The sequence below is a fragment of the Massilia niabensis genome, assembly GCF_042655085.1.
In the GTDB taxonomy this organism is placed as follows: domain Bacteria; phylum Pseudomonadota; class Gammaproteobacteria; order Burkholderiales; family Burkholderiaceae_D; genus Telluria; species Telluria niabensis.
Genome location: NZ_JBHSMU010000004.1, coordinates 281,459 through 338,824 on the forward strand (window position 1 = coordinate 281,459; position 57,366 = coordinate 338,824).

Genomic DNA, 57,366 nt, shown 5'->3' on the forward strand with positions numbered 1-57,366 from the left:
GCGTTCAGGCCGACCGCACGGTCTTTCGGCACGATGACCGCGTGCGCGCCGACGCCGTCGGCCACGCGCAGGCAGGCGCCCAGGTTGTGCGGGTCGGTGATGCCGTCGAGGATCAGCAGCAGCGGCGGGCCCTCGATGGCGTCGAGCAGCTCGTCGAGGTTGCGCGCCAGCGCCAGCTGGCTGGCAAAGGCGATCACGCCCTGGTGGCGGCGGGTGCCGACGATCTTGTCGAGACGCGCGGCCTCGACCGGCATGACGCGCACGCCGGCCGCCTTTGCATTGGCGACCAGGTCCTTCATGCGGCCGTCGTTACGCTCGGCATCGACGAAGATTTCCTCGACCGACTGCGCCTCATGGCGCAGACGCGAAGTCACCGCGTGGAAACCGAAAATCATTTTATTCTTCATGCGTTACTTTTCTCTTACTTTGCTTTTTTGCTGCTGGTTTTGGAGGTGGTGCTGGCCGCCTTGGTGGCAGGCTTCTCGGCTGCTGGCTTCTTCGCTGCCGGCTTTTTAGCTGCCGGCTGCGTGGCTGCTGGCTCCACGGCTGCTGGCTTCGCGCCTACCGGCTTCTTGGCGACGCTCTTCTTTGCAGCCGGTGTGGGCGTGGCAGTGCTCTCGACGGGCACAGCGTCGGCCTTGACGGCGCGGCTGCGGCGCGGCTTGGCCGGGGCCTCGACCTCGACTGCCGGCGCCTCAACCGCTGCCGGCTCGGCCGCTTTCGGGCGGCGTGCGCGTTTTGCGGCGACCGGCGCTTCAGCCACCGGCGCTTCGGCAACCGCCTCCGGTTGAACCGAAGGCTCTGCCGCTGCGGCTTTCTTCGCGCGGGCCGGACGCTTCGTCTTCGGCGCCTCGGCGTCGCTCGCTGGCGCAGCCACGACGGAAGGCTGCTCAACCGGCGCCGGCGCGGCGCTTACGGCACGGGCAGGCTGCTGAACCGGCGCTTCCGGAACCGCCTTGTCCTTCTTGCGGCGTTTCGCGGCCGGCGCGGCCGTGTCCGCTGCGACTGCCTGCGGGACCGCCGCCGGCACCTCGACGGCTGCCTCCGCTGCCTCAGCCGCCGCAGCGGCCTGCTGGCGCGCCTGATTGGCCGCCTTGGCGTTCGCGGACTGACGCGCACGGCGTGCATTTTCCGAGCTGTCCGGTTCGATGCTGGCGTCGAATTGCGGCGCCGCGACCTGCACAGTGTTGCCCTGCTCGCGTGCCTGCGCTGCCGCTGCGCGGTCCTTGCGGGAACGGCGCGAACGTTTCGAACGGCCGCCCTTCTCTTCCTCGGCAGGCGCAGCCGCTACCTGGCGTTGCGCAGGCGCGCCGGTTTGGGGGCCACCTTTCGCATCGCGCGAGCGGCCCGGTTTGCCGTTCTCGCCGCCGCGGCCACCCTGGCGGGCCTGCGGCTGCTCTTCGCCCGGCTGCGCCGGCTCAAGACTGCTCTCCTCAGCCAGCACGAGGTCGATCTTGCGTGCTTCGAGGTCGACCTTGGCTACCTGCACGACCACGCGGTCGGTCAGGCCGAAGGTCTTGCCGGTACGCTCGCCGCGCAGCTGGTGGCGCGCTTCGTCGTACTGGAAATAGTCCTGGCCCAGGCCGGTGACGTGGACCAGGCCTTCGACGTACAGCTCGTCGAGCTGCACGAAGATGCCGAAGGTCGTCACGCCGGCGACGGTGCCGGTGAACGATTCGCCGAGTTTATCCTGCATGAAGAAGCACTTGAGCCAGTTCTCGACGTCGCGCGAGGCTTCGTCGGCGCGGCGCTCGTTGGCCGAGCAGTGCACGCCCAGGGCATCCCAGATCGTCAGGTCCTTCTCGTTCTTGGCCGTGCCTTCCGCCTTGTCTTTCGCGGCCTGCTTGCGGGCGGCGTTCGAGACGGTGGTGTTCAGCTTGGAGAGGTCGATGCCTTTCGGCTCGTACTTCCTGCCCTGCAGGACAGCCTTGATCGCACGGTGCGTGAGCAGGTCGGGGTAGCGGCGGATCGGGCTGGTGAAGTGGGCATAGGCCTCGTAGGCCAGGCCGAAGTGGCCGACGTTGTCCGGGCTGTAGACGGCCTGCTGCATCGAGCGCAGCAGCATGGTCTGCAGCAGGGACGCATCCGGACGCTCCTTGATTTCGCGCATCAGGGCGGCATAGTCGCCGGCGGTCGGCTTCAGGCCGCCGCCGAGGTTCAGGCCCGTCATCTTGAGGAAGGTACGCAGCTGGTTCAGCTTTTCCTCGGTCGGCGTGGCGTGGATGCGGAAGGTGCCCGGGTGCTTGTGGCGGATCAGGAGGTCGGCGGCGCAGACGTTCGCGGCCAGCATGCATTCCTCGATCAGGCGGTGCGCATCGTTGCGGGTGCGCGGGATGATCTTTTCGATCTTGCCCATCGCATTGCAGACGATATAGGTTTCGGTGGTTTCGAAGTCGATCGCACCACGCACCTGGCGCGCGCCGAGCAGCGCCTGGAACACGCCGTTCAGGTTTTGCAGGTGCGGCACGATGGCCGGGCGGCGCCCTGCTTCCTCGCCCTGCGGGTCAGCCAGGATGTCCGCGACCTGGTTATAGGTCAGGCGCGCGGCCGAGTGGATCACGGCCGGATAGAACTGGTAGGCCTGGACTTCGCCGTCGCTCGAGACAACCATGTCGCACACGAGGCTGAGGCGGTCCACGGCCGGGTTCAGCGAACACAGGCCATTCGACAGCTTCTCGGGCAGCATCGGGATCACGCGGCGCGGGAAATACACCGAGGTGCTGCGCTCGATGGCGTCGACATCGAGCCCGTCGCCCGGCTTGACGTAATGGCTGACGTCGGCAATGGCGACGAGCAGGCGGAAGCCGGTGTCAGCTCCAAGCTTCAGCGGTTCGCAATACACGGCATCGTCGAAGTCGCGCGCGTCTTCGCCATCGATGGTCACCAGGGGCACGTCGCGCAGGTCGACACGGTCGGCCAGGTCGCTTGCCACCACTTCGTTCGGCAGCTTGTTGGCCTGCTTGAGCGCGTTCGGCGAGAACACGTGCGGCACGCCGAACTTGCGTACGGCGATTTCGATTTCCATGCCTGGGTCGTCGAGTTCGCCGAGTACTTCGACGATGCGCCCGGTCGGCTGCTGGAAGCGCGCCGGCTGCTCGATCAGTTCGACACTGACCACCTGGCCCGACTTGGCCTTGCCAGGGGAACCTGCAACCAGGATGTCCTGGTTCATGCGCTGGTCTTCGGGCGAGACGATCCAGACACCGCCTTCATTGAGCAGGCGCCCGATGATGTGCGTGTTGGCGCGCTCGACCACTTCGACGATCGTGCCTTCCGGACGGCCGCGGCGGTCGGTGCCGGTGACGCGTGCCAGGACGCGGTCGCCGTGCAGGACCTTCTGCATTTCTTTGTCGTTCAGGAACAGGTCGGCGCCCGGCTCGTCTGGTATGACGAAGCCGAAACCGTCGCGGTGCGCGGCGACCTTGCCGGCCACGAAATCGGAGCCATTGGCGAGCGCATACACCCCGTCGCCATTGGCGCGCAACTGGCCGTCGCGTTCCATTGCATTCAGGCGGCGGCCCAGGACTTCCTGGGCGGCTGGTTTGACCCGGAGGGCACGTGCGAGCGTGGCTGCATCGAGCGGCGTGCCGGCATCACGGAAAACACCGAGGATTTCCTCGCGGCTAGGAATGGTATGAGTAGGTTGCTTCAAATCGTTTTCTTGATTCTTCTCGAGGGGCGCCGGACCGACCGGCACCGTGGTTAGATTGACACCTTGACAGGCGTAGTGTAACGGAGGACAGGGATATTCGCCTAACGGAGCGTGCCAAACGGAGCGCCGCTGCCTGCTGAGGGAGGGTCTTTGACTTTTGTAATCGTTCCGCTATAATCTCGGCTCTTTCGCAACGACAGCATGTTGGAGCGAAAGAAAAAGCGGTAACGATTCAGGAAGTTTGAAGCCGGCGCAGCGAAAGTTGATCTAGCGAAAAACAGCAAAGCCTGATATTGTATCAGCTTCAGTCGTTAGCAGTAACAGTGCCCACGTGGCGGAATTGGTAGACGCGCACGGTTCAGGTCCGTGTGCCGCAAGGTGTGGGGGTTCGAGTCCCTCCGTGGGCACCATCTACTGGCTTTACATCCGCTGAAGCAGCAGTATCGTAATAGCAGCAAGCAGCACCAAATGCCCACGTGGCGGAATTGGTAGACGCGCACGGTTCAGGTCCGTGTGCCGCAAGGTGTGGGGGTTCGAGTCCCTCCGTGGGCACCACTACCGGATGGTTATCCGCAGCAGTTCGTTGTACCGATGTTTGTAATTCGTAGTCGCAGTGCCCACGTGGCGGAATTGGTAGACGCGCACGGTTCAGGTCCGTGTGCCGCAAGGTGTGGGGGTTCGAGTCCCTCCGTGGGCACCAAAAGCTTTCCAGTAGTTAGCTGGCGCAAAACGCCGCAATCTTTGCAAAAGGATTGCGGCGTTTTGCGTTGGTGCGTCCGGCCTCGGCGCCCTCCTCGATCTCCTCTCCAAGACAGTCGTTGCGAAAAGCTCATCGTTGCTAAATAATAGGACGGTTAGCCCGCAAGTCGTCCATCGCAGTTATTGACACAACTGAGCAGAAATCTGGTCAGAAAACCGAGGAGACATTGATGTTCACGAGTCCGGAACAATTCGCATCCGCTACCAAAACCCTGTTCGACCTGCAAATGCAGACCTTTGACATGCTCGCCAACAAGACGGTCAAGGGTCTCGAACAGGTGATGGCGCTCAACATGGCCACCGCCCGCAGCACGATGGACAAGACACTCGCGGCCAGCCGCGACGTGACCCAGGCGCAGGACGCCCGCGCCGCTTTCGACGCGCTCTCGGCGCGCATGAAGCCGGACATGTCCGGCAGCGTCGAGTACCGCGACCAGATGAAGGTCATTATCGAAGAGATGCAAAACGAGTTCCGCCGCGCCGCGGACGTCCATGTGGCCGAGGCCAAGAGCACGCTGTCGGCGCTGATCTACGACGTGACGCAGAACGTCAAGCCGGGTTCGGAAAACGCGGTCGAGATCATCAAGGCGGCGATCGACAACGCGTTCAAGGGCTATGAACAGGTGACCCAGGCCACCCGCCAGGCCGTGCAGAACGTCGAGGAGCAGATCGCCAAGGCTTCCTCGCTCGTCACTCCCGGCGCGGCCAAGCCTCCGGGCGACGACAAGCCGGCCGAATAAGGGCTCGCAGTAAAGTCCACTCAGTAAAACACAAGGGCGGCTTCGGCCGCCCTTGCTCTTTCACCCTGCAGGCTCCTCCTTCTCGATCCCCAGCAGTTCCTCCACATGTGCCAGCGCACCGGCATCCTTGACGACCGCCCTGAGCCAGAGGTGCAGCGGCTGCTCGCCCCAGCTTGCCGCCTTGTCGGCCAGGTAGGCGACCGGGCTGTGCGGCTCGGTGTGGCGGAAAAAATCGGCCACCGCGCGCAGCTGGCCGAGCGCCTGGGCGCGCGTCTGGATCGGGCCGGCGAAGACCTGCTGGCCCTGGCTTGCTGCCGCCGGCAGCGGCTGCGGCTGACCTGGCGCCGCAACCGCCGCTCCCGCTACAGGCGCCGGGCCAGCCGCTGCCGCGGCCGGCGTGACGAAGTGCGCCAGGTTCTGCAGCGCCGTGCGCGCGCTCGAGAAACTCGGGCCATCCACGCCGAGCCGGGCGTCGACCGCCCCTTCCAGTCCATCGAGCGCCGCAAGGCAGGCCGTGCAGTCGTCCAGCAAGGCCTGCTGCCAGGCTTTCGAGGTGCGGCCGCGCGCCGCCTCCACCTCGGCGATCTTGCCGGCGCCGCTGGCGCGCGCCGCTTCGATGTCGCGCATCGAAAAAGCCGTGCCTTCGGTGACCGGACATTCCATCACCAGTTGCGGCGCGCGCGCCGCGATCCAGGCCAGGTTGCCGATGCGCTGCTCGAAGCCGCCTTCGTCGGGCAGAGGATACAGGCCATCCCAGTAGCGCTCGCACAGGCTTGCTGTCACCAGCAGCGCGTCCCCCAGGCCGCGCAGGCCGGCCGTCTTCGCGCTCGCTTCGGCCAGCCACACGGCCAGTTGCAGGTCCTTGCTGCGCGTCTCCAACAGCAGCGCGCAACGCTTGGTGACGAACTTCCAGTCCGCTTCCTTGAGCGTGGTGACCCAGGCGCCCTGCTCGATGGACGGGTCATCCGCCTTGCGCGCCTGGGCGATCGCGTCCAGCTCGGGGGAGAACGCAAGATCCTCGCCGCAGGGCGCGGCCTCGCTGACCGGTCTCAGTAACTGCTCGACGTTGAACATGGCGCCTCTCCTCGATTGTGTCAATTAGGGTGCGAACTAAGCCACAGGGTCGATCGTGTACTTGAACTTGCCCGCCTTGGTGGCGCCGACCTTAATGCGCGCGATCGCCCCGCCCTCGGCCATCCGCGCCAGCACCGTGTCGGCGATCTCGGGCAGCAGCGTGCCGTTCAGGATCGTGTCGACATTGCGCGCGCCCGAATCGACTTCGGTACAGCGCGCCAGCACGGCATTGACCAGCGCGTCGTCGTACTCGAAGGTGGCGCTGTGGTTGCTTAGTACGCGCTGGCCGATGCGGTTCAGTTTCAGGCGGATGATATTGGCCAGCACCTCGTCGCCGATGGGGTAGAACGGCACCGTCGTCAGGCGCCCGAGGAAGGCCGGCTTGAACTGCTTCATCAGCTGCGGGCGGATCATGTCGAGCAGCGCATCGGGCTTGGGCAGCTCGCTCGCGCTCTTGTTCAGGCAGGCCCCCATCATCGTGCTCGACGCGGTGTTCGAGGTCAGGATGATGATGGTGTTGCGAAAGTCAATCTGACGTCCTTCGGCGTCGTCCAGCACGCCCTTGTCGAACACCTGGAAGAACAGTTCGAGCACGTCCGGGTGCGCCTTTTCGACTTCGTCGAGCAGCACCACGCTGTAGGGATTGCGCCGCACCGCCTCGGTCAGCACCCCGCCCTCGCCATAACCGACATAGCCCGGCGGCGAACCTTTCAGGCCGGAGACGCTGTGCGCTTCCTGGTATTCGCTCATGTTGATCGTCACGAGTTTACGCTCGCCGCCGTAGAGCAGGTCGGCCAGCGCCAGGGCGGTCTCGGTCTTGCCGACGCCCGAGGTGCCAACGAACAGGAACACGCCCTTCGGCTTGTTCGGGTCGTCCAGGTTGGCGCGCGCCGTGCGCACGCGCTGGGCCACCGCAGCGGTAGCGTGCGACTGGCCGAGGATGCGCTCGTCCAGCAGCGACTGCAGCAGCAGGACGGTCCTGATCTCGTCCTTCACCATGCGCCCGAGCGGGATGCCGGTCCAGGCGGCGACGATTCCCGCCACCGTATTGCCGTCGACCTGCACCGGCACCAGCGGCGCCTCGCCCTGCAGCGCGCGCAGCTCGTCGACCAGGGCGCGTAAGCCGCCTGGATCTCCACGCCCGCCTTCGAGCTCGCCGCGCATGCGGGCGATGTCGGCGGTGAGTGCCCGTTCCTGCTCCCAGCGCGCGGAGAGGCGCTCCTGCTCGGTCAGCGCCGCCAGGCGTTCGCCGCGCAGCTTCATCAGGCGCGCCGAGTGTTCGCCGCCGGCGCTCTGTTCACGCTCGAGCGCCGCGATCTGGGCGTCGATGCGCTCGATGCGGCGCATGCAGGTTTCCAGCAGCGCCGGGGTCGCGCTCTGGCCCAGCGCGACCTTGGCGCAGGCGGTGTCGAGCACGCTGATGGCCTTGTCCGGCAGCTGGCGCCCGCTGATGTAGCGGTGCGACAGGCGCACGGCTTCCTGGATCGCTTCGTCGTAGACGCGCACGCCGAAGTGCTGTTCCATCAGCGGCGCCATCGCGCGCAGCATGGCGCAGGCCGTTTCCTCGTCGGGTTCCTCGACCTTGATCACCTGGAAGCGCCGCGCCAGGGCCGCGTCTTTTTCGAAATACTTCTTGTACTCGCTCCAGGTAGTGGCGGCAATCGTCCGCAATTCGCCGCGCGCGAGCGCCGGTTTCAGCAAATTGGCCGCGTCGTTCTGGCCGGCCGCGCCGCCGGCGCCGATCATCGTGTGGGCTTCGTCGATGAAGAGGATGATCGCGTGCGGGCTTCGCTTGACTTCGTCGATCACGTTCTTCAGGCGGTTCTCGAACTCGCCCTTGACGCTGGCGCCGGCCTGCAGCAGGCCCATGTCGAGCGTGTGGATCTCGACGCCGCGCAGCACCTCCGGCACGTCGCCTTCGACGATGCGCAGCGCCAGCCCTTCGACCACGGCGGTCTTACCGACGCCGGCTTCGCCGGTCAGGATCGGGTTGTTCTGGCGGCGCCGCATCAGGATGTCGATCGCCTGGCGGATTTCCGGATCGCGCCCGATCACGGGGTCCACCTTGCCCTCTCGCGCGCGGCCAGTCAGGCAGGTGGTGAACTGGTCGAGCGCCGGCGTCTTGCCGGGCGCCTGCGCTTCCAGTTCCCCGACGGGGTCACCGCCCTGCCCCTGCGTCATGCAGGAAGCAGGGCTGACCGCCTTGCTTGAACCCTCACTTGAACCCCGTGTGAGCTTGTCGAACTCGTGTTTCAGGCGCTCGAGCGGAAATTCACTGAACAGCTTCGAGCCGCGCTGCGCCAGTTGCGCCAGGCTCGGTTCCGTGAGCAGCGCCAGCAGGAGGTGGCCGCTGCGGATCTGGTTCGGGCCGTCCGTTCCCAGCGAAGCGATCAGCCAGGCATGCTCGAACAGCGTCGGCAGGTGCTTCGAGAACACCGGGGTGCGCGTGCTGCCGGCGGCAAGACGCGCCACTTCATGGCGCAGGTCGTTTTCCAGCCGCGACAGGCTGATGTCGCAGGCGCGCGCGGCGACCACGAAATCGCAGTCGGGCTGTTCGAGCAGCGCCAGGAACAGGTGCTCGATGTCGACTTCGTACTGTCCCAGCCCGACGCAGATATTCGCCGCGCGCGTCGCAGCCAGGCGTGACGCGCCATTGAGTTTGCCGATCAGGGTCTTGAGGTTGATGTCCATGCGTGTCGCATCCTTTGTGTCGGTATTGGTCACTGAGTGTCTAGCGCTGGCCGCCGGGCGTGCGCGGGCGCGCCGTTTTCCTGATCGCGTAGTGCAGCGACGATGGCTGCAGGACGGCGCTAAAATTGACGCTGTCGCCCTCGCCCCCTTCGCCCAGTTCGAGCCGCCCGTGGATGACGAAGTCGAGCCGGTTGACGCTGCCGCTTGCGAGCTCGATGCTGGCGCTGACATCCTTCAGGCGCGGCTCGTGGGTTTCGATCGCGCGGGTCAAGGCCGCGCAGATGGCGGCGCGGTCCTCGTCGCTGGTCATGCAGAAGCCGGCAAAGTCGAGCAGGCCGTAATTCAGGATCGATGCGCGCGCCAGGGGGAATTCGTCGAAGGCGCCAGGGGGCAGCGCGGCCCGGGTATTGAGCAGCGCCTCCAGGTCGCGCGCCAGGTGGTCCTTGATCTGCTCGATGGTCAGGCGCTGCGCGGCGCCGCCCGGCTCGCCGCGCTCGTCCATCAGGCGGTCGAGCAGGCCGGGGGTGAAGCCTTTCATGGGTGCCCTGGAATGAGGAAAAGCGATGGAAGAACATCAAGGCTGCCGGTGCGCGCTTCCGCGGCGGCGCGCACCGGCACATGCTGTTTAGATCAGGCGATCTTGTTGGTCGCCAGGTCCCAGCCGCCCGAGGTGTTGCCGCCGGCGCCGCCGGTGACCTTTTGCTGGGTGTACTTCCACTTGATCTTCGAGAACTTCAGCTTGACCTCTTCCTCGATGATCGAGCCTTCCTTGACGTCCGGCTTGACCGCGCCGATCAGCACGTTTTCGAGTTCGATCTCGAAGTACTTGATGCGCTCGCCCTGGCCATCGGCGCGCATGAATTCCAGCTTGGCCTTGGGGATCGTCTTGCCGGCCGAGCAGGTCTGCAGCAGGATCGGCGAGGCCAGGTCGGCCAGCTTGGTAAAGGTGACTTCGTCGTGCACGCAGCGTTCAGCGGTGTGGCCGCCGCCGGTCGATGCGGTGGCCGAACGCGGCTGGCTCACGCCCCATTTCACCGCAGTGCACTCGATCCAGTCCTTGTGCTTGTCGTCCGTCGATTCACCTTTGATGCCATCGATCTGCAGATATACGTCAATTGCCATGTTTGCTTGCTCCTGGTTCGGGTTATGTGTGGATCAGCTTTTGGTCGACTGCGGCAACTCCGCGACCAGTCGGAGGGAAACGGACAATTCGTCGAGCTGAAAGTGGGGGCGCAGGAAGGAGACGGCGCGGTAGCAGCCGGGACGGCCCGGCACTTCCGACACCTGGACGCTCGCTTCGCGCAGCGGAAACTGGGCCTTCTGCTCCTGGCTGGCGTTGTCGTCCAACAGCACGTACTGCGTCAGCCAGCGGTTCAGGTAGTCTTCGACATTGGAAGCGGCGGCAAAGCTGCCGATCTTGTCGCGCATCATGGCCTTCATGTAGTGGGCGATGCGCGAGACCGCGAAGATGTATTGCAGCTGCGAGGACAGCATGGCGTTTGCGTTGGCCGCTTCGTTGGCGTACTTCTTCGCCTTCTGCGCGGACTGCGCCCCGAAAAAGGCCGCGTATGAAGTGTTCTTGCAGTGCACCAGCGAGATGAAGCCCAGGTCCGAGAGCTCCTTTTCGCGGCGGTCGGTGATCGCCACCTCGGTCGGGCATTTCAGGGCCACTTCGCCTTCGTCCGTCTTGAAGGTGTGGGTCGGCAGGTTTTCGACCAGGCCGCCGCCCTCGACGCCGCGGATCGCGGCGCACCAGCCGTAGTCCTCGAACGCGCGCGTCAGCTTGGACGCGAACGCGTAGGAAGCGTTACACCACAGGTATTTGCTGTGGTCGGTGCCGTCCACGTCCTCCACGTAATTGAAGCCTTCCGTGGTCATGCCGTCGATCGGGTTGTACGGCAGGCGGCCGAGGAAGCGCGGCAGCGTCAGGCCGACGTAGCGCGAATCCTCGGACTCGCGGAACGCCTTCCATTTGGCGTATTCGACCGTGTCGAAGACTTTCGCCAGGTCGCGAGGCTTTCCGAGGTCGCCAAACGAGTCGACGCCGAACAGTTCCGGCGCGGCCGAGGTAATGAAGGGCGCGTGGCTGGCGGCGGCCACGTGCGACATCTGCTCGAGGAAGTACATGTCCTCGGGCTGGCGGCTCATCTCGAAGTCGCCGACCAGGGCGCCGTAGGGAGCGCCGCCGAAGGTGCCGAACTCCTCTTCATAGACCTTCTTGAAGAGCGAACTCTGGTCGAACTCGAGGGCGGCCTGGAAGTCCTTCACCAGTTCGCGCTTGCTGGCGTTGAGCATGCGGATCTGCAGGCCCGAACTCGTCGACGAATTCTTCACCAGGTATTGCAGGCCGGTCCAGCTGCGTTCCATCTTCTGGAACTCGGGCGCGTGCATCACGGCCGACAGCTGGGTCGAAATCATCTGGTCCAGCTCGGCCAGGCGCGCGTCGATCATCGCCGACAGGTTGTTCGACACCACCATCGTGCCCGACATCACCTGGGTGACCAGTTCCGAAATCAGGTCGCGCGCCCGTTCGTGCTCGCTGGGGGAAGCGGCGACGCGGCTTTGCTCGACGATCTGGTCGAGCAGTCCATTGTCCAGCTCCAGCGCTGGCGCCGGAGCAGCAGCCGCAAGCGAGGGATTCTGCGCCTCTTGAAGAATGGCCGCCATTATTTGCCCTCCGTGTTCTTGCGCAGGCCCTCGAGTTTTTCGGTATTGCCGAGGACCTCGCTCAGGATGTCGTCGAGCTTGTCGTTCCCGGCCAGCTTGTTGCGCAGGTCGGCCAGCTTGGTGCGCGCATCAAGCAGCCCCTTCAGGGGCGCAACTTGTTGTACGACCGCTTCCGGGCGGAAGTCGGCCATTTCGCGAAACTGCAGCTGCACGCCGAACTGGCCGCCCTCTTCCGACAGGTGGTTCTCGACACGAAACTGCACGCTCGGCGCGACGCCCCCCAGCACCTCGTCGAAATTCGACGCATCGACGTTGACGAACTTGCGGTCCTTCAGTCGCTTCTTTTCCGCGTTCGGGTCGTTGCCGAAGTCGCCGATCACGCCGACCACGAAGGGCAGCTCCTTGTTTTCGATGGCGTCGCCGATCTCGACGTCATAGGTCATCTGCACACGCGGCGCGCGCACTTTCTGCAAGCGCTTTTGCACGCTCTCACTTTTGGCCATGTCAGCTCCTGGGGAAAAAAGGACCGGCGGGCGCCGGCCTGTGATCGCTTACTGGATCAGTTACTTGAGCGCGCCGAACGGGTCGCTTGCGGCCGCGGCGGCGGGCTTCGCCGGGGTCTGCGACGCCGTGGTCGTTGAACGTGGCTTCGGCGCTGGCTTGGGTTTCGTCGGCACCAGCACCTCTTCGCCCAGGCTGGTGCGCAGCAGCTTGGCCAGGTCCTGCGCCTCCGACTTGACGTTGCCGTTGAGGTTGTTCTTGCGCGCCAGGTCGCCAAGTGCCTTGCTCGACACGCGCAGGCCGCTCACGGCGGCGATGCTGATGGCCAGCGCGTCCTCCGGATCGCGTTCGAGCGCTTCATGGGCGTGCACGATCGCCTCGCCGTAGTTGCTGCTGTTAAAGCGCATCTGCGCCATGCGTATCCACGGGGTCTTGTCAGTCGGGAATGCCTGGCTTGCACCCTTGAGCAGCGCGTATGCCTTGTCGGGCTGCCCGGCGGCGACCGCCGCGTCGGCGGCTGCGATGGACGCTTCCACCGTTGCCCCTGCCGCCACGCTGCCCGACCCCTGGCCGGTGCTTCCGCAGGCGCTTAAGAATGCGATACACGCCATCGCCGGCATCAGTCGTTTGAACATCATCTCGGTCTCCAGTACGTTGAACCAGTGGCCATTATTCTGTAAGCGCCAAGCAATAAATTGCGCACAGTCAACAACTCGACAGGTCCCTGCCACAGCGCATAACCCGTGCTTCGCTTGCGCCGCCTCAGGCGCCTGGCACGGCGTTCCTGTTAAATGAGCGCTGGCGAATTTACGAGAGGCAAGAGTCCGATGAAGAGAATCCCGATTTGCCTGCTCCTGCTTGCCTGTCTTCCCGCCAGTGCCGGCGACGGCCTGGCCCAGCGCGCACTGGAAGCAATCGGCTTGGGCAAGCCTGCGCCACTGGAAAAATCACCGCGCCAAGTCACGCTGCGCCTGCACGCGTCAGCCAGGCTCAACACCGATGCCGAGGGCCGGCCGCTGCCGCTCGTGACCCGCATCTATGCCCTGCGCCAGCGCGCGGCCTTCGAAGCGGCGCCCTACGCCGCCTTCCTGGCCGATGGCGCGGACCGCGAGGCCTTCGGGGCCGACCTGGTCGGGGTCAGGGAGCAGATCCTGCTGCCGGGCCAGCGCTACGAAGCGATCGAACATGTGCCACAGGAAGCAGCCTATGTCGGCGTCGTGGCGCTGTTCCATTCGCCCGCGCCGCAGCGCTGGCGGCTGGCGTTTTCCAGCGTCGAGGCCGAAAAGGCCGGGCTGACGCTGGGCCTGCTGGCCTGCACCCTGTCGGCCGGCGCCGGCGCCCAGCCGACCGGCACGCCGAAGATGCCTGGCCCTGCGCGCTGTCAATAAGGGCGCCGCCGCGTTCGATCAAGCTCAATATTTTCCGCAAACCATTTCTTCTCGAGGTGCCATGAACATGCCATCGAAATTGCTGTGGGGCGAAGGGCTGTTTTTACGTCCCCAACATTTCCAGCAACAGGACCGCTACCACGAGGCGCGCCTGAACCAGACGGCGCGCGCCCTGCATCCGTACGCCTGGGGCGTGCGGCGCCTGGAACTCGACCACGAAGCCTTGAGGAACGACGTGCTGCGCATTGACGCGCTGTCGCTGGTGTTTCCCGACGGAGAGCTCTACCGGGCGCCCGAGGGCGATCCCTTGCCGCGCCAGGTCAAGCTGGGCGCCCTGCCCCCTGCCACCCAGTCGATCACCTTCCATGCCGCGCTGCCTGCGCTCAAATCGTATGGGGAAAACTGCGGCGAGCCCGATGTCGAGCGCGACGATGCACGTTTCATCCAGATCGAGCGCGACACCCAGGACCTGTTCACCCACGCGGCCGACGCCTCCGTCACCTACCTGGGCAAGACGGTACGGCTGGTGGCGGATGCGGACACGAATGCGCTCGATGCCTACGACAGCTTTCCGCTGCTGCGGCTGCGGCGCGTGGCGACCGGCGGCTTCGAGGTCGACCCCTCCTTCATTCCGCCGAGCGTCTCGATCGAAGGCGGGCCCGGCCTGCATAACGCGGTCGCGCGGCTGATGGAAAAGCTGCTGGCGAAAGTCAATGCGCTGTACGGCCACATGCGCGAGCCGAGCCGCAAGGTGGTCGAGATCCGGGGCGGCGACATGTCCTCGTTCTGGCTGCTGCACACGGCCAGCACCGGCTATGCCGCGCTGTCGCACTACCTGAACCACCCCGAACTGCATCCGGAACGCCTGTTCGCCGACATGCTGGCGCTCGCCGGCGGCCTGATGGCGTATTCGCGCAGCTACAAGCTGGAGGACTTGCCGGCCTATTCGCACCTCGATCCCGGTCCCGCATTCGCGCGCCTGGACGACATCCTGCGCGACCTGCTCGACACTGTCGTCTCCAGCCGCTATTTTTCGATTGCGCTGTCGAACGACCGCCCGTCCTACCACCTCGGCGCGCTCGACTCGGGCAAGATCACGGCCCAGACCACGCTCTACCTGGCGGTATCGGCCGACATGCCGGCGCTGCAGCTGGTCGACGTCGTGCCCCTGCGCTTCAAGCTCGGCGCGCCGCAGGACGTGGACAAGTTCGTCCTCTCGGCCATGCCCGGCGTGAAGCTGATGCACGCGCCGCAGGTGCCGGCCGCGCTGCCGATCCGGCCCGACACCTATTACTTCGTCCTCGAGAACAAGGGGACCCTGTACGAGAACATGCTCAAGGCCCAGGCCATCTCGATCTACGTGCCGAACGGGATCCGCGACCTGCAGCTCGACCTGATCGGCGTGGCGGCATGAGCGCCCACATGGAGAGACGCGCGCCCCAGGCCGCGCGCAGCGCCACCGGCGGCGCTCCGCAAACCCTGGTCGACCTGATGTACGAAGGTTTCTACGCCCTGTTCCTGCTGAAGAACGGCTGCGGACCGCACGACAAGACGGCCTTTGCCGACCACATGACCGCCTTCCTGGGCGACGTCGACCGCAACGCCAAGGCGGTCGGGGTGGCGGCCGAAGACGTCACCGCGGCCAAGTACGCCTTCTGCTCGGCCGTCGACGAAATCATCCTGCGCTCGAACTTCGAGGTGCGCGAAGCCTGGGAGACGCGCCCCCTGCAGCTGCGCGTGTTCGGCGACCAGCTCGCCGGCGAACACTTCTTCCACCGGTTGGAGGACCTGCGCGCGAAAGGCAGCGTGCACCTGCAGGCGCTCGAGGTGTTCCACATGTGCCTGCTGCTCGGCTTCGAAGGCCGCTATGCGCTCGACGGCCACGACAAGCTGAACTACCTGGTCGCGCGACTGGGCGACGAGATCGCGCGCATGCGCGGCAAGAACCGCGGCTTCGCACCGCATGCCGAACGCCCGGACCACGTCACCAACACCTTGCGCTCGGACCTGTCGCTGTGGGTCCTGACCTCGGTGTTCACGCTCGCCGCGCTCGGCGCCTACGTGGGTTTCCGTGCCAAGCTGGGGATCGACACCGACACCGCCCTGGCCAGCTACAACGACCTGGTGAAGCTGCCGCCGCGCGCGGCGAATGTGACCATTACCCTGCCTTAAAAAAAATTGCCGCCAGCAATGCTGGCGGCAATTTATTTGTTCCCTTAATTCCGATTATTGCGCGACCTTGAACTCGATGCGCCGGTTGCGGGCGCGCCCGTCCGGGGTACGGTTGTCGGCCACCGGCCGGTCCGGTCCCTCGCCCGACACCGCGATCGAATCGGGATGGATGCCGCGTGCCGCCACATAGGTCTTGACCGCCTCCGCGCGGGCCTGGCTGAGCGACAGGTTGCCGGCGCGCGAACCGGCGTTGTCGGTGTGCCCGATCACCTCGACCTTGATCCCGCCGAGTTTTTTCAAGGCCTCGCTCATCTGGTCGAGGATCGCCATGCCCGACGGCGTCAGCGCCGCCTTGCCCGATTCGAACTCGATGATCCGGTTTGCCAGCGCCGCGTCGAGCACGCCCTGCTCGGATGCCGAAACGCGCAGGCCGTTGTTCACCGTATAAGTCGGATTCAGGCTGCCGGCGATATCGCCCGCGATCTGCTGGCGCTGCGCCTCGCTGGCGACGTCGCCGCGCAGGCTGACGGTGTTGCCGTCCACTTTCAGCTGGCCCCTGCTGATCATCTTGAGGTTCGGTCCGATCAGCCGTCCCACGTAGTCGTTCCAGTTGGCGGGCGTGGCAACATTGCCGACCACGAGCTGGTCGACGACGCGGTCAAGGCCATAGACCGCGCGCAGGCGCGCCAGCAGCGCGGCCTTGCTGGACTCGTCGGCGACGGTGCCGGCAACCACGATCGGGGCCGAGGCCGGAGCCACCGCCCCCTGGGCGTGGACGGCATGCCCGGCCAGCAGGAGTGTCGCCATGAAAAAGGTCTTGGTCACGTTGCGTCTCCGATGAAGGTCTTCAGGAACAGCTCGCGCGCCATTTTGAGGGGCAGTTGCGGCTGGTCGAGGTAGCTGGCCAGGGCGCGCACGTCCACGTCGAGCCCGAGCTGCTCGTCGACCCAGCCGGTATCGACCAGGCGCACCTGCTGCTCGCGCCCAACCAGCGGATCGATGATGCCGCGCAGCGTCTGGGCGGCGGCGCCGCAGAACCCGATGACCAGCACCGGGCGCTCGTCCAGTATGGTCAGGAACAGCGCGAGGTCGAAGCCGGTGCGACGCACGAAGGGCCCCACCAGTTCGAGCCAGAACGCGGCGACCGGCGCGCGCAGTTCCACGGCATCGGGCAGCGGCAGCACCAGGCTCTTGTCCAGCTGCGCCGGTTTGCTGTGCATGACCGGCTGCAGCAGCAGGCCTAGCGCGAGCACGATGCGGCTCGCGTCCGCGCCGTCGAGCAGGTTCGAGAGCTCGGCGATGGTGCCGCCGGCGAGAAAGGCGGCGAGCGAACCCTCGGATTCGCCGAGGGTGATGACGGCGTCGCTGATGCCCTGCAGGTGCGGGGTCGGGTCGGCGGCCGCATGCACCTGGGGCGCGGCGCCGGCCAGGAAGGACCACAGCGGCGCAAACGCAAGCGGGCAGCGCGACACGAACGCCGCCGGGTCGGCCACGTCGAGGGTGCGCATCATCAGGAAGGGGAAGCGCCGGCCGGGCTGATCGTGGCTGGCGACGAGGTGGCCGGCGATTGCATGGCGGCGCGTCGGCCCGACAAAGGCGAAGCTGACCGGGGCCATGGCGTCGTAATCGATCTTCCAGCGCGCGCTCGAAGGCAGCCGGTGCATGACGGCGGCCAGCCAGTCGTCGAGCATGCCGATTGCCGAGGCGTCGTGCGCGACCTTGACGAAGTCGCTACGCGCCGGGATCTTGCCGAAGTAGCCGATCCGGTCAGGTGCGGGCGCGCGCATCACTGGCCTCCCGCCGACAGGCTGGCCATCGCCGGCGCCGTGGCCGAGGGGTTGGCCAATGCAGCCGGCCGCCCGACGATCGTGCCGGGCAAGCGCAGCCCGTTGAAGCCGCGGCTGGTGTTCGAGGTGGCTTCGGCGTTGCTGACCAGGCGCAGGTCGACGGCCACCGAAAGATTCGGCCCGTTCCAGCGCAGTTCGACAACGTCGGCGCTCTTGCGTTTCTGGGTCGCCGCCTCGATCATGCGGCGCATGCCGAACTGGCCCGGCTCGTTAAACAGTTCGACGGTGCGCCCGTCAAAGGTGACGGCGCTGATGCGCGCGCCCGAGGTGCCCGGTCCCGGATGCACCATGTTAGTCCAGACGGGCGGCGTGTTCCGGTAGCGCAGCTGCTGGCCGTCGATCTCGATCGTGTATTCCGTCGTGCCGGGCGCCGGCTGCGCCTGCAGCTGGAACACCTTTTGGGGCCCGCTTGCCGCAGGCGTCGCCACCCCATTGCTGGACAAGGGCGCCACCCAGCCCGGGAAGCCCGACACGGCCTGGGGCGCAAGCGTGATGCCGATGTCGGCCCAGGTACGGGCCGTAAGCAGGTTGCCGCGGTTGATGACGAGCGGCCCCATCGAAGTCGTCATGAATTTCGCGACCACGCCTTCGGGACCGAACACCTGGCCGATCTCGGCGCCCGTGGCCTCGATCTTGCTGCCGGGGGAGAACGGGTATTTGTCGGCCAGCGTCTTCTGGAACGGCTCGACCACCTGGGCCTGCCAGGTCTTGTTGATTTCGGACTCGGACGGCAGCACGATCATCGCGAAGGTCTGCACCAGCGGGCGCACCAGCAGCGGGCGCAGCGCTGAACGCTGGCCATCGCTCATCCCGGTCAGCATCTGCTCGTCGACATACTTGAGGGCGTCCGCCAGTTCCGAGCCAGTCCCTTCCAGGGTCTGCTGCATCAGCTGCTTGGCGCCGGGCCCCGGGTCGCCCTGGTTCTTCAGCGTGTTCAGGCGGCTGCGCAGGCGCGACAGGGCATCGAGGTAGCCGCTCATCAGCGACGCTTCGCGCTCTTTTGCGCCGACCAGGCGCGCGACACCGGCGAACTCGCGGCTGATCGGGCCCATCGTCCCGGCTGGGCCAGGAGCCAGCGGGCCGACAGCGTCGACCAGCGTGCGCGCGTCGGACGGCGCGCGCCGCATCACGACTTCCTTGAACCAGGCGACGAACCCGCGCTCGGCCTTCGACAGGTTGGCGCGGCTTGCCGCCGGATTGTCCCAGGAGGTCTCGTCGTAGATGGTCCTGAGCAGGCGCGCGATCGGGGAGGCCTGCGGATCGCCCAGGCGGTTCATCGCCTGCACGCTGCCCTCGAAGCCCTTCAGGTCGGCCACCGTCACGCCCTGCACGAACCTGCCCCACTCTTTTACATACTCGGTCTTGTACATGTCGACCAGGGTCTTCTGGATCTGCTCGGGGCTGCCCTCGAGCGTCAGGTCGTCCTTGGCGACGGTTTTCAGGACCCAGTCGGTGCTTTGCAGTTCGCGGTTGGATGCCTCGCGGATTGCGTCAACCACGTATTTTTCCCAGGCGGCGCGGGTAAATGCGCCGCTGACTGCATGGCTGCCCGCCACCAGGCCGGCGTCCGCGTCGCCGACGATGCGCGCGACCGTCACCGCCGGGAAGCGCGTTGCGGCGCGGGTCTTGATGTCGGCGTAGACGCGCTCGCGCGCCGGGGTGCCGCGCACCACCTGACGCAGGTTCTCGCGGGCGGAATCGAGCAGGCCCAGTTTCAGCGTGACCTGCGGCCAGGCCTGGTCCCCGATCTGCGACAGGTGGAAGGTCAACAGGCGCTCGGCGCTGCGGATCATCTGCTCGCGCGGCATCGCGCCGCGGTTCGCTTCCAGCCAGGTGCGCCAGTAGCGCGTGAGCTGGTCGTTCAGGTGGCCGGGCTCGGCGTGGCTCTTGTCGCCCAACATCAGGTAGGTCTTGAGGGCGTTGTAGGCGTCGGCGACGTTGGTCGGCGACACGTCCTGGTAAGGCTGGCCCGGGCGCACAGTGGGCGCCGCCTGGGCCTCCTGCGCCGCCTGGGTCGCCGGGGCATTCGGGTCGAGTGCGCCGGCATGGGCGTTCACCTCGGCCAGCATGGTCTCGAGGGCGCTCGCGACCGGTTCGACCATCACCGCGCGCACGCCGGCAAAGTATTCGTCGCGCAGCTTGCGCTCGAGCTTGTCGCCCTGGTACAGCCCGAACGAGAGCGCCCAGGGCTGGTCTTCGCGGAATTTGTCGAGCTGCTCGATGCGGTCCTGCAGGATGCCGAGCGCTTCCAGGCGCGACTGCAGGTCGATGCGCTTTTCCTGCAGCCGCACCACCTTGTCGAGGTCGGCCTGGACGTTGGCCACCAGCTGCACATTGCCCATGTAGGCCCAGCTCCAGCCGCCGAGCGCCGCGCCGAGGGCGATGGTGGCCGCAAAGAAGGCGGCGTACTTCACGCGCGCAGCGTTCGGGTTCGTGTAGCGCTTGACCAGGTCCTTGTCGGCGAAGATCACCTTGCGGAACAGGTCGAGCAGGAAGTAGCCCTCGCCGTCGGCGCCCTCGCTGGCGTCGTTCTTTGCCTCGCGCAGCTCGAGATCGAAGCGGCTGGCGACGCGTTTCGACGACAGGTCCTGCACCAGCCCTTCCTGCAGCGCGCTGGTGAAGTAGAAGCCGCGGAACACGGGTTTGAACTGGTAGGTGTTTTCTTCGAACAGGGTCGACAGGAAAGCGCGCAGCGGGCTGCGGATGGCGGAAAACTCGAGCGGGAAAGTAAACACCCCGGGGCGCATCTGGGCGCTGCGGTTGCCGGCCATGTTGGCCAGGCTCATTTCCTTGAGGCCGTCGTGCAGCTCGTCGAAATGCGCGTCAAAAAAGGCGAGCACGTCCTGGGGCGTGCTGCGCCGGTTGTAGCGCAGCGTCGCGCCCCAGACGCGGTCGCGCTCCTGGCGCTCGCTGTCGTGGAAGAAGTCGGAAAAGCCGGCGATCAGGTCGGCCTTGGTGAAGATCACGTAGACCGGGGCATACACGCCAAGGCGTTCGGTGAGTTCCTGGACGCGGGTGCGCAGGCTTTTCGCCAGTTCCATCGAGGCGCTGGCCGGGCCGGCGGTCAGTTCGGCCACGCTCACCGCGATCAGGATGCCGTTGATCGGGGCGCGGCGCCGGTGTTTTTTCAGCAGGTCGAGGAAGCTGAACCACTCGGCGCGGTCGCCTTCCTGCACCGAGTAGCGCCCGGCGGTGTCGAGCAGGATGCCGTCGGTGGTAAAGAACCAGTCGCAGTTGCGGGTGCCGCCCACGCCCTGCACGGCCTTGCTGCCGGGGATCGGGAAGGTGAGCCCCGAATGCGCGATGGCGCTGCTCTTGCCCGCCGCAGGGTTGCCGATGATCATGTACCAGGGCAGCTCGTAGAGCGCCGCCGCGCCGCGCGTGATGCCCAGTTTCGAGGTCTTGATCGTCGTGATCGCCTCGAGCATGTTCTTGCGCAGCACTGCCACTTCGCTGCGTCCGTGGTCGCCCTGCCCTCCCGCATCGCTTGCCAGGCTGTTGGTCAGGCGGTCGGCGGCGCGGTTGCGCAGCAGGCGGCGCGCGCCCCAGTACAGGCCCCACAGGGCCAGCATCCCCAGCGCCGCGATCACGGCCCAGATGGCGCCAAGCTCGAAGGTATCGACGCTGAGGAAAATAATGCCGAGGCAGGCGGTGATGCCGATCACGACAAGCACGCGGCTGTCGGTGAGAAACTTCCAGAGACGGGCCATGGCGGGAGCGTGTGTGAGGTTGTGGGAAAGTCCGACAGGCAATGCTCGCATCAATTGCCTGTGGAAAATTTGACATCCCTCAATCTCCGACGGGCGTCTCATTCACGTCGCATCACCCCGCGCAGGCGCAGTTCCGTGTGGCCCAGGTCCATCATTTTCCAGCGTCCGCCCCAGGTCAGGCCCAGCTGCTCGGCCACTTCGCCGTACAGCTTGTAGCCACGCATGGCCCACGGGTCTTTTTCCGAAATGACCAGCTTGCCGTCGCGCCAGAAGGCGCAGTCGGCGGCCAGGCCGTACTGGTGCCAGCTCTGGAAAGCGCGCGCATTGGTCACGGCGCCGCCCATCTGCGCCAGCAGGTCCTGGCGCGCGGGGCTGCGGTAACCCTCGAGCAGGGCCATGTCATAGCCGTGCTTTTCTTTCATGATCTTGAACGCGAGCAGCAGGCGCTGGCTGAATTCGGGATGCATCAGGCCCCAGTTGCGGCTCGCATGGACCAGCATTGGCCGCACCTGCACCACTTCCTGGGTACTGAACGCGAGCGGCGGCGGTTCGCTCGGCGGCACCAGTTGCTCGCCCCGCAGGAGCGCCGCGATCTGGGCGTCCGGCAGGGCCTCGGTCGGCTCGTAACCCGGCAGCATGTCGGGTGTGCGCATGACCAGCGCCAGCAGCGAGGGAATCGCAATCAGGGGCACGCCGATGGCGAGCACGATCCAGTGGCGGCGCAGTGTCTTGCGCGCGGCGCCGGCGAATTCGCGCAGGGTGCGCCCAGGCTGCCACGGCTGCCTGGCCACCCCGGGCCGTGGCGCCGTCATGCTTCGGTACCGGCTGCGCAGGCCGAACATCAAACCATTGATGCGCGCCCTTCCCGTAGGGAAACAAACCAGCCAGATCAGGCTGCAAGCGACGCAAAAATACAGAAGTGCGACAAAGATCAGCATGGCTTTTCCCAGATTGTTTCTAATCGAAGCAGAAACGTCCATCTTAGGAGGTATGCCGTGCGCCCTACAGACGAAAATCAAGCAGGCTCGACAAGACCAAACCTCATGTCGTCGCGCCGCGCTGTGGGAGAAGACAACATCCTCGCCATGCTCGAGCGAGATTCCGCACGGCGCACCGGCACGCGCGCATCGAACCTGCGGCTGGCCTGCTACGGCGCTGCCGCGGCCTTTGCCGGCATCCTGGTGGGCGGTGTGGCGTGGCTGGCCTACGACAACTACAAGACCGCCGAGCAGTTGCAAGCCGGGCACGATGCGCTGGTCGCCGTGCCGCCGGTGGTGGCCAGCGCCGAGGCGCTGCCGCAGGCTACCCCACCGATGCTGACGGCGCCCGCGCCTGCGCCCGTAGCCCCAGCCGTGGCCGAACCGCCGCGTGCCGCCGTGATTGTCGACGAGTCCGCGCCGCCAGCGGGCACTGCCGGCAGCGGCGTGCCGCCGCTGGTGATGCTGCCGCCAGAGGACGCCGCCCCGGCGCGCCCCGCGCAACCGGCGCCCCGCCCTGTGAAAGAAACGCCACGAGAAACGGAAAAAGTAACGGCAAAAAACACTGGGCAAACCGCGGGCAAGACCCCGCCCAAAGCACGCGCCACGCAAACCGCCGCCCGCGGAAGCGACAGGAAAGTCGACAAAAAGGCGAACAAGAGCGCAGACAAAGCGAAACGGGTGGCCGCACGCGCGGCAAAACCCGCGCCGCAGCGCAGCACCAACAAGCCGGCCGCCGACACGCCGCGCCAGCGCAAGGCCAGCCCGGCTCCGGCGCAGGTCGACAACGATGTCGCGCTGATCTCGGCCATCATTTCTCAATCCGAACGCCACCGCGGCGAGCGCGAGGCTCCCGCGGACTGCAAGGGCGCGAAATGCCCGCCGAAGCCGGCACAGCCCTGATGTGGGAAAAAACCACGGCGGCCAGCCCTGGCCGCTGAAACTGCTGGGAGTTCATTGTTCGTGGCGCTATACTGTACATAAGCACAGTAGCGCGTCACGAGATGAACAGGGTTCTGGAAAACGAGTTTTATTACCTGGACAACTTCCAGGCCGTCCTGGACTGGATCGGGCAGCGCTACCACGATTTGCTGACCGACGACGAACAGGCATTCATTAGGGCGTTTTCCGCGCTGCCGCAGCCCGCGCGCGCGCTGTTCGTGCGCATGGTCATGCGCAAGGGCGACCTCTTTCGCGCCAGCAAACTGAGTTACGCCGAAATCGGCTGCCCGGTCGAGGCAGCGCAGCAGCTGCTGCCCACCGGCTGGATCGAGCTTGATCCTGTCCTCTCCATCGACGAGCTGTTCGACTTGCTGTCCAAGCCCGAGATCGCCAGCGCTTTCGCCTCCACATTGCAGCAAAAGAGCGCGCGCAAGGCCGAGCAGCTCGAAGCCCTGCGTGCCAATTGTGCCGACTACGCCGACAGCCGCGCCTTTTCAAGTTGGTACCGCGACTGCGGCGACGTCGCGCTGCGCATCCTGGTCAAGCCCCTGTGCGACCGCCTGCGCCTGATCTTTTTCGGCAACCTGCACCAGGACTGGACCGAATTCGTGCTGGCCGACCTCGGCCTGTTCCGCTACGAGCAGGTGGAGTTCTCACCGGCTTCGCGGGGCTTTCGCCAGCGCTCCGACATCGACCATTACCTCGCCCTGCATCGCTGCCGCGAGCGCTTTGCCGCCGGCCTGGAAGCTGCCGACGAGGTGCTGCGCGACCTGCCGACCCACGCTTTCGAGAACGATTGGCTCGAGAGCCGGCGCGAGAAATTCCTGTTCCAGGTCGGCCAGCATTTCGAGAAGCAGAAGGACTGGCCCCGTGCGCACGAAGTGTATGCACGCTGCCGCTTCCCGGGTGCGCGCGGACGCGCGATCCGGGTGCTGGAAAAGGCCGAGCGCTTTGCGGACGCCTGGCGCTTGCTGGAAGAAGCGCAGCGCGCGCCGGAAAACGACGCCGAGCGCCAGCACTGCTCGCGCATCGGCCCGCGCCTGGCGCGCAAACTCGGGCACCCGAAGACCGCGAAAGGCAGCGTCGCAGCCATTGCCCAGTTCGCGGTAAGCCTGCCCCACCCCGGCGCCGATCCGTGGGTCGAAGGGGCCGTGCGCGACCACTTGGCGGTGCAAGACGCGCCCGTGTTCTACGTCGAGAACACGCTCGCGAATGCCCTGTTTGGGCTGTTGTGCTGGCGCGCGATCTTCGCCGCCATTCCAGGCGCCTTTTTCCATCCCTTCCATCGCGCGCCGGCCGACCTCTACAGCCTGGATTTTCATCGCCGCCGCGCCCGCGAATTCGACGACTGCCTGGCCCAGCTCGAGGACGGCCGCTACCGCGCCACCATCCTCGCCCACTTCCAGGAAAAAGCGGGCATCTCCGCGCCCTTCGTGTCCTGGGAATACCTCGAGCGTGACCTGCTCGAACTGGCCCTCGATTGCATCCCCGCCGCGCACCTGAAGCGCTGGTGCGAGCGCATCCTGGCCGACGTGAAAGAAAACCGCACCGGCTTCCCCGACCTGATCCAGTTCTGGCCGGCCGAGCGCCGCTACAACATGATCGAAGTAAAAGGCCCGGGCGACCGCCTGCAAGACAACCAGCTGCGCTGGATCGAGTACTGCGCGCAGCACGACATGCCGGTGTCGGTGTGCTACCTGCAATGGGAAGCAGTTCCTTGAGCGACGCCTTGAGCACGACGGGCTATGTCGTCGCGGTGCGCACCCTGTGCGAGTTCACGGCCAAGCAGGGCGACCTCGACCTGCGCTTCACGCCCTCCCCGACCGCCCAGGAAGGTATCGCCGGCCACGCCGTGGTACAAGGCAGGCGTGGCGACCGTTACCAGGCCGAGGTCTCGCTCTCCGGCGACTACGGCCCGCTGCACGTGCGCGGCCGCGCCGACGGCTATGACGCGGCCCACAACCTGCTCGAGGAGATCAAGACCTACCGCGGGCTGCTGTCCTCGATGCCGGATAACCACCGCCACCTGCACTGGGCGCAGGTGCGCGTCTACGGCCACCTGCTGTGCGCCCAGCTCGGGCTCGAGGAAGTCAACCTGGCCCTCGTGTATTACGAGATCGGCAGCGGTCATGAAACCACGCTGCGCGAGACCCGCAGCGCCGGCGAACTGCGCGCCATGTTCGAAGACCAGTGCCGGCGCTTCACCGCCTGGGCCGAAGCCGAGCTGCGCCACCGCGAGGCGCGCGACGCGGCCCTCGCCGCGCTGCGCTTCCCCCACCCAAGCTTCCGCCCGGGGCAGCGCCAGCTCGCGGAAAACGTCTTCAAGGCCAACGCCGCCGGGCGCTGCCTGCTGGCCCAGGCGCCGACCGGCATCGGCAAGACCGTCGGCAGCCTGTTCCCGGTCCTGAAAGCGGCGCCCGCGCAGCGCATCGACAAGGTGTTTTTCCTCGCCGCCAAAACACCGGGACGCCAGCTCGCGCTCGATGCGCTCAAAGCCATCCGCGCCGCCAGCCCGGCCCTGCCGCTGCGCGTGCTGGAACTGACCGCGCGCGACAAGGCCTGCGAGCATCCCGACAAAGCCTGCCAGGGCGAATCCTGCCCGCTGGCGAAGGGTTTCTACGACCGCCTGCCCGCCGCGCGCCAGGCGGCAGCCAACGTCCCGGTGCTGGACCGCGCCGCGCTGCGCGAGATCGGCCTGGCGCACGATGTCTGCCCCTATTACCTGGGCGGCGAAATGGCGCGCTGGAGCGATGTCGTGGTCGGCGACTACAACTATTATTTCGACGGCAGCGCCATGCTGTACGCGCTGGCGCAGGCCAACGGCTGGCGCGCCAGCGTGCTGGTCGACGAGGCGCACAACATGGTCTCGCGTACGCGAGCCATGTATTCGGCGCAGCTGGACCGCGCCGCCCTGCGCCTGGCGCGTGCCGGTGCGCCGGAACCCGTCAAGAAGGCGCTCACCAAAGTCGCGCGCACCTGGGGCGAGATCGACGCCGGCGCACCCGCGCTCTGGCAGCAGCTGCCGGCGCCGCCCGAAAAACTGCTTACGGCCTTGACGAGCGCCACGGGCGCCATCAACGATTTCCTCGCCGAAGCCGGGCAAGCCGGGCCGCTCGACCCGGACCTGCAGCGCTTCCACTTCGACGCCCTGCAGTTCACCCGCCTGGCCGAGTCGTTCGGCGACCACTCGGTCTGCGATGTCACCCGGGCCGGCAAGGACACCACGCTCTCGATCCGCAACGTCGTGCCCGCGCCCTTCCTCAAACCCCGCTTTACCGGGGCGCACTCGGTGACCCTGTTTTCCGCCACCCTCAGTCCCTGGCATTATTTCGCCGACCTGCTCGGCCTGCCCGAGGACGCGGGCTGGATCGATGTCGAGTCGCCCTTCACGGGCGGCCAGCTGACGGTGCACGTGGCGCGCGACATCTCCACCCGCTACGCGCACCGCGCCGCCTCGCTCGGTCCCATCGCGCGCCTGATGGCCAGCCAGTACGCGCAAACGCCCGGCAACTACCTCGCCTTTTTCAGCAGCTTCGACTACCTGGACCAGGTAGCCACCCTGTTCGCCGAACGCTATCCGGACGTGCCGGTCTGGCGCCAGGAGCGGCGAATGAGCGAGAGCGAACGGGGGGGCTTCCTCGAGCGATTTCATCCCGATGGCCGCGGCATCGGCTTTGCCGTGCTGGGCGGCTCGTTCGGCGAAGGCATCGACCTGCCGGGCGCGCGCCTGATCGGCGCCTTCGTCGCGACCCTCGGCCTGCCCCAGCTCAATCCCGTGAACGAAACACTGCGCGCGCGCATGCAGGCGATGTTCGGCGCCGGCTACGACTACACCTACCTGTACCCGGGCCTGCAGAAGGTGGTGCAGGCGGCCGGCCGCGTGATCCGCACCGAGCAGGACGAAGGCGTGGTCTACCTGATCGACGACCGCTTCGACGATCCCAAGGTGCGCGCCCTGCTGCCGCGCTGGTGGCAGGTGGATGTGATACCCGCCATCAACGCATCGCTTCCCTGAGTTTGGCGTAGCCGCTGCGGCTGACGGGAACGCGCTTGCCGCCCTTCAGGACCGCGCACCAGCTGTCGCGGGTTGCTGCCTCGATGCGTTCGATGGCGCCGACGTTCACGATGTAGGAGCGGTGCACGCGCAGGAAGACGCCCGGGTGGAGCCCCTCCTCGAGTTCGGCCATGCGCCCGTTCTTCAGGTGGGTACGCCCGCCCGCGCTGATCTGCACATAATCGTCCTGCGCTTCGATCCAGTCGATGCTGCTTGCCGCCACCACGTGCACGCGGGCGCCGTCCCGCACCAGGATGCGCTCGAGCGGGCCATGCCTGCGCGCCGCTTCGACCGCGAGCGCCTGCACCTCCTGCGCCGGCGCGAGGCCTGCCGTCACCCGCGCCGCCACGTTCGCCAGCGCCTGCGCCAGCCGCTCGCGGCTGAAGGGTTTCAAGAGGTAGTCGAGCGCGCGCACCTCGAAGGCCCTGAGCGCATACTGGTCATAGGCCGTGACGAACACATAGCGCGTGCGCGCGCCGGCCAGCTCCACCACCTCGAAGCCGTCGAGCTTCGGCATCTGGATGTCGAGGAACACCAAGTCGGGCTGCAGGTCGCCGATCGCCTTCACCGCCTCGAAGCCGTTCGCGCATTCGGCGACGATCTCGATGCCGGGATGCCCGCCCAGGTATTCGCGCAGCAACGCGCGCGCGAGGAATTCGTCGTCGACGATAATGACACGCATGATCTAAGTCTCCATGACGGGAACGGTTTCGAATGGCAGCGCCAGCTCCACGCGGAAGGTCTCCCCAAGGTGCGCCCAGTGCACGCTCGCCTCGTGCGCATAGGTGGCCGCCAGGCGCTGGCGCACGTTTGCCAGGCCGATGCCGCAGCCAGAGGTGCGCACCTGGGCGCCCTCCTCGTCGGCGTCGTTCTCGACCCGGATGCGCAGCAGCGAGCCCGTGCGTTCGGCCGCGATGCGCACCATGCCGCCGCCTACCCGGTTGCCGATGCCGTGCTTCACCGCATTCTCCACCAGCGGCTGCAGCAGCATCGGCGGCAGCAGGCAGCTTTCCGCCTCGGGCGCCACCGCCTCCTCGAAACGCAGGCGCGCGCCGAAGCGCACCTGTTCGATGGCGAGGAAGGCGCGCGCCAGGGCCAGTTCCTCGGTCAGCGGCACCATTCTCTGTGCGTCCATGCCGAGGCTGCGCCGGAAGAAGTCCGACAGCTGCAGGGTCATGCCGCGCGCGGCCGCCGGGTCGATCGAGGTCAGTGCGCTGATCGAGTTCAGGCTGTTGAACAGGAAGTGCGGATCGATCTGCGTGCGCAGCATGCGCAGCTCGGCGTCCTGCGCGGCCAGCTTCATCTCCAGCTCGCGCCGCTCGAACAGGCGCGCCCGTTCGAATTCCAGCGCCAGGTAGTGTGCGACCGCCGTCAAGCCGTACAGGATCACGCCGAGGCCGAACATCGTTGCCGCAAAGGGCCGGGTCATAAATGGAACGCTTGATGCCGGCATGCCGGGCGCGGCACCGCGCAGCAGTTCGCTCCAGCCGTTGCCGGCCACGGTCCACAGCGCGCTCGCGCACACGGCGCTCGATGCGAACACGCCGAGCACCGCGAACAGGGGCCTGCTGGCGAGCGGATAGGCGCGGCACAGGTAATACGACGAAAAGCCGCTGGCGCAGCCATACAGGAGCGTCAGCGGCATTGCGAACAGCAGGCTGGCGCCCCAGGGCGCGTCGGCCGCGGTATGCATCAGGCCGGCAAGCATGCTTCCCAACAGCAGCCAGGCCGCCAGGTACAGGGCCGTGCTGCGCCGGGTGCCGAGCGCGCCCTGCATCACGGCCTGCATTAGTTACGCACCTCCACGCCGCCCATGATCGCGTAGCCGCGAATGATGAGGCGCTTGCTGTTGTCGGGCGGGGCGACGGTCTTTTCGTCGAAGCCGCCCATGATCGGCGTGCCCTGCAGGACGATCGTCCAGTCGGGCGGACACTTGATCGTCACGCCGCCCCAGAAGGCGAACACGTTGATGACTGCCTCGCCCTGGATGGAGGCGCCGCGCATGTCGAGGGTGCAGCCGCCCATCACCGCCGTGACTTCGCCGCCGCGGAAATCCTGGGTATGCACGCGCCGCTCGAAGCCGCCCAGCACCGCCGTCACGTCGACGGTCTGCGTCGTTTCGCCCGGCCTGTCGTCGGCCACGCCGTGCACCGGCGCCCGTTCGCCGCGCATGGCGCGGTACACCACCATCGCGCCGACCGCGATCAGGACCAGCGGCCAGGCCTGGCGCCACGAAAAATAGATGAGGCCGAGGCGGTTCAGGATCATGGCGCTGCCGATGCCGATGCCGGCCAGGCCGATCAGGTAGCCGTTCGGCGAGGAGGTGTCGAGCAGCTTGGCGATGCCGGCGAAGATGAAGACCAGGGGCCAGAACGCCAGCGCGTCGTGCACGTCGATGATGTCGAGGTTATCGAGCAAGAACAGCAGGCCGATGGCGATCACCAGCACGCCCATCAGCACCTGGCTGGTGACGCCGCGGTCCGCCCGGCGCGCCTGGCGGGCGGCGCGGCGCGCATCGCGGCTGGAATCGCGCCCTTCGTCGATAGTGTCCTTATGCACGGTCATTCTCCTTCGTTTGCGGGAAGCGGCGGTCGATCACGGGGGCGAGTACCATCTGCAACCCCCACATCAGCAGGAACAGGGGCCAGCTGTTGCGGAAGGTCAGGCCCAGGAAGTTCTCGAACACCGCGAACAGCCACAGGCCGATGAAGACGGTCCAGAGCCCGTTGCGGAATTCTTTCGCGCTGGGGTAGCCGATGGTCTGGTTGATGCCGGCCGCCACGATCAGCAGCGGCCAATAATGCCACAGGCCGCGCACGTCGACGAGGTCCATGCGGTCGAGCAGGAAGATGACGCCGACCGCGATCAGGACCAGGCCCCACATGACCTGTTTGCGCGCGGCGTAACTGTTTTCGGTATTCATTGCGCCCTCCGTGTTGTGATGTAAACACGATAGCGGGCAGCGGGCGGGCTGGAAAGCGCCTTTCGGCGAACAGCGGCAAGCGCCCGGTGAATGGCGAAGGATTCGGCGAACGGCATTGCTGGACGAAAAAAAGCCCGCTCATGAGCGGGCGGGCTTTTTCGTGCGGTGCGGGATCAGGCAGCCGCGGAAAGGCTCATTGGCGGCTGGTTCCTGACCTGGTTGCGGTACTTGGCGCGGGCCGTGGCCTGCTTGACCGCTTCGCGTGCGATGTTGGTGCGGCGGATGTCGAGACGTTCGTCCTTGCCGCGGTGCTGGGCTTCGTGTTTGTTACCGATACGCTTGGTCATGTACTTCTCCTCTGTTGAAACGGTTTATCCGGATGCAGGGCCATGTTACGCCTGTTACGAGGGTTCGCTCGCCAGCTTCAGCTCCGCTGGCGGCGATATCCGCCAGCCCAGCTGGCGGCGGATTTCCTCGGGGGACGGCGGCGGTTGCGGATCGCGCGAGCGCCGCGCGAGGTATTCGCGAACCAGGTGCTTCGGTGGATTCGTGGTCGTGGCAGACATGGGGCCTCCGCTTCCGGGGTTTTTTATCGGCCGCCGCCTGGGCGACGGCCGGGAATGTGGTGCCGATCCTCGAGGCGACCGGCTAACCTGTTGAGATATTTGGCGGGCCTGCAGAACGAATTCGCTGGCGCCTCACTCACACGGCTTCATCATATCGAATGCATAAGACCCCTACCGTTAGCTGGCGCACACTGAGGGCACAGATGAGCTGCCGAAGCGGCGCGCCGTAGTGTAGGACTGGGCATACACGAGCGTGCATCGACATGAAAAAGGGGAGCCGAAGCTCCCCTTTCCTTCATCCCGGAATACTACCCGGTCAGAACTTGTACTTCAGGTTCAGGTAGTAGGCGCGGCCCGCCGCATCCAGCTTCTGCTGCTCTTCTTCGCTGTAGCGATAGTAGGCGCGCTTCACGTTCGTCAGGTTGGTCGCGTCGAACGAGACGATCAGGTTCTTCGAGATGTTGTAGCTGGCGTTGAAGGCCAGCGTCGTCACCGGAGCGGCCATCGTCGGCGCGGTCGGCATCGCCACGCCGTTGATGGTCGACAGGCCCTGGCTGTTCGCGGTTGGCGCCGGCGCGGTGCTGCTGTTGACGTACTCGCCGCGGTAGTTGGTCACCAAGCGTGCCGAGAGCTTGTCGTTCTCGAAGTAGAAGCCCAGGTTGCCCGCCCACTCCGACGCGCCCACCATCGGGCGGCCATCGTCGACCTTGGTCTTGGCGCGGCTGACGTTCGAGGTGAAGCCCCATGGGCTGCTGCCGAACGGCTGCTCATACGCCAGTTCGAGGCCATTGATCTTCGCGCCCTGCTGCGACGAGGTGTTGATGAAGAAGCTCTTCACCGTGTTGTCGCGCGGGTCGGTCAGGTCGATGGTCGAGGTGCCGACGGTGCCGGTCTTGACGTAGCCGTCGATCTTCGAGTGGAAGACACTGACCGACACGGCCGAACGCGGCGCGAAGTACCACGACCAGGCCAGGTCGAAGTTGTCCGAGGTCAGTGGCTTCAGGTCCGGGTTCGGGCCGGTGACCTTGCAGCCGCTGGCGTCGCAGCCCGGCGTGCCGAAACCGGTGCCGTAGGCGTTGTAGTTCTGGCGGCCGATGGTGCGGCTGGCGCCGAAACGCGCGATCATGTCCTTCGTGAACTCATAACGCAGGTTCAGGCTCGGCAGCACGTTGTTGAACACGCGGTGGCTCGAGGTCTTGTAGTACATCGTGCCGCTCTTCGGATTGAACGGGATGCCCGAGCTGGCGTCGAACAGGGCCGAGGCGTCGCCTGCGGTGTTGATCGCGCCCGGATAGGCCGCGCAAGGCGTCGGCGTGGTGCCCGGCGGGAAGCGGTCGCACGGACGGGTGCCGGTGACCGGATCGGCCGGGATCGGCACCGGGATGTTGGCGTCGACCGTGGTGCGCACATAGCGCACGCCGACGTTACCCGACCAGGGGCCCGATTCCAGGTTGGCCATCAGGTAGGCCGAGGCCTGGCGCTCGCGCATGTCGATCTCGGAGCCGACGCGGCGTTCCCATGCGGCGGACGTCTCCTTGACGTTCTCGGAAATGTAGGCACGGGTCGCTTCCGGCGTATAGCTGAAACCGGTGTTGTCCCAGTAGCCGCCGTCCAGGTTCGAACCGAAGTCGCCCGGATAAGGGATCCAGCCGCTGGTCGGGGTCGGGGTCGGCGTGGTGACGCGGCCGGTCACGGTATTGAGCGTGATCGGCTGGCGGAACGCAGGGCCCCAGCGGCCGCTGGTGCGCTTGTGGTCGGCGAAGCGCACGCCTGTATCCAGCTGCGTCACCCAGCCCATGTTCAGCTTGTATTCGGCGTCGAGCTGTGCGCTCGATTCCTTGTCGACGGTCTTCACGCCCGAAGCGGCGCGGTCGACGATGGTGTAGCCGCTGCCGTCCGCGTTCAGGCCAGGCTGGTTGCTGCCGGCGTTGTGGTACTTGACGTAAGGCGCGTCGTCCAGGTCGCCCAGGGCGTACGAGATGCCGGTGCCGTAGCGCGCCAGGGTCAGGCCCTGGTCACGGTCGGTCTTGCCGACGCCGCGCGTGGTCGAGAGCAGGGTCTTGAGGGTCAGGTCCTGGCTGACGCGGTACTTCGCGTCCAGGTCGAGGAAGCCACCGCTGCCCTGCGCGCCATCACGGAAGAAGCCTTCCGAGTTGCCGACGTACTGAGGCGTGGTGCCGTCCGGGAAGACGATGTCGGCACCCTTCAACACCTTGAGCTGGTGGCCGTACATCGTGGTTTCGTTGACGATCACCGGGTTGCGGATCTGCGCATACACGCGCTGGCCGTTCGAGTTCGTGTTGGCCGAGGTGGCGGCGGTGGCGCCCAGCGGCTGGTTTTTACCCAGCAACATCGAATACATGGCGCTCGAGGTCAGGCGGCCGTGGTTGTTTGCGTCCATCGCCGAGTGGAATGCGGTCATGGTGACGTCGAGGTCGGCATTCGGCTTGAACTGCAGGGAGACCAGGCCGCCCTTGCGGTCGCGCACGGACTCGACGAATTCCGAGCTCATCGAGCCCGGCAGGCGCACTCCGTTCAGGTCGGCGGCCTTGTAGCCGGTGCCGGCCAGCGATGCGTCGGTGATGCCGAGCATGGTCGAGGTATTGACGACATCCCAGCCGCTGCTGGTACCGTAGGCGAAACGCGACACCGAATCGCGGCGCACATAGCGCTTCTCGGCAAAGCCCGTCACCATCACGCCGAAGGTGTTGGCTTCGTTTTTCCAGTTGAACGTGGCATTGAAGTCCGGCGCGGCCTTGCCCGGCAGTTCGGCATAGCTCATGCCGCCGCTGATCACGCCCGAGACACGCTCCCTGGCCTGCAGCGGCTTGCGGGTGCTGACGTTGATGGTGCCGGCCAGGCCGCCATCGACGACGCTGGCATAGCTGGTCTTGTAGACGACGGCCTGGTTCAGGATGTGCGAGGGCACCAGCGACAGGCTGGTCGAACGCGAGCTCGAGGCCTGGTCGGCCACGTACCAGTCGCCCACCGAGACGGCGTGGCCGTTGAACATGATCATCGTCATGTCCGGGTTGGTGCCGCGCATCGACACTTTTTCCGCTTCGTCATAGTCCGTACGCACGGCCACACCAGGGAGGCGCTGCAGCGAGTCCGCCAGGTTCTTGTCCGGCATCTTGCCCACGTCTTCGGCCGTGATGACCTCGACGTTGGCGGCGGCGTTCCTCTTGACGTTGAGCGACTTGGCCATCGAGGCGCGGATACCGGTCACCTCGACGGTCTGCATCGGCGCTTCGGCTTCCGCGGTCTGTGCCATGGCCGGCAACGAGGCCAGGCTCCACAGCGCCATCGAAACGGCAGCGGCCAGCGGCTTCTGTTTGAACATTATCTCTCCTGGATATAGGTATGGGGTGATGCGGTCGGCAGGCGGTCCCTGCCATTCTCATAGTATTAGCGAAAAGCAAATATCTGGAAAATTACTTGTGATCCCCCACCCATAACTTGAAGGAATGTTTTACAGACACAACACAGCGGTTATGGCTGCGCGACAAATATTCATTGTCAAAACGGGCAAGCCCGCGTTAGCGTCTAGCAACTAACAAAGGAGACCCCACCCATGCGTCGCGTTCCCCTGGCCCTGCTGCTGGCCACCCTCGGCGGCTGCGCTACCCAGCCCCCCGCCCCTGCCTTGCCCGCCGCCACACCCGTGTCGATTCCTGTGGCGACCGTCACGGCGGCCGCGCCGGCCATCGAGACCGTTCTGCAAAAGCCCATCTACCAGATGACGCCGGTCGAGGCTGGCCGCTACGTGGCCTGGGTGCACGGGGCCGAACCCGACCTGTGCAAGCGCATCGCCGCCATCGGCCGCAAGAACCTGGGCCAGCCTTACCTGTTGAACCTGCTGGGAGAATTCCCGTTCGAGGTGCACGACAACCTGCCGATGTTCAGCCTGGAACAGAGCGACTGTGTCGTTTTCGCGGAACATACCTATGCAATGGCCTTGTCGCGCTCGTGGGAAGAGTTCTTCTGGATGCTGCAGCGCATTCGCTACCGCGACGGCGTGATCGGCGTGGCCACCCGCAACCACTACACGGAGATGGACTGGAACGTTGCCAACCGCTGGCTCGTCACCGACATCAGCGCCGAACTGGCCGGACCGAATGGCCCCGGCTACAACATGCGGGTCGACCGCGCGCGCTTCCTGAAAACGCGCCACAACACCGAGCGCACGATCCCGGTCGAGACCAGCCGCCAGTCCTTCGTGCCGAAAGAAGGGGTGGCCGCCATCGCCGCCCGCCTGCAAGAGGGCGACTTCGTCAACGTGATCTCGACCCGCGACGGCGAACACTGGGCCTCGCACGTCGGCCTGGTGGTGCTCGGCCCGAACGGCGAGCGCCGCTTCCTGCACTCGCAGGAGCCGCAGGTGCGCGAAGAGAGCTTCGACTCCTTTATCGCGCGCGCCGCCGAGCGCGAGGCGCGCAACGCCAAAGCAGGCAGGAACGGCCAGCGGCTGGCGGGATTCAAATTCCTGCGCCTGAACGAGAACATCATGGTGCCGCCGATGGCGCCCCAGCCGCGTCCGGGAACGTGAACGTTCCGCCGGCGCGCGCCGCCCGGTGCGCGCCGTTCTTCCCGCCTCCTGCATCGGCCGCCCAGGCTGGCCAGACCGCCCTTCCCCCACAGCCCCCGACGCTTCAGGCGGTGCACCCGTACGCCCGTCGTGGATACGTTCGCCTGTCCCCCTATATATCAGCGCGACTTACAACGCAAATCTGATTCTAATTCCCAATGTAAATCTTTTATGTTCCATCTGGAAATTAGTTACACCTGAGCTTGCGATTTATTTCCTCAATTCATTTCCATTAATAAATAAATTGGCAACTTTGTTTTAATTCGGAATTGGCGGTTGAGCAGGGTCAAACTCATCATTCAGTAGCCCATCGATAATAAACTTACTCAGCAACAGCAAGTCTAATCGTCGCCCGCTCCTTACTTAAACAAATAAATATATCCATTGGCATTTAATACGCGTTTATTTCATTTCCATTCTTTTTTGCGCATCGTCTTTCTGCTTCTCCTGCAACCTACCTGACGAGTCACGCGATCACCATGCCTACTTTATCCGCCCAAGTATTAAGCCAGTTTTGTGCAGGAATGGTATCGATGCATCGCACCGCCAAAATCGCACTGATGGTCGCGATCGACCTGGTTGCACTCCCATTATGTTTTCTCATCGCCATGTTATTACGCTTCGGCGATATGAAACATGCCTCCAATTACGGCGTGACCTCTTATATTATCGTGGCGCTGGTCACGGTCGCCGCCCTGTCGATGTCCGATCTGTACCGCGCCGTCATCCGCTTTATCGACGGCCGTTTGTTAAGCGCTACCGGTTTTGCGCTCGGCATTGCCGTATTGTGTGCTTATGCCGTGCTCTTTGCCATTAACGATGCGCAGTTTCCGCGCAGTGCCCTCGCGATTTACTGGTTTATCGTTTTCTCGTATGTCGTCACCTCGCGTATTGGCATGCGCAACTTCCTGCGCAGCCACAGCACACGCCGTCCCACCTCCGACGCCGTCGCCATTTACGGCGCGGGCGAGGCCGGCGCCAGGCTGGCGCAAACCATGCGCAACAGCGACGAGTACCGCCCCGTGTGCTTCTTCGACGACAAGCGCGCCCTGAACGACCGCACGATCGCCGGACTGCGCGTATTCCATACCGACCGCCTGGCCGACCTGGTGGCCGCGCACGGCATCCGCACCGTCGTCATCGCCGTCCCGGGCATGCCCGCCGAACGCCTGCGCGACATCATGCAGCGCCTGGCCGGTGCCGGCGTCACGACCAAGATCCTGAGCCGGCTGGTCGACCTCGCCGACGACCGGGCCCAGCCACGCGACTCGATTCGCGAGCTGAAGTTCGAAGACCTGCTCGGCCGTCCCCCGGTTCCGCCGCGGCTCGACCTGTTTGCCCGCTGCGTACGCGGCAAGACCGTGTTCGTGACCGGCGCCGGCGGCTCGATCGGCAGCGAACTGTGTCGCCAGATCGTCACCCTTGGTCCGACCCGGCTGCACCTGCTCGACCACTCTGAATACGCGCTCTACACCATCCGCCAGGAACTCGTCACGCGCTTCCCCGACCTGCGTATCGACGCCCATCTCGGCTCGGTCTGCAACGCCGACCTGCTCGAGCGCATCCTCGGCGAGGGCCATGTCGATACCGTTTACCATGCCGCCGCCTACAAGCACGTGCCGCTGGTCGAGTCGAACATCGTCGAGGGCCTGCGCAACAACGTGCTCGGCGCCCAGGTCGTGGCAACGGCCTGCGCCGCCCACGGCGTCGAAACCTGCGTGCTCATATCCAGCGACAAGGCGGTCCGTCCGACCAACATCATGGGTGCGAGCAAGCGCATCGCCGAGCTGATCTTCCAGGCCGCCGCGGCCACGCACGGTACCAAGACCACCTTCTGCATGGTCCGCTTCGGCAATGTGCTGGGCTCGTCGGGCTCGGTGATCCCGCTGTTCCAGCGCCAGATCGCACGCGGCGGGCCGCTGACGATCACCCATCCGGAAGTGACGCGCTATTTCATGCTCATTCCCGAGGCCGCACAGCTGGTGATCCAGGCCGGCGCGATGGCCAAGGGCGGCGACGTGTTCGTCCTCGACATGGGCGAGCCGGTACGCATCGTCGAGTTGGCGCGCACGCTGCTGGCCATGTCGGGCCTGACCGAGAAAACGCCGCAGACCCCCGCCGGCGACATCGAAGTCAAGTTCGTCGGCCTGTTCCCGGGCGAAAAGCTGCACGAGGAATTGCTCACCGACGGCACGGTATTCCCCAGCGAGCATCCCCGCATCATGCGCATGAAGGAAAACGCACTGCGCCCGAGCGTGCTGGAAACCTGCATCACCTGCCTGATGATGGCCTGCGAAACCCACGAGCGGGCCATGATCGAGTCGATGGTCAAGGCCATCGTCAGCGAATACACGCCCCAGATCCCGAGTGCGGCCCCCGCCCAGGCGCCCGAGCCCGTGCCCGAGCCTGCCCGGCTCAGCCTGATCAATAAATTCGTGCCGTTCCGAATCTAAGCGGCCATCCGTAGCACCACTCCACCTTACCCCCACTGTTGGCGAGGATACACATGCGCGACGAACACCAATCGGCCCACCTGCAGCAGCTTGTTGCCAAACTGCGCGACCGCACCGCGGTCATCGGCATCATCGGACTCGGCTATGTCGGGCTGCCGCTCACGCTGCGCTACGCGGACGCGGGCTTTCGCGTGCTCGGGATCGACATCGACGCAGCCAAGGTCGAAAAGCTCAACCGCGGCCAGAGCTATATCGAGCATATCCCGAGCGCCCAGATCGACGCGGCGCGTGCCGCCGGTTTCGAAGCGACCACCGATTTCACCCGCGCCGGCGAGCCCGATGCGCTGATCATCTGCGTGCCGACGCCGCTCAACGCCTACCGCGAGCCGGACCTGTCGTTCGTGCTCGACACGACCGACGCCCTGCTGCCCTTCGTGCGTCCGGGCCAGCTCGTCTCGCTGGAAAGCACCACCTATCCCGGCACCACCGAGGAAGAACTGCGCCCGCGCCTCGAGTCGCGCGCCCTGGTGGTCGGACGCGACGTGTTCCTCGTGTTCTCGCCGGAGCGCGAAGACCCGGGTAATCCGAACTTCGAAACGCGCACCATCCCGAAAGTCTGCGGCGGCAGCACCGCGGCCTGCCTCGAGGCCGGCGTTGCCCTGTATGGAGCGGCGATCGACCGCGTGGTGCCGGTCAGCTCGACCCGGGCTGCCGAGCTGACCAAGCTGCTCGAGAACATCCACCGTGCGGTGAACATCGGCCTGGTCAACGAAATGAAGATCATCGCCGACAAGATGGAAATCGACATCCACGAGGTGATCCGCGCCGCCGCCACCAAGCCGTTCGGCTTCACGCCCTATTACCCGGGCCCGGGCCTGGGCGGGCACTGCATCCCGATCGACCCGTTCTACCTCACCTGGAAGGCGCGCCAGTACGGCGTGCACACCCGCTTCATCGAGCTGGCCGGCGAAATCAACAGCGACATGCCGCACTGGGTGATCGGCAAGGTGACCGACGCACTCAACCAGCGCGGCCGCTCGGTGATGGGGAGCCGGGTGCTGGTGCTGGGCATCGCCTACAAGAAGGATGTCGAAGACATGCGCGAGTCGCCTTCGGTCGAACTGATGGAGATCCTGCGCGACAAGGGCGCCCACGTCGAATATTCCGACCCGCACGTGCCCGTGTTCCCGCGCATGCGCGAGCACCGCTTCGAGCTGTCGAGCGTGGCGCTGACGCCGGAGACCCTCGCGTCCTACGACCTGGTGCTGCTGGCCACCAGCCACAGCGCTTTCGACTACGACATGATCCGCCGCCACGCCAACCTGATCGTCGACACCCGCGGCGTGTACCTGGAACGCCTGCCCCACGTCGTCAAGGCTTGAACCGTGTGCACCGGAGAAGACCATGCGCAACTATCCTCCTGCCATTCTTGACCGCAAGATCCGTTTCGCCCTGGTCGGTTGTGGCCGCATCGCCAACAACCACTTCGGTGCCATCCGCCAGCACAGCGATCGCTGCGAACTGGCTGGGGTGTGTGACATCGACCCGCGCAGCTTGGCCCAGGCTGCCGACAAGACCGGGGCCGAGGCCTACACCAGCCTCGACCATATGCTGGCGCGCTGCGACGCCGACGCATTCATCGTCACCACGCCGTCCGGCCTGCACCCCGAGCAGGCGGTCCAGATCGCCCGCGCCGGACGCCACATCATCACCGAAAAGCCGATGGCCACGCGCTGGGAAGACGGCAAGCGCATGGTCGCGGCAGCCGATGCGGCCGGTGTGCGCCTGTTCGTCGTCAAGCAGAATCGGCGCAACGCCACCCTGCAGCTGCTCAAGCGCGCGGTCGAGAAAAAGCGTTTCGGCCGGATCTACATGGTCAACCTGAACGTGTTCTGGACCCGCCCCGAGGAGTATTACAACAGCGCCGCATGGCGCGGCACTTGGGAATTCGACGGCGGCGCCTTCATGAACCAGGCCAGCCACTACGTCGACCTGATCGACTGGATCGTCGGCCCCGTCGAAAGCCTGCAGGCCTATACCGCCACGCTGGCGCGCAACATCGAAGTCGAGGATACCGGCGTGATCAGCCTGCGCTGGCGCAACGGCGCGCTCGGCTCGATGAACGTCACGATGCTGACCTACCCCCGCAACATGGAAGGCTCGATCACGATCCTCGGCGAGCACGGCACGGTGCGCATCGGCGGCGTCGCCGTCAACGAAGTGCAGCAATGGGAGTTCGCCCAGCCCGACCCCGACGACGAGCTGGTGCGCGACGCCAGCTACCAGACCACGTCGGTGTACGGCTTCGGCCACCCGCTGTACTACGACAACGTCATCAAGGTCCTGCGCGGCGAAGCCGAACCCGAAACGGACGGGCGCGAAGGCCTGAAGTCGCTCGAGGTGCTGGTGGCCGCCTACATGTCCGCGCGCGACGGCAAGCGCGTCGCGCTGCCGCTGGAGTACTGACCATGGACCGCCCCGCCATCGCCCCAACGGTGCACGCCAGCGCCATCGTCCACGCCAGCGCCATCGTCGACTTCGGCGCCACCCTCGGGGCCGGAACGCGCGTCTGGCATTTCGCCCATGTCTGCGCCGGCGCGCGCATAGGCGAGGCCTGCTCGCTCGGCCAGAACGTTTTTGTGGGCAACGATGTGCTCATCGGCAACCACGTCAAGATCCAGAACAATGTCTCGGTCTATGACGCGGTGACGCTCGAAGACGAGGTCTTCTGCGGCCCGAGCATGGTGTTCACGAATGTCCACAATCCGCGTGCGGCCGTGGAACGCAAGAACGAGTACCGGCGCACGCTGGTGCGGCGCGGCGCAACCATCGGCGCCAACGCCACGCTCGTCTGCGGGGTCACGGTCGGCGAATACGCCTTCATCGGCGCCGGCGCGGTCGTCACGCGCGACGTGCCGGCCTTTGCCCTGATGGCCGGCGTGCCGGCGCGCCAGCTGGGCTGGATGAGCCGCTTCGGCGAGCGCCTGCCGCTGGACCTGGCCGGCAACGGCGAAGCCCTGTGCCAGCACACCGGCGACCTTTACCTGCTGCAGGACGGCGTCTGCATGCTCGCCCCGTCAGCTCAACCCTAGCAGTTCAACCCTAGCAGTGCAACCTGGGCCAGCCGACATCATGGAATTCATCGACCTGAAAGCGCAGTATCGCGCCTCGAGAGAGCTGATCAACACCCGGATCAACGCGGTGCTCGAGCACGGCCAATACATCCTCGGGCCTGAAGTGGCCGAACTCGAAGCCCGGCTCGCCGCCTTCACCGGGGCGCGCCACTGCATCACGGTAGCGTCCGGCACCGAAGCGCTCCTGATATCGCTGATGGCCCTTGGCCTGCGTCCAGGCGACGAAGTCATCACCACGCCGTTTTCCTTCATCGCGACGGCGGAAGTCATCGTGCTGCTCGGCGCGGTGCCCGTGTTCGTCGACATCGACCCCGCCACCTGCAACATCGCCCCGGGCCTGATCGAAGAACGCATCACCCCGCGCACGCGCGCCATCATGCCTGTCTCGCTCTACGGCCAGCCAGCCGACATGGAAGAAATCAACGCGATCGCCACGCGCCACAAGCTGGCGGTGATCGAAGACGCGGCCCAGAGCTTCGGCGCCACCTACCGCGGCCGCAGGAGCTGCAACCTGTCGACCATCGGCTGCACCAGCTTCTTCCCCAGCAAACCGCTGGGCTGCTACGGCGACGGCGGCGCGCTCTTCACGAACGACGACGCGATCGCGGCGGCGGCGCGCGAAATCCGCGTGCACGGGCAGTCGCGCCGTTATGTGCATACGCGCGTCGGCGTGGGCGGGCGCATGGATACGCTGCAGTGCGCGATCGTGCTGGCCAAGCTCGAGCGCTTCGAATGGGAAATCGCCCAGCGTCAGCGCGTCGCCGACAGCTATGAAGCGCTGCTGTCGGGGCGTGTCCAGCTCGTTGGCCAGGCACGCGACCGCACCAACGTCTTCGCCCAGTACACGGTCGTCGTCGAGGAACGCGAACGCGTCCAGGCCGAGCTGCATGCGGCCGGCATCCCGACGGCTGTCCACTACCCGGTGCCGATGCACCTGCAGCCAGCCTATGCGCATCTCTCCACCGCCGATGCCTGCCCGGTGGCGAGCAGCATGGCCGCACGCGTGCTGAGCCTGCCGATGGGCCCCTACCTGCCGGAGGAAGAGGCGCGCCAGGTGGCGCAGGCCCTGCTGCGCGCCCTGCGCATCCCCGTCCCGGCCGTCGATGTTGATCCCGAAGCGCTCGCTCCCACAGCAGTATGACGCCATCCTTGCCGACCTTCTGGAAAAACGTGATCACGGTACTGGGCGGCGCGCTCGGCGCCCAGGCCCTGCCGCTGCTGGCCGCACCGCTGATCACGCGCATGTGCACGCCCGCCGACATGGGCGCGTTCAGCCTGTGGCTGGCCGTGGTCGCGGTGGCGGCCGTCGGCGCCACCCTGCGCATGGAGACGGCAATGATCCTCGACCACGAAGCCGAGCAGCAGCGCACCTGCTTCGGCGTCGTGCGCTACACGGCCACGATCACGGCGGTCCTCGTCACCAGCCTCGCCGTGCTGGCCCATCTCCTGGATGTACCGGCGGTACGCCAGCTGTCCTGGCCGGCCCTGTTGACGGTGGGCGTGGGCACCTGGCTGACCGCCAACATGCAGACGCTCATCGCCTATGCCACATCCCACAACGCATTCGGCAAGGCGGCGCGCGCGAAGATCTGGGGCGCCGGCACCATCGCCGCCGCGCAATTGCTGTTGCTGGCCTGCGGCGCCGATGCCCTCGGGCTACTGGCTGGCCAGCTGATCGGCGTGGCGACCGGGCTGCTGGTCGCGCGGCGCCTGCTCGATCCGCCACGGGCGCCCCTGGCGCTCACGCTCGGACCGGACGCGCGTGCCTACCTCCACCGTCACCGCAAGTTCTGGCAGTACACCCTGCCCTCCAACCTGCTCAACAGCCTGGTCGGGCAATTGCCGCTGATCCTGATCGGCATGCGCCATGGGGCCCTGGCGGCCGGCCTGTTCGCCCTCACCCAGCGCGTGCTGGCAGCGCCGATCTCGCTGCTCGCCGCCTCCGTGCTGGAAGTTTTCAAGCGCCAGTCGGTGCAGGAGTACCAGGCAGTCGGCCACTGCAAGCAGGCGTATCGCTACACCTTCAAGGTGCTGCTGCTGCTCGGCCTGCTGCCATCGCTGACCCTGCTGCTGTTCTCGCCGCAGCTGTTTGCTTGGGTGTTCGGCCCCGCCTGGCGCGAGGCCGGCGAACTGGCGCAGATCCTTGCGCCCCTGTACTTCCTGAATTTCATCGCCAGCCCGCTCAGCTACGTCTTCTTCGTGACCGGCAGGCAGAACGTCGACATGTGGTGGCAAATCACCCTGTTCGTCATGACACTGGGCGTCTTCGTCATGCCGGGCTCGCTGCACGACAACGTGCTCTGGTATGCGCTCGGCTACTCGACGCTGTACCTCGTCTACTTGCACATGTCCTGGCAGTGTTCACAAAACCGACTGGCGGCAGCATGAACCCTTCCCCTATCCGCCGCACCTCCCGCCGCGAGCAGGCCATCCTGCTCGCCGCATTCTTCATGCTGTTCCCGGGCTTTTTCTTCTATCACACGCTGCTGGGCACGGGGGCGATCAGTGCCTTCCTTGGGGGCTACTTCGCGCCAGTATCGCTGCTGTTCGTCCTGCCGCTATTTTTTCTCTATGTCGGCCGGATGCAGCGCGACCCGCGCCGCTTCCACCCCGTTGACCTGCACCTGGGCCTGTTCCTGCTCTACTTCGTCGCCGTGATCCTGGTGAACGCCGCCGCCGGCGCCAACCGGACGATCGTCGGCAACCATCTGCTCGGCATCCTGTTCATCTTCAACATGTTCGTGATCGCGAGCTTCCTCGACTTCGACGGCCGCCCCTTCCGGATCATGGGTCTGCTCAGCCTTGCCGGAATGTCGGCCATCGCGGTGTCGTACTCGGTCGATGGGGTGTTCTACCTGGGCTCGATGGGCATCGCCAAGGATACCGACGCGCTCGCCACCTACCAGGGCTTCGCCCGTTCCTACCTGATCACCTTCGTGCCGGTGATCGCCTTCACGCGTTCGCTCCCGCTGCGCCTGGTGCTGCATGCCCTGGGTGCGACCACGCTGTTCCTGAACACGGCGCGCAGCGAGTTTGCGGCCCTGATGTTCGCGATCCCGATCATCGAGTTCTACTACTCGCGGCACAAACTGCATTTCCTGCTGTGCGGGCTCATCCTGTTTTTCGTCATCCACCTGTACTTCGACCGTATCCTGGCGGCCCTGCCGGCGAACCGCATCCTCGAACTGCTCGACCTGTCGCGATCGACCTCGGCCAACATGCGCCAGCACCTGACCGTGCACGCCGTGCAGACCATCCTGGCGAACCCGCTGCTGGGCGACTATGCGAGCTACAAGCCGGGCTATTACTCGCACAATGTCCTGTCCGCCTGGGTCGATCTCGGCGCTTTCGGGATGGTTTACCTGTCCCTGCTCACCGTGGTACCGATCATTCCCATGTTCATGCGCGAGTACTTCGCGCCGCGCCATTGCGGGATTTTCCTGCTTGGCTTTTCGATGGCCTGCATCACCGTGCTGCTGCTGCTCACTTCGCACTACTTCACCGACATGTTGATCGGCGCCACCCTTGGGGCAAGTTCCCGCTATTTTTACGAGAGAAAATATGCGAAAAATCGCACACCTGACCTCGGCCCATCCGCGTCACGACACCCGGATTTTCGTCAAGCAATGCCGCAGCCTGGCAGCACACGGATATGAGGTCACGCTGGTGGTGGCCGATGGCGCCGGCAATACCGAGCGCGATGGCGTGCGTATCGTCGACGTGGGATGCCTGGCCGGCCGCGCGAACCGCATGCTGCGCACGACCCGGCGCGTCTTCGATGCGGCAGTCGCCCTCGACGCCGAGGTGTACCAGTTGCACGATCCGGAATTGATCCCTGTCGGCCTCAGCCTCAAACGCATGGGGCGCAAGGTGCTCTTCGATTCGCACGAGGACGTGCCGACGCAACTGCTGGCGAAGCCCTATCTCGGCCGGGCGTCGGCACGCCTGCTGTCGAGTTCGTTTGGCGCCTACGAGCGCTATGCCTGCCGCCGTTTCGATGGCGTCATCGCAGCGACGCCCACGATCCGCAACAAATTTGCGCACATCAACGCACGCTCGATCGACATCAACAATTACCCCGTCATGAGCGAATTCGACGGCGAGACGAACTGGAGCGACAAGGGCGGCGAAGTCTGCTACGTCGGCAGCATTTCGGCGATCCGCGGCATCCGCGAACTGGTGCACGCCTGTGCGCTGCTCCGCTCGAGTGCCCGGCTTGCCCTTGCCGGCCAGTTTGCCGAGCCGGCACTCGAGACCGAGGTACGCGGCTACCCCGGCTGGGAACGCGTCCTGCGCCATGGCTACCTCGACCGCAATGGCGTGAGCGGCCTGATGCGGCGTGCCGTTGCCGGGCTGGTCACGCTGCATCCGGTCGCCAACTACCTCGACGCGCTGCCGGTCAAGATGTTCGAGTACATGGCTGCCGGCATTCCCGTGATTGCGTCGCGCTTTCCGCTGTGGCGCAACATCGTCGAGCGCCACGGCTGCGGTGTCTGCGTCGATCCCGGCGACCCGGCCGCGATCGCCGCCGCCATCGATCACCTGGTCCTGCATCCTGCGCTTGCGGCGCGGATGGGCGAGAACGGTCGGCGCGCAGTCGAACAACAATACAACTGGGCGCGCGAGTCCAAAAAACTCATTGCGTTCTATGACAGCGTGTGACCGCCCTGGAGCACTCGCCTAACTCTATTTTATCCGTTGAAAGGATTTAACCCGCTTCAAGAAGCCAAGCGACGATCCGCCCTATCGTATGTTCAAACTTGCCGAGCTTAAAATGAAATCGATTTCTCACCACTACCAGCTGCTGTCGGAAATCCTGCGCTTGCCTGTGGCGGAGCTTCACTTTCTCGAGGCAATCGATCCGGTGGACATTCGGGCAACCTACCGGTATTACACCAAACCTCATCCCCGCTACAAATTGATTGGCCACAAAACCGTTGGCGCCGCCCTGCTCGACCTGGGCGAATTCAGCGACCACGATCAATACCTTGAACTGATCAAGGGAAAAAACGCGGGCGCCTATCACGCGAAGCGTGCCAGGAACCGCGGTTACCAGTTGCGCCAGATCGACCGCAACGACCATGTCGACGCCATTTACGCCATCAATACGTCGCTCGATGAGCGCCAGGGCCGCCCGATGGACGCCAAATACCGGGAAAAGCAGGGGCATTTTGAAACGCTGCCGCATTTCCGTTATTACGGCGTCTTTAACGCTGAAGGCCAGCTCGTCGCTTATGCAAACCTGGGCCATTACGGCAATTTCGCCGCCTTTTCGCAGCTGATCGGAATCCGGAATAACGACGGCATCATGCACATGATGGTGGTCGATATTGCGTCGGAACTGATCGGCGAACGCCAAGTACGCTACCTGATGTACGACACCTTCTTTGGTGCACATCCCGGCATGCAGACATTCAAGAAAATCCTAGGCTTCCGCCCGTATCGCGCGAAGTACAAATTGCAATCATGAAAATGATCCGCCGGTTGTACGCCGATTACCTGATGCCGTCGCGGCTGGGCGAGTACGACAGCCTGCTGCAGCGGGCCCACGATGCAGGTTATGCGCAAATGTCGGTGCGCAGCTTCCATCGCGCACTCGCCGCGCCCGCTGCGTCCGCTGAACGGCTGCGCAAAGTGCTGGTGCACCGGCACGACATCGACAGCGACCTGCGGACCGCGAAGAAGATGTTTGCGTTGGAACGCAAGCATGGCATCACGGCCAGCTACTATTTCCGGCTCACGACGCTCGACTTCGGCTTCATGCGCGAGATCGAAGCGGCCGGCAGCGAGGCCAGCTACCACTACGAGGAAGTGGCCGATTACGCGAAACGGCACCGCATCCGCTGTCCCCACGAGATCCGGCGCCGTTTTCCCGAAATCCGCGAGCAGTTCATCCGCAATTTCAACAGCATTACCGAGCGTCTCGGCCTGAAAATGGTGACGGTCGCCAGCCACGGCGATTTCGCCAACCGCCGCCTGAAGGTCATCAACCACGAACTGCTGCTCGACCATGAGCTGCGCCAGCGCTGCGGCATCGAATGCGAGTCGTACGACGCCGAACTGCTGCGCCATTTCGACGCCTACATTTCGGACCGCGAATACCCGCACTACTACTACCCGATGTCGCCTTTTGACGCGCTCGGCCGCTTCGATCGCATCTGCTTCCTGACCCATCCGATTCAGTGGGAAACCAACTGGATCGAAACGACCCGCTGCAATTTGCGCCGGGTGGCCGAGGAGATCGCATGGCGCGCCTGAACATCCTCCTGATTAACCACTATGCCGGCTCGGTGCGGCACGGAATGGAATTTCGTCCCTATTATCTGGCGCGGGAATGGGTCAGGCTGGGGCACCGGGTGCGGATCGTCGCGGCATCGAATTCGCACATCCGCGCTCAGGCCCCGGACATGGCGGGCCGCAGCCGGTTCGAGCAGACCATCGACGGCGTCGACTACACCTGGTTCGCCACGCCAGCCTACCGCGGCAATGGCATGGGGCGGGTCGCGAACATGCTCAGCTTCGTGTCGCGCCTGTACCGTGAAAGCGGGGCGCTGGCACGCACCGACCATCCGGATGTCGTGATCGCCTCGAGTACCTATCCGCTCGACATCTGGCCCGCGCACCGGATCGCGCGCCTGGCCGGCGCGCGCCTGCTGTTCGAGCTGCATGACCTGTGGCCATTGTCGCCGATGGAACTGGGCGGCTATTCGCGCTGGCACCCTTTCATCATGCTGCTGCAGGCCGCCGAGAACCACGCCTGCCGCCATGCCGACGCCATCGTCTCGATCCTGCCGAAGGTGCGCGAGCACCTCGAAGCGCACGGCATGGCGCCGCACAAGCTGCACATCGTCCCGAACGGCGCCGACCCGACCGAGTGGCTGCTTGATTCGCCAGGCCTCCCCGCCCAGGTCGACAGCGCGCTCGCGGCGGCGCGCGCGCAGGCCGACTGTATCGTCGGCTACGCCGGCACCCATGGTGTCGCCAATGCCCTCGACAACCTGCTCGACGCTGCCTCGCTGTTGCGCGGCAAGCGCATCGCCTTTGTGCTGGCCGGCGGCGGCCCCGAAAAGCGCCGGCTGCAGGCCCGTGCCCAGGCAATGGGCCTGTCCAGCGTGCACTTCCTCGACCCAGTGCCGAAACACCAGGTGCCTGCCCTGCTGCGCCGTTTCGACCTGGCCTATATCGGGTGGCAGCGCCAGCCGCTGTACCGCTTCGGTATCGCCCCGAACAAACTGATCGATTACATGATGGCCGCGCGGCCGGTGCTTCACGCGGTCGAGGCCGGCAACGATCCGGTCGCCGAAGCGGGCTGCGGAATGACGCTCGCGCCGGAAGACCCACATGCGCTGGCGGCGGCCATCCTGCGCATGGCCGGCAAACCTGCGGCCGAACGCGAGGCGATGGGCTTGCGCGGCCAGCGCTATGCCCTCGACAACCTGACCTACCCGGTACTCGGGCAACGATTCTTGACTGCATGCGCGGGAGATTGACACATGGATGACCACCAGCTTGCCGAAACAGCCGCCCCGGCTTTCCTGCCCTTCGCCCTGCCCGACATCGGCGAGGAAGAAATTGCCGCCGTCGTCGCCTGCCTGCGCTCGGGCTGGGTGACGACCGGCCCCGCCACGCGCCGTTTCGAGGCGGCCTTTCGCGACTACCTGGGCGCCGACCTGCAGGCGATCTCGGTCAACTCGGCCACCGCCGGGCTGCATCTGGCGCTCGAGAGCCTGGGCATCGGGCCGGGCGACGAAGTCATCGTCCCTACCCTCACCTTCACCGCCACCGCGGAGGTCGTGCGCTACCTCGGGGCCAGGCCGGTGCTGGTCGATGTCGACGCCGCGACGCTGAACATGTCCCCGCAAGCAGTCGAGGCGGCCATCACTCCGCGTACCCGCGCCATCGTTCCGGTGCATTATGCCGGCATGGCCTGCGACATGGACGCCATCCTCGCCCTGGCGCGCCGGCATGGCCTGCGCGTGGTCGAGGATGCCGCGCATGCCTTCCCGACGCGCTACCGCGGCCGCCTGGTCGGCACGCTCGACAGCGACATCACCGTCTTCAGCTTTTATGCCAACAAGACCATGACCACCGGCGAAGGCGGCATGGTCGTCGTTCGCGACCCTGACCTGGCACGGCGCATCCGGCTGATGCGCCTGCACGGCATCAGCCAGGATGCCTTCGACCGTTATGTATCCAAGACCCCGGCCTGGTTCTACGAAGTCGTGGCCGCTGGCTTCAAATACAACCTGACCGACATCGCGGCGGCGATCGGTATCGAACAGTTGCGCAAAATCGACCGTTTCCTCGAGCGCCGCGCCGCGCTGGCGGCGCGCTACGACACGGCGCTGGCGGGCTTGCCGCTGGTCCTGCCGCCGCGCCCCGAGGGCGACAGCACCCACGCCTGGCACCTGTATGTGGTGCGCCTGAGCGCCGAAGCCCCGTTACAACGGGACGAGCTGATCCTGCGCCTGTCGCAGTTGGGCATCGGCACCAGCGTGCATTTTATTCCGCTGCACCGCCAGCCCTACTGGCGTGACAACTGCGCTTCCAACCCGGCCAGTTTCCCCGTAGCCGAGGCCGCCTTCGGCGCGATGCTGACCCTGCCGCTCTACACGCGCATGCAGGATGCCGACCAGGAACGTGTCATCCAGGCCCTGCAGACGCTGCTGTCATGACCAAGCGCGCCTTCGACCTGTGCGCCTCCGCCATCGGCGTCCTGCTGCTGTCGCCGCTGCTGGCGGCGATCGCGCTCTGGATCCGGCTCGACTCGAAGGGCCCGGTCCTGTTTCGCCAGGTCCGCGTCGGCCGGTACGGGGTCCCGTTCGACATCCTGAAGTTTCGCACCATGGCCGCGCAGAGCGATCCGCAGCGGCTGCTGACGGTTGGCCGGGACCCGCGCATTACCCGCGCCGGCCACTTCCTGCGCAAGTACAAGCTAGACGAATTGCCGCAGCTTTTCAACGTCCTGGCCGGCACGATGAGCCTGGTCGGACCGCGTCCCGAGGTCCCGCGCTATGTCGCCTGCTACCCGCCGCGCGAACGCGAACTGGTGCTGTCGGTGAAGCCCGGTGTCACCGACTGGGCCTCGATCCTGTACAAGGACGAAAACGCCATCCTCGGCCAGGCGCTGGACCCGGAACAGGCGTACATCGACACCATCCTGCCCACCAAGCTGGCGTACTACGTGCGCTATGTGCACGAGCGCAGTTTTTGGGTCGACCTGCGCATCCTCGTTCGTACCCTGCGCGCGATTGTACCGTAACGGGCGGCGGATGTCCTGGACCACTTTCCTCTACCTCGGCAACCTGACATTGACGTTGCCGCTGGCCAGCGCCATTGCCGCCTGGCTGCTGGCCGCGCGCCACTGGCGCGCTGCCGGGTACTGGCTGCTGTTCTTCTCCGGCGCGCTGGCGCTGGTGGGCATCAGCAAGGTGGCCTATCTGGGCTGGGGCATTGCCATTCCGGCACTGGATTTCCAGGCTCTGAGCGGCCATGCGGCAGGTGTAACGGCAGTGTTTCCGGTGCTGTTCTATGTGTTGCTGCAGGGCCGGCCAGGATTGGCGCTGGGAGCGGCGGCCGCCGGGCTGCTACTTGGGGCCGGCCTTGCCTCCGCGCTCGTCGCGACCGAAGAACACACCGCGGCAGAAGCCGGCGCCGGCTGGATGGTCGGCGCGGCTGCGGCCGCGGGCACGGTCCGGGTGGCAAAGGAGGCGCAGCCGCCACGGCCCCTGGCGGGCCTGGCGGCCGGCCTGCTGGCATTCGCGGCAACGGCGTGGGTCATGCAGGGGGCACATATCGGCTACTGGATGATCAAGCTGGCCCTGGCCCTGTCGGGTAATACGCGTCCATTTCAGTGGGGCTGTTGTAACTGAGCTGCAGTCAAGGTTAACTGAGCTGTAGCCGCGAACAGTGTTGAGACTTCTTATTGAACAGGAGAACGAACATGCGTGCCCTTTCATTTCATTGGCAGCGACAGAGCCAGCTGAGCGAGGATTCGATGCAGTCGTTGCTGATGAACCTGCTAAGAGGCATCGCTTCCCTGCAGGTCGCCGCTGCCCACCTGCGTGCCGAAATCTACCCTGGCCTGCGCGGCCTGGAAGAACCCGGGATCGGTTACATGATGCTGGCGTTTTTCACGGGCTTCGCGCACCAGGCGGTGATGGTGTTTTTCCTCATCAGCGGCTGGCTGGTCGGCGGCAGCCTGCTCAACAAGCTCGGCCAGCCGCGGGCGCTGCGCTCCTACGCGATCGACCGGGTGACCCGCCTGTGGACGGTGCTGGTGCCGACCCTGTTCATGATGCTCGGCATAGGACTGGTGATCGGCGCCGTCACCCCGGAGCCGGCCGGATTCGGCCCGGGCGCCGGCAACTTCTCGGCCGGCGCTTTTCTCGGCAACCTGCTCGGTGTGCAAACCATTTTGGTCGACAAGTTCGGCGGCAATTATCCGCTCTGGAGCCTGGCCAACGAGACCTGGTATTACATCCAGTTTCCCCTGCTGGTGCTGATCTTCACGGGTCGCGGCCTGTTGCAGCAGGCTGCCTGCGCCGTCCTCCTCGCGCTCACCGTCGCCTTCCTTCCCTTCGTCATGACCCTGTATTTCGGTATCTGGCTGCTGGGCGCGGCATTCTCGCGCATTCGTGTCGAAAGCACCTTTGGCAGCCGCATGCTCCTGCTGGCTGTCGCGATCGGGGTGTCGGTGTATTACCGGATGTACGGCATCAACGACGACATCCTGCCGGCATCGTTCGGCCAGGACCTGCTCTGTACCCTGCCGGTCGTCGTCCTGCTGGCCGCCATGCACCAGCCGATCAACCGCCACTCAGCTATCCTGCGGCGGCTGCGGGCGTTCGGCAAATGGTTGTCCGAATTTTCCTTCACACTCTACGTGCTGCACGTACCGATGATCGACCTGATGCAGCATATTGGCGCAACGCAGTTTGGCCGCAACAAGCTTGACCCGGGCAATGCCGCCGACTTTGCGATCTACTTCGGCATGCTGGCGATCCTGGTGGCCTTGGCCTACCTGTCGTATCTTGCCTTCGAGCGCAACACCTACCGCGTCCGCCGCTTTGTAAAGAAATTGCTGTTGCCGACTACAGCGAAGACGCCGGCGGCAGTCGTGCTGTCGACAAAATAGGACCCGGGAAGCCAGCTGGCACACGCGCCCGCGCCGGCTTACGGCCGCGGGCGCGTTGTACATTCACACTCGCCGGACGACACGCCTCGCGTTCCTTCGCCCCCCTTCATCGTCACCCCATGTGCTGACGAAAGCCGTCGCCGCTGCCTCGGTACAGCCACCCTCCCCCGACGCCGGTTTTACCGGTCGCACGAAATTGGATGCCGCACAACTGGACCGTCATGACACTGCTCCGGTGAGTGGTGTCCCCAGGCCGGGTCCAGCGGACCCGTTCATCAAGGTAGCCATACAGCCCTGTTCCGCTTCTCGACGCGGAACTGTTGCCGCCGTCTGGGGCTGCCGTTGGGCTGCGTTGTGGGTGTGGCTTCAGCCGCCCTGTGTCGCACAACTGGTTGCGGCAGCAGTGACCTCCTGGTCATCGTGTCCAATGAACCCAGGGCGCCGAGAGGCTAGTGCTGAGGGTGTCGCGGCGGTGTCGCTGTTGTCTCGTCGCGATGTCGTGGCGGTCTCGCTGCGGTGTCGTCGCGGTGTCGCTATGTTGCAGTGGTTGGCACCGTGGGGCTAACGCGGCCAGCGGGATGGCCTCGCCCATGTGCCTGGCGTGGATGATGCAATGCGTTCGCAACGGCGTCACCTGAGGCCTGACCCCGGTTGCCGCAGAGGGCGCCCGCCAGCCTCAGGTCACGTACCCGATCTGCGCCGCCGTGGAGCCATACTGCGAGGCAGAAGAGCCCAGCCGTATGGCCATGTCGTTGAACAGCACGCCTTGCGGCGAGATACCCGCGTGGTTGAGGCGCTTGACCGATTCATTGATCTGCCCTTCCGTGGTCATCCCTGCGCGGGCAACGATGAACACGGCGCCCACGTGGGAACCGATGATGAGGGCGTCGGCGACTGCCAGGATCGGCGGCGGATCGAGCAGGACCAGGTCGTACTGGCTGCTGACCGATTCGAGCAGCGCGCCGAAATTCAGGTGCAGCAGGAACTCGGACCGGTTCGGCGGCAGTTCCCCGGTCGGGATGAAGTCGAGGTTTTCCATCACATCGTGGTGGATGATGTCTTCCACCGGCATCGATCCGATGATCGAGCGCGACAGGCCACGCTCGCGCCCGACACCAAAATAGCGATGCAGGTGCCCGTTGCGCAAGTCGGCGTCGATCAGCAGCACCCGCTTGCCGCTCGAGGCCATGACGGCCGCGAAGTTCGCAGCGATAAACGATTTCCCGAGCGAGCGTGTCGGCCCGGCGAACATCACGATGTTGTTCTTAAAGTGCGGCATCGAGAACTGCAAGGCTGCCCGGAAGCTGCGCAGGCTTTCGACAGCCGGGTCTTCGGGCATGATCTGCGCGAGCAACGGCAGGGTCGACGTCTCACTGCGAGCCTTGCGCAGCAGCTTGTCCTGGTTGCTGCTGTGAGGGATGGACGCGTAGACGACGCGGGCATTGAGCAGCCGCTCGATCTTTTGCGGGTCGTCGATGCCGCCTTTCAAGGCCTTGCGCGCGAAGGCCAGCAGCGTGCCGAGGAACAGCCCGGTGATCACGGCCAGCGCGACAATCAGCGGGCGGTTCGGCTTGAGCGGCTTTTCCGGCGCGATCGGCGCGTCGACCAGGCGCACGTTGCTAACCCGTCCCACCGAAATCAGGCGAAGCTGCTGCGCGGTGTTCGACAGCGCCGTGTACAGGTCGGTGTTGACCTTGATATCGCGCGTCAGCCGCGCTTCGTCCTGCTCGAGCACCGGCAAGGTCTTGATGCGCGCGGCGATGTCCTCGATTTCGGCGTCGACTTCCAGGCGCTGGCGGTTGATGGCGGCAACGATCGGGTGGTCTTCCGTGAAACGCGCCAGCAACTCGGTTTTCTTCTGCATCAGGTCGATCCGGCGCGCGCGCGCCGCCGTTGCCTGCGCCAGGCTCACGCGCGCTTCCTCGCGCAGGTCGACCGTGCCATGCGAGTTGCGGAACTGGTTGTAGCGGTCTTCGGACTGTTCCAGCTGGCGCTTCAGGATCGGCAGCTGCTTGTTCAGGAAGGCCAGCGATTTTTCCGCTTCCTCGGTCTTGCGCGCCAGGTTCTGGCGCATGTATTCGCGCCCGATTTCGCTGAGCAAGGCGTTGATGCGCTTCGCGTTTTCGCCCTGCAGCTTGACTTCGATCACGCCGGACTGCTTGCCCTGCTCGGTGATCACCATGGCCGTCTGGATCGCCTGGATGGTGCCAAGGCGCGACTTGCGCTTGAGGCGAAAGCGCGCGCCGGGATTGGCGTATAGCCGGTCGACCTTGATCTCCATCATGCCTTCCGGGGTCGGCACGCGATACCGCTGGCCCACGGTGCCGTCGAAGGCAAGGCGCTGCCCGCCGCCGGAAAAATGGTAGCGGTTCACGCCGCGCGCCGTAAGGGTGAAGTCACGATTGAGCCAGCCTTCCGGCACGTCGAACACGGTGACCTCGGCCTTTTCGCCGCCCCATACATAGCCGCCGTAGCCGAACAGGCCCGGGTTCGACAGCGCCCCGTTGTTCTGGTTGGCGAACCAGAACCCCACCACCGGAAAATATTTGGGCTGCACTTCGATGTAGAGCTGCAGGTTGTCGACCGCCTGCGACACCACCATGCGCGAGCGCAGCAGTTCCATCTCGGCGATGGCCGCCTTCTTGGTTTCGAACAGCGACGACGCTTCGCTCAGGATGTTCTTCGAGGCATTCGGACTTTCTTCCTCGACGTGGATCATCAGGTTCGCCTCGTACACGGGCTTGGCGACGAGCGCATACAGCACCGCAATGAGCGTGATCAGGGCCGTGATGCCGCCGATCAGCCAGCGGCTGTCGTACAGGGTGTTGAAATGCCCCTTCAGGTCGACCGTCGGCTCGTCGGCGGCGGTGTACGAAGGACGCGGATCGAACGGGACACTGAGAATCGGCGGGCTGTGCACCACATGGGTCAGCTGATGGTGGTCGGCGGGTTTGGTCATGGCAGCTCCGGTGGCTCAGGGGCGCTTAGGGGCACTGAGGAACGCTCAGGGATGCTCGTGGGCGCTCATGGACGATTGGTGACGCCGACCGCGGACGTGAGCGCCCCGGGGAACAGCAGGCTCAGGTGACGGTTCCAGTTCGCCAGCGGCGAGGCGGCGACATAGACGACGTCCTTCGGCCGCAGTTCGAATGCCTCGGCCATCGCCAGCGAGCCGGTCAAGCGTGCATCGAGCTGGAACACGCGGGTGCGCTCGGGTGTCTTGCGCACGACATAGATCTGGCGCGCGTCGCCGCTCAGGGGACTGATGCCCCCGGTTTCGCCAAGCGCCTCGTTCAGCGTGAGGCGGCCGTTGTGCATGGTGAGCGCCCTGGGCGTGACGACTTCGCCGGAGACGAAGACCTTGCTCTCGTCGCGCGAGTGCACGCGCACCACATCCCCGGGCGCGAGCATGATGTTGCCGGGATTGATGCCCTTCTGGACGAGGTCGCGCAGGTTGATGCTGTAGCGCGTGTCGCCACGCTCGAGCGCAATACGGCTCTGGTCGGCCGTGGGCAGGATGCCACCGGCGCGGTTCAGCGCCTCGACCAGCGTCATGGGGATGTCGTTGATCGCCTGCAGGCCGGGCTGCTTCACTTCGCCGTCGATGTAGACGCGTTTGCTGCGATAGGACATCACGCGCAGGGTGATGTTCGGGTTCTGGATGTAGCGCGCCAGCTTTTGCGCCAGCAAGGCGCGCGCGCCCTCCTCGGTCAGTCCCTCGACCGGCAACAGGCCGGCAAACGGGAACTGGATCCGTCCCTGATGGTCGACGACGAAGCCCGGCTGCGGGGCATTCGCTGCGGCCGCCGCGTTGGCGCCGCCGGCGTCGGCCGCGGCGGCGGCGGCCGTCATGCCGCCGCCGGCGAGTTCGGGGTGGTCCCATACGACGATCGAGAGGACATCGCCGCGCCCGATGGCATAGGGCGGCGGATCGGAGACGAACAGCTTCGACAGGTCCTGTTCGCCCTGCTGCGCCACGGCCTGCTTCTCGGCCGCAATCAGGCGCTCCGTGATCATTTCCGTCGGTGGCGGCGGCTCCGCGGTGCCGCTGCTATCCTGGGAACGAAACTGCATACCAGTGGTGCAGCCGGCAAGAGCCAGCGCACATGCCGTGGCGGCTATGCCGCGTCGCAAAATTTCTGTTGGAAAATTCATCACCTTGCCTGTGAAATGAGCTGCCGTTATACGGCTGACCAAGTCAGCGTACGGTGTCCGGCAAGGGCGACTTTGCCGCATATCAAACGCCAAGCTCAGGCAAATTGCGCGTGCTCCCATAGGGAACTGTCGCCAGCGTTATTAATTTCCTAACGTAAAAAAAGCGGCCGGCGCATGTCCACAAGCAGCTTACGCGCCGCCGAAAACAGCGGGATACGGGCACTCAGGTCACATCGAAACCGGTGCAGGCTCGCCTGGTACGGATGCGTTCTTGGCAAGGCGTTTAGTCGAGAACCGCAAGCGCACGCTGGCAATCCGGGCGTGCGTGGACAATACTGATGGAGCCATTGCAGCTACTGAGTCCGTTGGAGGGTGTATGCATCCAGGTTTCATTTTCGCGACCGGCATCGAGAACAGCAATCCGACGATCGAAGGCGGCCGCGTTCGCATGGATGAGCTGGAGAAGTGCGGCCATTACCGCCACTGGCAGCTCGATTTCGAGCTCGTGCAGGAACTTGGCCTGCGGGTGTTGCGTTATGGCCCGCCCCTTTACCAGACCCTGCTCGGGCCGGGGCGTTTCGATTGGGAGTTTGCCGACCTGGCATTCCAGGACCTGCTGCGCCGCAATATCGCGCCGATCGTGGACCTGTGCCATTTCGGCGTGCCCGACTGGATCGGCAATTTCCAGAACCCGGATTTTCCCGAACTCTTCGCAGCCTATGCGGCCGCGTTTGCCCGGCGTTATCCATGGGTGCAGATGTACACGCCCATCAACGAAATGTGGATTTGCGCCGTTTTTTCAACGCTCTACGGGTGGTGGAATGAACAGCTGCGCTCGGATGCCGCCTTCGTGACTGCCATCAAACACCTGGTCAAGGCCAATATCTTGGCGATGCATGCGATCCTGAAGGTGCGTCCCGATGCCTTGTTCATCCAGAGCGAATCGACCGAATACTTCCATGCCGAGTCACCCGATGCCATCGGTCCCGCCGAGCTCAACAACGCGCGCCGTTTCCTCGCGCTCGACCTGAATTACGGGCGCCGCGTGGATTCCGACATGTATGAATACCTGCTCGACAATGGCATGAAGCGCGAGGAATACCACTTTTTCCTCCAGCACAACCTGAAGCACCACTGCATCATGGGCAACGACTACTACCAGACCAATGAGCATTACGTCGCGGCAGACGGGATGACGCGCGCCGCCGGCGAAATCTTTGGCTACGCAGTCATTAC

Annotated in this window: 45 protein-coding genes, 3 tRNA genes and 1 pseudogene (2 of these 49 only partly in view); 27 read left to right on the forward strand and 22 right to left on the reverse strand. The window is 65.4% G+C overall.

The features are described 5' to 3' along the window. Both rlmB and rnr read right to left on the reverse strand, forming a co-directional pair. Positions 1–407, reverse strand: the 5' portion of a protein-coding gene (gene rlmB, locus ACFPN5_RS03920) for a 23S rRNA (guanosine(2251)-2'-O)-methyltransferase RlmB (protein ID WP_379780315.1). Its footprint begins 334 nt before the window's first position; only the first 407 of its 741 coding nucleotides appear in the window; its start codon is at positions 405–407; its stop codon lies beyond the left edge, outside the window. Between the two features lie 1,027 nt (positions 408–1,434). Then, positions 1,435–3,652 (reverse strand): annotated as a pseudogene (rnr, locus tag ACFPN5_RS03925) (ribonuclease R); the annotation flags it as partial. Between the two features lie 325 nt (positions 3,653–3,977). Here rnr and ACFPN5_RS03930 point away from each other — a divergent pair. From ACFPN5_RS03930 to phaP, 4 genes are all read left to right on the forward strand, one after another. Then, positions 3,978–4,062, forward strand: a tRNA-Leu gene (locus tag ACFPN5_RS03930). A gap of 60 nt (positions 4,063–4,122) precedes the next feature. Continuing rightward, a tRNA-Leu gene (locus tag ACFPN5_RS03935) sits at positions 4,123–4,207 on the forward strand. 60 nt (positions 4,208–4,267) lie between these two features. Beyond that, positions 4,268–4,352, forward strand: a tRNA-Leu gene (locus ACFPN5_RS03940). Positions 4,353–4,581: 229 nt separating this feature from the next. Further along, positions 4,582–5,151 (forward strand): TIGR01841 family phasin, encoded by a 570-nt coding sequence (gene phaP / locus ACFPN5_RS03945; protein WP_379780317.1) that lies wholly within the window; start codon positions 4,582–4,584, stop codon positions 5,149–5,151. Between the two features lie 60 nt (positions 5,152–5,211). Here phaP and tssA read toward each other — a convergent pair whose 3' ends face one another. The 7 genes from tssA to ACFPN5_RS03980 form a co-directional block, all read right to left on the reverse strand. After that, on the reverse strand, positions 5,212–6,225 hold the full coding sequence (tssA, locus tag ACFPN5_RS03950; protein ID WP_379780319.1) for a type VI secretion system protein TssA: 1,014 nt from the start codon (positions 6,223–6,225) through the stop codon (positions 5,212–5,214). 36 nt (positions 6,226–6,261) lie between these two features. Continuing rightward, positions 6,262–8,916, reverse strand: a complete 2,655-nt coding sequence (tssH, locus tag ACFPN5_RS03955) for a type VI secretion system ATPase TssH (RefSeq protein WP_379780321.1) — start codon at positions 8,914–8,916, stop codon at positions 6,262–6,264. Between the two features lie 40 nt (positions 8,917–8,956). After that, positions 8,957–9,454, reverse strand: coding sequence for a type VI secretion system baseplate subunit TssE (tssE, locus tag ACFPN5_RS03960; protein WP_379780323.1), 498 nt, complete (start codon positions 9,452–9,454; stop codon positions 8,957–8,959). Positions 9,455–9,546: 92 nt separating this feature from the next. Next, the gene (locus ACFPN5_RS03965) at positions 9,547–10,038 is read right to left on the reverse strand and encodes an Hcp family type VI secretion system effector (RefSeq protein WP_379780325.1); all 492 of its coding nucleotides are present in this window, start codon (positions 10,036–10,038) and stop codon (positions 9,547–9,549) included. 33 nt (positions 10,039–10,071) lie between these two features. Next, on the reverse strand, positions 10,072–11,583 hold the full coding sequence (gene tssC, locus ACFPN5_RS03970; RefSeq protein ID WP_379780327.1) for a type VI secretion system contractile sheath large subunit: 1,512 nt from the start codon (positions 11,581–11,583) through the stop codon (positions 10,072–10,074). Then, on the reverse strand, positions 11,583–12,086 hold the full coding sequence (gene tssB / locus ACFPN5_RS03975; RefSeq protein ID WP_379780329.1) for a type VI secretion system contractile sheath small subunit: 504 nt from the start codon (positions 12,084–12,086) through the stop codon (positions 11,583–11,585). Before tssB ends, tssC begins: the two co-directional genes overlap by 1 nt. Before the next feature lie 60 nt (positions 12,087–12,146). Continuing rightward, on the reverse strand, positions 12,147–12,722 hold the full coding sequence (locus tag ACFPN5_RS03980) for a tetratricopeptide repeat protein (protein WP_379780331.1): 576 nt from the start codon (positions 12,720–12,722) through the stop codon (positions 12,147–12,149). A 189-nt stretch (positions 12,723–12,911) separates the two neighbouring features. Between ACFPN5_RS03980 and tssJ the strand changes: the two genes are divergently transcribed. The 3 genes from tssJ (at position 12,912) to icmH (ending at position 15,644) form a co-directional block, all read left to right on the forward strand. Further along, positions 12,912–13,472, forward strand: coding sequence for a type VI secretion system lipoprotein TssJ (gene tssJ / locus ACFPN5_RS03985; RefSeq protein ID WP_379780333.1), 561 nt, complete (start codon positions 12,912–12,914; stop codon positions 13,470–13,472). Positions 13,473–13,533: 61 nt separating this feature from the next. After that, positions 13,534–14,886: a type VI secretion system baseplate subunit TssK gene (gene tssK / locus ACFPN5_RS03990; protein WP_379780335.1), complete on the forward strand. Its 1,353-nt coding sequence runs from the start codon at positions 13,534–13,536 to the stop codon at positions 14,884–14,886. Beyond that, the gene (gene icmH / locus ACFPN5_RS03995; protein WP_379780337.1) at positions 14,883–15,644 is read left to right on the forward strand and encodes a type IVB secretion system protein IcmH/DotU; all 762 of its coding nucleotides are present in this window, start codon (positions 14,883–14,885) and stop codon (positions 15,642–15,644) included. Before tssK ends, icmH begins: the two co-directional genes overlap by 4 nt. Positions 15,645–15,698: 54 nt before the next feature. Here the strand turns inward: icmH and ACFPN5_RS04000 are convergent, their stop codons facing one another. The 4 genes from ACFPN5_RS04000 to ACFPN5_RS04015 all read right to left on the reverse strand — a co-directional run bounded on the left by ACFPN5_RS04000 (position 15,699) and on the right by ACFPN5_RS04015 (position 22,013). After that, positions 15,699–16,469, reverse strand: a complete 771-nt coding sequence (locus ACFPN5_RS04000; RefSeq protein ID WP_379780339.1) for an OmpA family protein — start codon at positions 16,467–16,469, stop codon at positions 15,699–15,701. Beyond that, positions 16,466–17,431, reverse strand: coding sequence for a type VI secretion system-associated protein TagF (tagF, locus tag ACFPN5_RS04005; RefSeq protein WP_379780341.1), 966 nt, complete (start codon positions 17,429–17,431; stop codon positions 16,466–16,468). Before tagF ends, ACFPN5_RS04000 begins: the two co-directional genes overlap by 4 nt. After that, positions 17,431–21,201: a type VI secretion system membrane subunit TssM gene (tssM, locus tag ACFPN5_RS04010; RefSeq protein ID WP_379780343.1), complete on the reverse strand. Its 3,771-nt coding sequence runs from the start codon at positions 21,199–21,201 to the stop codon at positions 17,431–17,433. Before tssM ends, tagF begins: the two co-directional genes overlap by 1 nt. A gap of 98 nt (positions 21,202–21,299) precedes the next feature. After that, a complete protein-coding gene (locus ACFPN5_RS04015) occupies positions 21,300–22,013 on the reverse strand; it encodes a M15 family metallopeptidase (RefSeq protein WP_379780345.1) in 714 nt (237 codons plus the stop codon). 231 nt (positions 22,014–22,244) lie between these two features. Here ACFPN5_RS04015 and ACFPN5_RS04020 point away from each other — a divergent pair, with 231 nt between their 5' ends. The 3 genes from ACFPN5_RS04020 to ACFPN5_RS04030 all read left to right on the forward strand — a co-directional run bounded on the left by ACFPN5_RS04020 (position 22,245) and on the right by ACFPN5_RS04030 (position 27,135). Next, positions 22,245–23,081 carry a hypothetical protein gene (locus ACFPN5_RS04020; RefSeq protein WP_379780347.1) on the forward strand — a complete coding sequence of 279 codons (837 nt, stop codon included), beginning with the start codon at positions 22,245–22,247 and terminating at the stop codon, positions 23,079–23,081. A gap of 101 nt (positions 23,082–23,182) precedes the next feature. Further along, a complete protein-coding gene (locus ACFPN5_RS04025) occupies positions 23,183–24,841 on the forward strand; it encodes a VRR-NUC domain-containing protein (RefSeq protein WP_379780349.1) in 1,659 nt (552 codons plus the stop codon). Continuing rightward, positions 24,823–27,135: an ATP-dependent DNA helicase gene (locus ACFPN5_RS04030; protein WP_379780351.1), complete on the forward strand. Its 2,313-nt coding sequence runs from the start codon at positions 24,823–24,825 to the stop codon at positions 27,133–27,135. Before ACFPN5_RS04025 ends, ACFPN5_RS04030 begins: the two co-directional genes overlap by 19 nt. Here the strand turns inward: ACFPN5_RS04030 and ACFPN5_RS04035 are convergent. The 7 genes from ACFPN5_RS04035 to ACFPN5_RS04065 form a co-directional block, all read right to left on the reverse strand. Continuing rightward, complete coding sequence (locus tag ACFPN5_RS04035) at positions 27,116–27,856, reverse strand: LytR/AlgR family response regulator transcription factor (protein WP_379780353.1); 741 nt, start codon at positions 27,854–27,856, stop codon at positions 27,116–27,118. The two genes, ACFPN5_RS04030 and ACFPN5_RS04035, sit on opposite strands and share 20 nt — an antisense overlap. Positions 27,857–27,859: 3 nt before the next feature. Then, on the reverse strand, positions 27,860–28,963 hold the full coding sequence (locus ACFPN5_RS04040; protein WP_379780355.1) for a sensor histidine kinase: 1,104 nt from the start codon (positions 28,961–28,963) through the stop codon (positions 27,860–27,862). Then, positions 28,963–29,733: a LiaI-LiaF-like domain-containing protein gene (locus tag ACFPN5_RS04045; protein WP_379780357.1), complete on the reverse strand. Its 771-nt coding sequence runs from the start codon at positions 29,731–29,733 to the stop codon at positions 28,963–28,965. Before ACFPN5_RS04045 ends, ACFPN5_RS04040 begins: the two co-directional genes overlap by 1 nt. Continuing rightward, positions 29,726–30,097, reverse strand: coding sequence for a LiaF transmembrane domain-containing protein (locus ACFPN5_RS04050; RefSeq protein ID WP_379780359.1), 372 nt, complete (start codon positions 30,095–30,097; stop codon positions 29,726–29,728). The genes ACFPN5_RS04045 and ACFPN5_RS04050 overlap by 8 nt, the downstream gene beginning before the upstream one ends. 173 nt (positions 30,098–30,270) lie before the next feature. Then, the gene (locus ACFPN5_RS04055; protein ID WP_379780361.1) at positions 30,271–30,444 is read right to left on the reverse strand and encodes a hypothetical protein; all 174 of its coding nucleotides are present in this window, start codon (positions 30,442–30,444) and stop codon (positions 30,271–30,273) included. A 54-nt stretch (positions 30,445–30,498) separates the two neighbouring features. Next, positions 30,499–30,663, reverse strand: coding sequence for a hypothetical protein (locus tag ACFPN5_RS04060; protein WP_379780363.1), 165 nt, complete (start codon positions 30,661–30,663; stop codon positions 30,499–30,501). Between the two features lie 316 nt (positions 30,664–30,979). Then, positions 30,980–34,006: a TonB-dependent receptor gene (locus ACFPN5_RS04065; RefSeq protein ID WP_379780365.1), complete on the reverse strand. Its 3,027-nt coding sequence runs from the start codon at positions 34,004–34,006 to the stop codon at positions 30,980–30,982. A 231-nt stretch (positions 34,007–34,237) separates the two neighbouring features. On the opposite strand from ACFPN5_RS04065, the gene ACFPN5_RS04070 reads away from it, so the two are divergent. The 16 genes from ACFPN5_RS04070 to ACFPN5_RS04145 all read left to right on the forward strand — a co-directional run bounded on the left by ACFPN5_RS04070 (position 34,238) and on the right by ACFPN5_RS04145 (position 51,975). After that, positions 34,238–35,212, forward strand: coding sequence for an N-acetylmuramoyl-L-alanine amidase-like domain-containing protein (locus ACFPN5_RS04070; protein WP_379780367.1), 975 nt, complete (start codon positions 34,238–34,240; stop codon positions 35,210–35,212). A gap of 572 nt (positions 35,213–35,784) precedes the next feature. Further along, positions 35,785–37,704 carry a polysaccharide biosynthesis protein gene (locus ACFPN5_RS04075; protein ID WP_379780369.1) on the forward strand — a complete coding sequence of 640 codons (1,920 nt, stop codon included), beginning with the start codon at positions 35,785–35,787 and terminating at the stop codon, positions 37,702–37,704. A 53-nt stretch (positions 37,705–37,757) separates the two neighbouring features. Continuing rightward, positions 37,758–39,086 (forward strand): nucleotide sugar dehydrogenase, encoded by a 1,329-nt coding sequence (locus tag ACFPN5_RS04080; protein WP_379780371.1) that lies wholly within the window; start codon positions 37,758–37,760, stop codon positions 39,084–39,086. A 22-nt stretch (positions 39,087–39,108) separates the two neighbouring features. Next, a complete protein-coding gene (locus tag ACFPN5_RS04085; protein ID WP_379780373.1) occupies positions 39,109–40,170 on the forward strand; it encodes a Gfo/Idh/MocA family protein in 1,062 nt (353 codons plus the stop codon). A 2-nt stretch (positions 40,171–40,172) separates the two neighbouring features. Further along, complete coding sequence (locus tag ACFPN5_RS04090; RefSeq protein WP_379780375.1) at positions 40,173–40,796, forward strand: acyltransferase; 624 nt, start codon at positions 40,173–40,175, stop codon at positions 40,794–40,796. Between the two features lie 40 nt (positions 40,797–40,836). Continuing rightward, the gene (locus ACFPN5_RS04095; RefSeq protein WP_379780377.1) at positions 40,837–41,979 is read left to right on the forward strand and encodes a DegT/DnrJ/EryC1/StrS family aminotransferase; all 1,143 of its coding nucleotides are present in this window, start codon (positions 40,837–40,839) and stop codon (positions 41,977–41,979) included. Further along, positions 41,976–43,226, forward strand: a complete 1,251-nt coding sequence (locus ACFPN5_RS04100; protein ID WP_379780379.1) for a lipopolysaccharide biosynthesis protein — start codon at positions 41,976–41,978, stop codon at positions 43,224–43,226. The genes ACFPN5_RS04095 and ACFPN5_RS04100 overlap by 4 nt, the downstream gene beginning before the upstream one ends. Further along, the gene (locus tag ACFPN5_RS04105) at positions 43,223–44,494 is read left to right on the forward strand and encodes a hypothetical protein (protein WP_379780381.1); all 1,272 of its coding nucleotides are present in this window, start codon (positions 43,223–43,225) and stop codon (positions 44,492–44,494) included. The genes ACFPN5_RS04100 and ACFPN5_RS04105 overlap by 4 nt, the downstream gene beginning before the upstream one ends. Continuing rightward, the gene (locus ACFPN5_RS04110) at positions 44,400–45,500 is read left to right on the forward strand and encodes a glycosyltransferase family 4 protein (RefSeq protein WP_379780383.1); all 1,101 of its coding nucleotides are present in this window, start codon (positions 44,400–44,402) and stop codon (positions 45,498–45,500) included. The genes ACFPN5_RS04105 and ACFPN5_RS04110 overlap by 95 nt, the downstream gene beginning before the upstream one ends. 112 nt (positions 45,501–45,612) lie before the next feature. Beyond that, a complete protein-coding gene (locus tag ACFPN5_RS04115; protein ID WP_379780385.1) occupies positions 45,613–46,308 on the forward strand; it encodes a hypothetical protein in 696 nt (231 codons plus the stop codon). Next, positions 46,305–47,096, forward strand: coding sequence for a hypothetical protein (locus ACFPN5_RS04120; RefSeq protein ID WP_379780387.1), 792 nt, complete (start codon positions 46,305–46,307; stop codon positions 47,094–47,096). Before ACFPN5_RS04115 ends, ACFPN5_RS04120 begins: the two co-directional genes overlap by 4 nt. Continuing rightward, complete coding sequence (locus ACFPN5_RS04125; protein WP_379780389.1) at positions 47,084–48,328, forward strand: glycosyltransferase family 4 protein; 1,245 nt, start codon at positions 47,084–47,086, stop codon at positions 48,326–48,328. The genes ACFPN5_RS04120 and ACFPN5_RS04125 overlap by 13 nt, the downstream gene beginning before the upstream one ends. 3 nt (positions 48,329–48,331) lie before the next feature. Beyond that, entirely contained in the window at positions 48,332–49,513 is a 1,182-nt protein-coding gene (locus ACFPN5_RS04130) for a DegT/DnrJ/EryC1/StrS family aminotransferase (RefSeq protein ID WP_379780391.1), read from the forward strand. Next, on the forward strand, positions 49,510–50,100 hold the full coding sequence (locus tag ACFPN5_RS04135) for a sugar transferase (protein ID WP_379780393.1): 591 nt from the start codon (positions 49,510–49,512) through the stop codon (positions 50,098–50,100). Before ACFPN5_RS04130 ends, ACFPN5_RS04135 begins: the two co-directional genes overlap by 4 nt. 10 nt (positions 50,101–50,110) lie before the next feature. Next, entirely contained in the window at positions 50,111–50,710 is a 600-nt protein-coding gene (locus ACFPN5_RS04140; RefSeq protein WP_379780395.1) for a phosphatase PAP2 family protein, read from the forward strand. Positions 50,711–50,781: 71 nt separating this feature from the next. Then, a complete protein-coding gene (locus tag ACFPN5_RS04145) occupies positions 50,782–51,975 on the forward strand; it encodes an acyltransferase family protein (RefSeq protein WP_379780397.1) in 1,194 nt (397 codons plus the stop codon). Between the two features lie 676 nt (positions 51,976–52,651). Here the strand turns inward: ACFPN5_RS04145 and ACFPN5_RS04150 are convergent. Continuing rightward, a complete protein-coding gene (locus tag ACFPN5_RS04150; RefSeq protein ID WP_379780399.1) occupies positions 52,652–54,934 on the reverse strand; it encodes a polysaccharide biosynthesis tyrosine autokinase in 2,283 nt (760 codons plus the stop codon). A gap of 65 nt (positions 54,935–54,999) precedes the next feature. After that, positions 55,000–56,049: a polysaccharide biosynthesis/export family protein gene (locus ACFPN5_RS04155; protein WP_379780401.1), complete on the reverse strand. Its 1,050-nt coding sequence runs from the start codon at positions 56,047–56,049 to the stop codon at positions 55,000–55,002. Positions 56,050–56,506: 457 nt separating this feature from the next. Between ACFPN5_RS04155 and ACFPN5_RS04160 the strand changes: the two genes are divergently transcribed. After that, on the forward strand, positions 56,507–57,366 hold the 5' portion of the coding sequence (locus ACFPN5_RS04160; protein WP_379780403.1) for a family 1 glycosylhydrolase. The gene runs 421 nt beyond the window's last position; 860 of the gene's 1,281 nt are visible here — the first part of the coding sequence; the start codon lies at positions 56,507–56,509; its stop codon lies beyond the right edge, outside the window.

What these genes read in the sequence shown, in the direction of transcription:
- ACFPN5_RS04060 (WP_379780363.1), bottom strand. Translation starts at nt 30,663, where the DNA reads ATGTCTGCCACGACCACGAATCCACCGAAGCACCTGGTTCGCGAATAC.
- tssA (WP_379780319.1), bottom strand. Translation starts at nt 6,225, where the DNA reads ATGTTCAACGTCGAGCAGTTACTGAGACCGGTCAGCGAGGCCGCGCCC.
- tssE (WP_379780323.1), bottom strand. Translation starts at nt 9,454, where the DNA reads ATGAAAGGCTTCACCCCCGGCCTGCTCGACCGCCTGATGGACGAGCGC.
- tssB (WP_379780329.1), bottom strand. Translation starts at nt 12,086, where the DNA reads ATGGCCAAAAGTGAGAGCGTGCAAAAGCGCTTGCAGAAAGTGCGCGCG.
- ACFPN5_RS04070 (WP_379780367.1), top strand. Translation starts at nt 34,238, where the DNA reads ATGCGTCGCGTTCCCCTGGCCCTGCTGCTGGCCACCCTCGGCGGCTGC.
- ACFPN5_RS04055 (WP_379780361.1), bottom strand. Translation starts at nt 30,444, where the DNA reads ATGACCAAGCGTATCGGTAACAAACACGAAGCCCAGCACCGCGGCAAG.
- ACFPN5_RS04100 (WP_379780379.1), top strand. Translation starts at nt 41,976, where the DNA reads ATGACGCCATCCTTGCCGACCTTCTGGAAAAACGTGATCACGGTACTG.
- ACFPN5_RS04130 (WP_379780391.1), top strand. Translation starts at nt 48,332, where the DNA reads ATGGATGACCACCAGCTTGCCGAAACAGCCGCCCCGGCTTTCCTGCCC.
- ACFPN5_RS04085 (WP_379780373.1), top strand. Translation starts at nt 39,109, where the DNA reads ATGCGCAACTATCCTCCTGCCATTCTTGACCGCAAGATCCGTTTCGCC.
- ACFPN5_RS03965 (WP_379780325.1), bottom strand. Translation starts at nt 10,038, where the DNA reads ATGGCAATTGACGTATATCTGCAGATCGATGGCATCAAAGGTGAATCG.
- ACFPN5_RS04120 (WP_379780387.1), top strand. Translation starts at nt 46,305, where the DNA reads ATGAAAATGATCCGCCGGTTGTACGCCGATTACCTGATGCCGTCGCGG.
- ACFPN5_RS04080 (WP_379780371.1), top strand. Translation starts at nt 37,758, where the DNA reads ATGCGCGACGAACACCAATCGGCCCACCTGCAGCAGCTTGTTGCCAAA.
- ACFPN5_RS04145 (WP_379780397.1), top strand. Translation starts at nt 50,782, where the DNA reads ATGCGTGCCCTTTCATTTCATTGGCAGCGACAGAGCCAGCTGAGCGAG.
- tssJ (WP_379780333.1), top strand. Translation starts at nt 12,912, where the DNA reads ATGAAGAGAATCCCGATTTGCCTGCTCCTGCTTGCCTGTCTTCCCGCC.
- ACFPN5_RS04125 (WP_379780389.1), top strand. Translation starts at nt 47,084, where the DNA reads ATGGCGCGCCTGAACATCCTCCTGATTAACCACTATGCCGGCTCGGTG.
- ACFPN5_RS04110 (WP_379780383.1), top strand. Translation starts at nt 44,400, where the DNA reads ATGCGAAAAATCGCACACCTGACCTCGGCCCATCCGCGTCACGACACC.
- ACFPN5_RS04035 (WP_379780353.1), bottom strand. Translation starts at nt 27,856, where the DNA reads ATGCGTGTCATTATCGTCGACGACGAATTCCTCGCGCGCGCGTTGCTG.
- tssC (WP_379780327.1), bottom strand. Translation starts at nt 11,583, where the DNA reads ATGGCGGCCATTCTTCAAGAGGCGCAGAATCCCTCGCTTGCGGCTGCT.
- ACFPN5_RS04090 (WP_379780375.1), top strand. Translation starts at nt 40,173, where the DNA reads ATGGACCGCCCCGCCATCGCCCCAACGGTGCACGCCAGCGCCATCGTC.
- ACFPN5_RS04075 (WP_379780369.1), top strand. Translation starts at nt 35,785, where the DNA reads ATGCATCGCACCGCCAAAATCGCACTGATGGTCGCGATCGACCTGGTT.
- tssM (WP_379780343.1), bottom strand. Translation starts at nt 21,201, where the DNA reads ATGGCCCGTCTCTGGAAGTTTCTCACCGACAGCCGCGTGCTTGTCGTG.
- ACFPN5_RS04135 (WP_379780393.1), top strand. Translation starts at nt 49,510, where the DNA reads ATGACCAAGCGCGCCTTCGACCTGTGCGCCTCCGCCATCGGCGTCCTG.
- tssH (WP_379780321.1), bottom strand. Translation starts at nt 8,916, where the DNA reads ATGGACATCAACCTCAAGACCCTGATCGGCAAACTCAATGGCGCGTCA.
- ACFPN5_RS04065 (WP_379780365.1), bottom strand. Translation starts at nt 34,006, where the DNA reads ATGTTCAAACAGAAGCCGCTGGCCGCTGCCGTTTCGATGGCGCTGTGG.
- ACFPN5_RS04105 (WP_379780381.1), top strand. Translation starts at nt 43,223, where the DNA reads ATGAACCCTTCCCCTATCCGCCGCACCTCCCGCCGCGAGCAGGCCATC.
- tssK (WP_379780335.1), top strand. Translation starts at nt 13,534, where the DNA reads ATGAACATGCCATCGAAATTGCTGTGGGGCGAAGGGCTGTTTTTACGT.
- ACFPN5_RS04040 (WP_379780355.1), bottom strand. Translation starts at nt 28,963, where the DNA reads ATGCAGGCCGTGATGCAGGGCGCGCTCGGCACCCGGCGCAGCACGGCC.
- ACFPN5_RS04095 (WP_379780377.1), top strand. Translation starts at nt 40,837, where the DNA reads ATGGAATTCATCGACCTGAAAGCGCAGTATCGCGCCTCGAGAGAGCTG.
- ACFPN5_RS04025 (WP_379780349.1), top strand. Translation starts at nt 23,183, where the DNA reads ATGAACAGGGTTCTGGAAAACGAGTTTTATTACCTGGACAACTTCCAG.
- ACFPN5_RS04020 (WP_379780347.1), top strand. Translation starts at nt 22,245, where the DNA reads ATGTCGTCGCGCCGCGCTGTGGGAGAAGACAACATCCTCGCCATGCTC.
- icmH (WP_379780337.1), top strand. Translation starts at nt 14,883, where the DNA reads ATGAGCGCCCACATGGAGAGACGCGCGCCCCAGGCCGCGCGCAGCGCC.
- ACFPN5_RS03980 (WP_379780331.1), bottom strand. Translation starts at nt 12,722, where the DNA reads ATGATGTTCAAACGACTGATGCCGGCGATGGCGTGTATCGCATTCTTA.
- ACFPN5_RS04115 (WP_379780385.1), top strand. Translation starts at nt 45,613, where the DNA reads ATGAAATCGATTTCTCACCACTACCAGCTGCTGTCGGAAATCCTGCGC.
- phaP (WP_379780317.1), top strand. Translation starts at nt 4,582, where the DNA reads ATGTTCACGAGTCCGGAACAATTCGCATCCGCTACCAAAACCCTGTTC.
- ACFPN5_RS04155 (WP_379780401.1), bottom strand. Translation starts at nt 56,049, where the DNA reads ATGCAGTTTCGTTCCCAGGATAGCAGCGGCACCGCGGAGCCGCCGCCA.
- ACFPN5_RS04150 (WP_379780399.1), bottom strand. Translation starts at nt 54,934, where the DNA reads ATGACCAAACCCGCCGACCACCATCAGCTGACCCATGTGGTGCACAGC.
- ACFPN5_RS04030 (WP_379780351.1), top strand. Translation starts at nt 24,823, where the DNA reads ATGGGAAGCAGTTCCTTGAGCGACGCCTTGAGCACGACGGGCTATGTC.
- ACFPN5_RS04015 (WP_379780345.1), bottom strand. Translation starts at nt 22,013, where the DNA reads ATGACGGCGCCACGGCCCGGGGTGGCCAGGCAGCCGTGGCAGCCTGGG.
- tagF (WP_379780341.1), bottom strand. Translation starts at nt 17,431, where the DNA reads ATGCGCGCGCCCGCACCTGACCGGATCGGCTACTTCGGCAAGATCCCG.
- ACFPN5_RS04140 (WP_379780395.1), top strand. Translation starts at nt 50,111, where the DNA reads ATGTCCTGGACCACTTTCCTCTACCTCGGCAACCTGACATTGACGTTG.
- ACFPN5_RS04050 (WP_379780359.1), bottom strand. Translation starts at nt 30,097, where the DNA reads ATGAATACCGAAAACAGTTACGCCGCGCGCAAACAGGTCATGTGGGGC.